The organism is Pseudomonas sp. NPDC089401 (assembly GCF_044749485.1).
Classification (GTDB): domain Bacteria; phylum Pseudomonadota; class Gammaproteobacteria; order Pseudomonadales; family Pseudomonadaceae; genus Aquipseudomonas.
The window spans coordinates 1-56924 of the sequence record NZ_JBIVIA010000018.1 but is presented as its reverse complement, the minus strand read 5'-3'; the positions used below and the strand labels follow the sequence as shown (position 1 = coordinate 56924).

Annotated in this window: 46 protein-coding genes and 2 pseudogenes; 20 read left to right on the top strand and 28 right to left on the bottom strand. The window is 66.2% G+C overall.

Going from position 1 to position 56924, the window contains the following annotated elements; all coding sequences use genetic code 11:
- Positions 1-111 precede the first annotated feature (111 nt).
- From ACIP21_RS27295 to ACIP21_RS27270, 6 genes are all read left to right on the top strand, one after another.
- Entirely contained in the window at positions 112-1746 is a 1635-nt protein-coding gene (locus ACIP21_RS27295; RefSeq protein WP_400694518.1) for an ABC transporter substrate-binding protein, read from the top strand.
- On the top strand, positions 1743-2729 hold the full coding sequence (locus ACIP21_RS27290) for an ABC transporter permease (protein ID WP_400694516.1): 987 nt from the start codon (positions 1743-1745) through the stop codon (positions 2727-2729). The genes ACIP21_RS27295 and ACIP21_RS27290 overlap by 4 nt, the downstream gene beginning before the upstream one ends.
- Entirely contained in the window at positions 2726-3589 is an 864-nt protein-coding gene (locus ACIP21_RS27285) for an ABC transporter permease (protein WP_400694514.1), read from the top strand. The genes ACIP21_RS27290 and ACIP21_RS27285 overlap by 4 nt, the downstream gene beginning before the upstream one ends.
- Positions 3586-5298: a dipeptide ABC transporter ATP-binding protein gene (locus ACIP21_RS27280; RefSeq protein ID WP_400694512.1), complete on the top strand. Its 1713-nt coding sequence runs from the start codon at positions 3586-3588 to the stop codon at positions 5296-5298. The genes ACIP21_RS27285 and ACIP21_RS27280 overlap by 4 nt, the downstream gene beginning before the upstream one ends.
- A gap of 131 nt (positions 5299-5429) precedes the next feature.
- The gene (locus ACIP21_RS27275) at positions 5430-6641 is read left to right on the top strand and encodes an acyl-CoA dehydrogenase family protein (protein WP_400694510.1); all 1212 of its coding nucleotides are present in this window, start codon (positions 5430-5432) and stop codon (positions 6639-6641) included.
- Positions 6638-8020 (top strand): MFS transporter, encoded by a 1383-nt coding sequence (locus tag ACIP21_RS27270; protein WP_400694509.1) that lies wholly within the window; start codon positions 6638-6640, stop codon positions 8018-8020. The genes ACIP21_RS27275 and ACIP21_RS27270 overlap by 4 nt, the downstream gene beginning before the upstream one ends.
- A 100-nt stretch (positions 8021-8120) precedes the next feature.
- Here ACIP21_RS27270 and sfnR read toward each other — a convergent pair whose 3' ends face one another.
- From sfnR to ACIP21_RS27245, 5 genes are all read right to left on the bottom strand, one after another.
- A complete protein-coding gene (gene sfnR, locus ACIP21_RS27265; protein WP_400694507.1) occupies positions 8121-9221 on the bottom strand; it encodes a sigma54-dependent transcriptional activator SfnR in 1101 nt (366 codons plus the stop codon).
- A 9-nt stretch (positions 9222-9230) separates the two neighbouring features.
- On the bottom strand, positions 9231-10415 hold the full coding sequence (locus tag ACIP21_RS27260) for an acyl-CoA dehydrogenase family protein (RefSeq protein WP_400694506.1): 1185 nt from the start codon (positions 10413-10415) through the stop codon (positions 9231-9233).
- Positions 10416-10424: 9 nt separating this feature from the next.
- Entirely contained in the window at positions 10425-10985 is a 561-nt protein-coding gene (gene msuE / locus ACIP21_RS27255; RefSeq protein ID WP_400694505.1) for an FMN reductase, read from the bottom strand.
- 248 nt (positions 10986-11233) lie between these two features.
- The gene (locus tag ACIP21_RS27250) at positions 11234-12082 is read right to left on the bottom strand and encodes an ABC transporter permease (protein ID WP_400694503.1); all 849 of its coding nucleotides are present in this window, start codon (positions 12080-12082) and stop codon (positions 11234-11236) included.
- On the bottom strand, positions 12079-13095 hold the full coding sequence (locus ACIP21_RS27245) for an ABC transporter substrate-binding protein (protein ID WP_400694501.1): 1017 nt from the start codon (positions 13093-13095) through the stop codon (positions 12079-12081). Before ACIP21_RS27245 ends, ACIP21_RS27250 begins: the two co-directional genes overlap by 4 nt.
- Positions 13096-13206: 111 nt before the next feature.
- Here ACIP21_RS27245 and ACIP21_RS27240 point away from each other — a divergent pair, with 111 nt between their 5' ends.
- The gene (locus tag ACIP21_RS27240; protein WP_400694499.1) at positions 13207-15186 is read left to right on the top strand and encodes a S8 family serine peptidase; all 1980 of its coding nucleotides are present in this window, start codon (positions 13207-13209) and stop codon (positions 15184-15186) included.
- A gap of 13 nt (positions 15187-15199) precedes the next feature.
- Here ACIP21_RS27240 and ACIP21_RS27235 read toward each other — a convergent pair whose 3' ends face one another.
- Positions 15200-17344: a methyl-accepting chemotaxis protein gene (locus ACIP21_RS27235; RefSeq protein WP_400694498.1), complete on the bottom strand. Its 2145-nt coding sequence runs from the start codon at positions 17342-17344 to the stop codon at positions 15200-15202.
- Positions 17345-17596: 252 nt separating this feature from the next.
- On the opposite strand from ACIP21_RS27235, the gene ACIP21_RS27230 reads away from it, so the two are divergent.
- Positions 17597-18916 (top strand): Na+/H+ antiporter family protein, encoded by a 1320-nt coding sequence (locus ACIP21_RS27230; protein ID WP_400694496.1) that lies wholly within the window; start codon positions 17597-17599, stop codon positions 18914-18916.
- Between the two features lie 3 nt (positions 18917-18919).
- Here the strand turns inward: ACIP21_RS27230 and ACIP21_RS27225 are convergent, their stop codons facing one another.
- A complete protein-coding gene (locus ACIP21_RS27225) occupies positions 18920-19927 on the bottom strand; it encodes a FecR family protein (RefSeq protein WP_400694494.1) in 1008 nt (335 codons plus the stop codon).
- 249 nt (positions 19928-20176) lie between these two features.
- Between ACIP21_RS27225 and ACIP21_RS27220 the strand changes: the two genes are divergently transcribed.
- The 4 genes from ACIP21_RS27220 (at position 20177) to ACIP21_RS27205 (ending at position 24297) form a co-directional block, all read left to right on the top strand.
- Positions 20177-20650 carry a MarR family winged helix-turn-helix transcriptional regulator gene (locus ACIP21_RS27220; RefSeq protein ID WP_400694492.1) on the top strand — a complete coding sequence of 158 codons (474 nt, stop codon included), beginning with the start codon at positions 20177-20179 and terminating at the stop codon, positions 20648-20650.
- 30 nt (positions 20651-20680) lie between these two features.
- A complete protein-coding gene (locus tag ACIP21_RS27215) occupies positions 20681-21874 on the top strand; it encodes an HlyD family efflux transporter periplasmic adaptor subunit (protein WP_400694490.1) in 1194 nt (397 codons plus the stop codon).
- The gene (locus tag ACIP21_RS27210; protein ID WP_400694488.1) at positions 21871-23406 is read left to right on the top strand and encodes a DHA2 family efflux MFS transporter permease subunit; all 1536 of its coding nucleotides are present in this window, start codon (positions 21871-21873) and stop codon (positions 23404-23406) included. The genes ACIP21_RS27215 and ACIP21_RS27210 overlap by 4 nt, the downstream gene beginning before the upstream one ends.
- Before the next feature lie 144 nt (positions 23407-23550).
- Entirely contained in the window at positions 23551-24297 is a 747-nt protein-coding gene (locus ACIP21_RS27205) for an SDR family oxidoreductase (RefSeq protein WP_400694486.1), read from the top strand.
- A gap of 5 nt (positions 24298-24302) precedes the next feature.
- Here ACIP21_RS27205 and ACIP21_RS27200 read toward each other — a convergent pair whose 3' ends face one another.
- The 5 genes from ACIP21_RS27200 to ACIP21_RS27180 all read right to left on the bottom strand — a co-directional run bounded on the left by ACIP21_RS27200 (position 24303) and on the right by ACIP21_RS27180 (position 31742).
- On the bottom strand, positions 24303-26366 hold the full coding sequence (locus ACIP21_RS27200; protein WP_400694484.1) for a PAS domain-containing protein: 2064 nt from the start codon (positions 26364-26366) through the stop codon (positions 24303-24305).
- A gap of 60 nt (positions 26367-26426) precedes the next feature.
- A complete protein-coding gene (locus ACIP21_RS27195; protein WP_400694483.1) occupies positions 26427-28499 on the bottom strand; it encodes an ATP-binding protein in 2073 nt (690 codons plus the stop codon).
- Positions 28500-28560: 61 nt separating this feature from the next.
- Complete coding sequence (gene mapR, locus ACIP21_RS27190) at positions 28561-29970, bottom strand: GntR family transcriptional regulator MpaR (RefSeq protein ID WP_400694482.1); 1410 nt, start codon at positions 29968-29970, stop codon at positions 28561-28563.
- A 39-nt stretch (positions 29971-30009) separates the two neighbouring features.
- On the bottom strand, positions 30010-31380 hold the full coding sequence (gene ccoG / locus ACIP21_RS27185; RefSeq protein ID WP_400694480.1) for a cytochrome c oxidase accessory protein CcoG: 1371 nt from the start codon (positions 31378-31380) through the stop codon (positions 30010-30012).
- Between the two features lie 122 nt (positions 31381-31502).
- Positions 31503-31742 (bottom strand): DUF3203 family protein, encoded by a 240-nt coding sequence (locus ACIP21_RS27180; protein WP_400694478.1) that lies wholly within the window; start codon positions 31740-31742, stop codon positions 31503-31505.
- Positions 31743-31925: 183 nt separating this feature from the next.
- On the opposite strand from ACIP21_RS27180, the gene ACIP21_RS27175 reads away from it, so the two are divergent.
- Positions 31926-32444 carry an MgtC/SapB family protein gene (locus tag ACIP21_RS27175; protein WP_400694476.1) on the top strand — a complete coding sequence of 173 codons (519 nt, stop codon included), beginning with the start codon at positions 31926-31928 and terminating at the stop codon, positions 32442-32444.
- Between the two features lie 532 nt (positions 32445-32976).
- On the opposite strand, the gene ACIP21_RS27170 is transcribed toward ACIP21_RS27175, so the two are convergent.
- From ACIP21_RS27170 to ACIP21_RS27160, 3 genes are all read right to left on the bottom strand, one after another.
- Entirely contained in the window at positions 32977-33876 is a 900-nt protein-coding gene (locus tag ACIP21_RS27170; RefSeq protein ID WP_400694474.1) for a hydroxymethylglutaryl-CoA lyase, read from the bottom strand.
- A gap of 13 nt (positions 33877-33889) precedes the next feature.
- The gene (locus ACIP21_RS27165; RefSeq protein WP_400694472.1) at positions 33890-34288 is read right to left on the bottom strand and encodes a MerR family DNA-binding transcriptional regulator; all 399 of its coding nucleotides are present in this window, start codon (positions 34286-34288) and stop codon (positions 33890-33892) included.
- 91 nt (positions 34289-34379) lie between these two features.
- Entirely contained in the window at positions 34380-35258 is an 879-nt protein-coding gene (locus tag ACIP21_RS27160; protein WP_400694470.1) for a helix-turn-helix domain-containing protein, read from the bottom strand.
- A gap of 129 nt (positions 35259-35387) precedes the next feature.
- On the opposite strand from ACIP21_RS27160, the gene pobA reads away from it, so the two are divergent.
- The 3 genes from pobA (at position 35388) to ACIP21_RS27145 (ending at position 39551) form a co-directional block, all read left to right on the top strand.
- Positions 35388-36575, top strand: coding sequence for a 4-hydroxybenzoate 3-monooxygenase (pobA, locus tag ACIP21_RS27155; protein ID WP_400694468.1), 1188 nt, complete (start codon positions 35388-35390; stop codon positions 36573-36575).
- A gap of 233 nt (positions 36576-36808) precedes the next feature.
- The gene (gene ggt / locus ACIP21_RS27150) at positions 36809-38602 is read left to right on the top strand and encodes a gamma-glutamyltransferase (protein ID WP_400694467.1); all 1794 of its coding nucleotides are present in this window, start codon (positions 36809-36811) and stop codon (positions 38600-38602) included.
- Between the two features lie 67 nt (positions 38603-38669).
- Positions 38670-39551 carry a LysR substrate-binding domain-containing protein gene (locus ACIP21_RS27145; protein WP_400694466.1) on the top strand — a complete coding sequence of 294 codons (882 nt, stop codon included), beginning with the start codon at positions 38670-38672 and terminating at the stop codon, positions 39549-39551.
- 427 nt (positions 39552-39978) lie between these two features.
- On the opposite strand, the gene ACIP21_RS27140 is transcribed toward ACIP21_RS27145, so the two are convergent.
- Positions 39979-40620 (bottom strand): cupin domain-containing protein, encoded by a 642-nt coding sequence (locus ACIP21_RS27140; RefSeq protein ID WP_400694464.1) that lies wholly within the window; start codon positions 40618-40620, stop codon positions 39979-39981.
- 95 nt (positions 40621-40715) lie between these two features.
- Here ACIP21_RS27140 and ACIP21_RS27135 point away from each other — a divergent pair, with 95 nt between their 5' ends.
- Positions 40716-41594: a DMT family transporter gene (locus ACIP21_RS27135; RefSeq protein WP_400694463.1), complete on the top strand. Its 879-nt coding sequence runs from the start codon at positions 40716-40718 to the stop codon at positions 41592-41594.
- Here the strand turns inward: ACIP21_RS27135 and ACIP21_RS27130 are convergent.
- The 5 genes from ACIP21_RS27130 to ACIP21_RS27110 all read right to left on the bottom strand — a co-directional run bounded on the left by ACIP21_RS27130 (position 41591) and on the right by ACIP21_RS27110 (position 46219).
- Positions 41591-42310 (bottom strand): TorF family putative porin, encoded by a 720-nt coding sequence (locus tag ACIP21_RS27130; RefSeq protein ID WP_400694461.1) that lies wholly within the window; start codon positions 42308-42310, stop codon positions 41591-41593. The two genes, ACIP21_RS27135 and ACIP21_RS27130, sit on opposite strands and share 4 nt — an antisense overlap.
- A gap of 89 nt (positions 42311-42399) precedes the next feature.
- Positions 42400-42654 carry a hypothetical protein gene (locus ACIP21_RS27125; protein ID WP_400694459.1) on the bottom strand — a complete coding sequence of 85 codons (255 nt, stop codon included), beginning with the start codon at positions 42652-42654 and terminating at the stop codon, positions 42400-42402.
- Between the two features lie 167 nt (positions 42655-42821).
- On the bottom strand, positions 42822-43739 hold the full coding sequence (locus tag ACIP21_RS27120; RefSeq protein WP_400694457.1) for an amidohydrolase family protein: 918 nt from the start codon (positions 43737-43739) through the stop codon (positions 42822-42824).
- A gap of 87 nt (positions 43740-43826) precedes the next feature.
- Positions 43827-45155 (bottom strand): MFS transporter, encoded by a 1329-nt coding sequence (locus ACIP21_RS27115; RefSeq protein WP_400694455.1) that lies wholly within the window; start codon positions 45153-45155, stop codon positions 43827-43829.
- Between the two features lie 86 nt (positions 45156-45241).
- On the bottom strand, positions 45242-46219 hold the full coding sequence (locus ACIP21_RS27110) for a hydroxyacid dehydrogenase (RefSeq protein WP_400694454.1): 978 nt from the start codon (positions 46217-46219) through the stop codon (positions 45242-45244).
- A 224-nt stretch (positions 46220-46443) separates the two neighbouring features.
- Between ACIP21_RS27110 and ACIP21_RS27105 the strand changes: the two genes are divergently transcribed.
- Positions 46444-47121 carry an RraA family protein gene (locus tag ACIP21_RS27105; protein WP_400694452.1) on the top strand — a complete coding sequence of 226 codons (678 nt, stop codon included), beginning with the start codon at positions 46444-46446 and terminating at the stop codon, positions 47119-47121.
- Between the two features lie 83 nt (positions 47122-47204).
- On the top strand, positions 47205-48431 hold the full coding sequence (locus tag ACIP21_RS27100) for an MFS transporter (protein ID WP_400694450.1): 1227 nt from the start codon (positions 47205-47207) through the stop codon (positions 48429-48431).
- Positions 48432-48435: 4 nt separating this feature from the next.
- Here the strand turns inward: ACIP21_RS27100 and ACIP21_RS27095 are convergent, their stop codons facing one another.
- The 7 genes and pseudogenes from ACIP21_RS27095 to ACIP21_RS27065 form a co-directional block, all read right to left on the bottom strand.
- Entirely contained in the window at positions 48436-49770 is a 1335-nt protein-coding gene (locus ACIP21_RS27095; RefSeq protein WP_400694448.1) for an MFS transporter, read from the bottom strand.
- 45 nt (positions 49771-49815) lie between these two features.
- Complete coding sequence (locus ACIP21_RS27090) at positions 49816-50736, bottom strand: SMP-30/gluconolactonase/LRE family protein (RefSeq protein ID WP_400694446.1); 921 nt, start codon at positions 50734-50736, stop codon at positions 49816-49818.
- Positions 50737-50956: 220 nt separating this feature from the next.
- The gene (locus ACIP21_RS27085) at positions 50957-52213 is read right to left on the bottom strand and encodes a c-type cytochrome (protein WP_400694583.1); all 1257 of its coding nucleotides are present in this window, start codon (positions 52211-52213) and stop codon (positions 50957-50959) included.
- A 3-nt stretch (positions 52214-52216) separates the two neighbouring features.
- Positions 52217-53995 (bottom strand): GMC family oxidoreductase, encoded by a 1779-nt coding sequence (locus tag ACIP21_RS27080; RefSeq protein ID WP_400694445.1) that lies wholly within the window; start codon positions 53993-53995, stop codon positions 52217-52219.
- 4 nt (positions 53996-53999) lie between these two features.
- Entirely contained in the window at positions 54000-54737 is a 738-nt protein-coding gene (locus ACIP21_RS27075; protein WP_400694443.1) for a gluconate 2-dehydrogenase subunit 3 family protein, read from the bottom strand.
- Between the two features lie 143 nt (positions 54738-54880).
- Positions 54881-55567, bottom strand: a pseudogene (locus ACIP21_RS27070) (methyl-accepting chemotaxis protein); the annotation flags it as partial.
- 168 nt (positions 55568-55735) lie between these two features.
- Positions 55736-56500: pseudogene (locus ACIP21_RS27065) on the bottom strand (MCP four helix bundle domain-containing protein); the annotation flags it as partial.
- Between the two features lie 200 nt (positions 56501-56700).
- On the opposite strand from ACIP21_RS27065, the gene ACIP21_RS27060 reads away from it, so the two are divergent.
- Positions 56701-56924: thiamine pyrophosphate-binding protein (locus ACIP21_RS27060; protein WP_400694442.1), on the top strand; the 224-nt coding region annotated here is incomplete at its 3' end.

The following is a 56924-nucleotide window of genomic DNA, read 5'->3' as shown; positions in this document are numbered from 1 at the left end:
GCCCCGTCAGCCAGCACCCGCCCCCCGCCAAACCCCAACAAAATCAACCCGTTGAACCCGGCACAACTCCTGCAACAGGCCTCCCGAAGCCCAGTCCCCGCAGGAGCGCCCTTGAACACACCCATTCTCCCCCTGATCCCGCTCTGCGCCGCACTGGCCCTGCTCGGCTGCGAAAAAGCCGAGCAGCCCGCCGCGCAAGGCAACACGCCGCAAACAGGCGGCACTCTGGTCTACGCCACCGACCGCGAGCCCACCTGCCTCGACCCGCACGTGGCCGGCGACATGCCTCAGGTGTTCGTCGGCCAGCAATACCTCGACTCGCTGGTGTCGATGGACAGCAAAGGCCAGATTGGCCCCTGGCTGGCGACAAGCTGGGAAGTCTCGCCGGACGGCCTGCGCTACACCTTCCACCTGCGCCGCGACGTGCACTTCACCGATGGCACGCCGTTCAACGCCGAGGCGGTCAAGGCCAACCTCGACCACATCACCCATCCCAAGACCCAGTCCAGCACTGCCGGTGGCTACATCCGCCAGTACCGCGGCACCAGAATCATCGACCCTTACACTGCCGAGGTCACCCTGGCCACGCCTTACGCGGCCTTCCTCGAAGTGCTGGCCCAGGGCTTTCTCGGCATCCAGTCGCCCACCGCGCTGCTGCGCAGCCGTGAGCAGAACTGCGAAAGCCCGGTCGGCAGCGGGCCGTTCAAGGTGGTGCGCTGGGACCGCCAGAGCCAGGTGGAGCTGGTGCGCAACCCGGACTACAACTGGGCGCCCCCCACCGCGCAACACCAGGGGCCGGCGTACCTGGAGCGCATCGTCTGGAGGTTCATCCAGGAGCCGTCGGTACGCTTTGCCTCATTGCAGGCCGGCGAGGTCGACGTGATCGAAGCCGTGCCGCCCGAGTCCCACGAGGCGGCGCGGCGCAACCCGGACGTCGACCTGATCATCGCCCAGCGCCCCGGCAACCCCACCAATGGCACCTTCAACCTGCGCCGGGCGCCGTTCGACGACATCCGCGTGCGTGAGGCCTTCGTGCGCAGCGCCGATGTCGAGGGCGCGCTCAAGAGCGTGTACTTCGGCGAGTTCCCCCGCGCCGGCGGCCCGCTGAGCATTGCCACGCCGTTCTACAGCGGCGACTTCGAGCACAGCCAGGACTACGACCCGGCGCGCGCCACCAAGCTGCTGGATGAAGCCGGTTGGACCGGCCGCGACAGCGAGGGTTACCGCACCAAGCACGGCCAGCGCCTGCGCGCCGTGGTGTTGATCGGCGCGCGCACGCCGCCGTCGGAGCTGACCCTGTGGGAACAGGTGCAGGCCACCACCCGCCAGGTGGGCCTGGAGCTGGTGCTCGACCAGATGAGCGACGCCCAGGTCACCGCACGCCAGGCCGCCTGGGACTACGACATCCGCACTGGCTACTGGAACACCAACACCCCCGACGTGCTGCGCATCATCTTCACCACCGCCTTCGTGCAACCGGCCGGGGTCGGCGGCTATCACCAGAACTCCTCCGGCTACGCCGACCCAGGCTTCGACGCCTTGCTCGACAGCGCCCTGGCGACCCAGGAGCCGGCGCTACGTCGCCAGCTTTATCTCAAGGCGCAACAGCAGGCCGCCGCGCAGTTCCTGCAACTCACCACCTACCCGCAAAGCACGCGCCTGGGCCTCTACAAGACCGCCCACGGCGTGCGCCTGGAGCCTTCGCTGGCGGTGACCTACCTCTATGACGCATGGGTGAACAAATGACCACGACGACACTTGCGACAAGCGACCCGCGCCGCGAACGCCTGGCCGCCCTGGGCCGCCGCGCCGCAATCCGCCTGGGCGGCGGTGTGCTGGTGCTGTGGGCGGTGGCGACCCTGACCTTCTTCGCCCTGCGCCTGATGCCGGGCGACCCGGTACTGGCGATTCTCGGCGGCCCCAGCGCCAACCCGACGCCGGAAGTGATCGAAGCCACCCGCATCGAATACGGCCTCGACCAGCCCCTGGCGGTGCAATACCTGTTCTACCTCGGGCGCCTGCTGCAGGGTGACCTGGGCATGTCCTACTCGCAGCACCTGCCGGTCACCCGCGTGCTGGTCGAGCAGGGCGGGGCGACGCTGGAACTGACCGTTGCAGCGCTGCTGCTGGCCTGGTTGCTGGTGCTGTTGTTGACGGTGGTCACGGCCGGCCGAGGCCGGTTGGTCGGTGGCATCGCCTCGCTGGCGGAAACCCTCAGCGCGGCGTTGCCGCACTTCTGGCTGGGCGTGGTGCTGCTGGCGGTGTTCGCCTTCGGCCTGCGCTGGTTCCCACCGGCCGGCAGCGACAGTTTCGCCAGCCTGGTGCTGCCGGCGTTCTCGTTGGCGATTCCGTTGGCCGGGTTCATTGCCCAGGTCACCCGCGAATCGCTGGAACTGACCCTCGATCAACCCTTCGTGCTCACCGCGCGTACCCGTGGGCTCAGCGACCTGGCCGTGCGCTTCCGCCATGCCCTGCGCCACGCCTTGTTGCCCGGCGTTTCGCTGTCGGGCTGGGCCATCGGCGCGCTGATCAGCGGCGCGGTGGTGTGCGAGGTGATCTTCTCGCGCAAGGGCGTCGGCCGTCAGCTGTACCAGGCGGTGCAGGCCCAGGACATGCCCCTGGTGATCGGCATCAGCCTGGTGGTGGCGGCTGGCTATGTGCTGGCGAACATTCTCGTCGACCTGCTGTACCAGTGGATCGACCCCCGGCAACAGGAGGCTGCCGCATGACTGACCTGACCCTCGATCACACCCTCAGGCCATTGCGCCGGCAGCGGCAGTTGAATCTGCCGCCGTTGGGCGCCGGCCTGGCGCTGCTGTTCCTTTTCGCCCTGGTACTGGCCGCGTTGCTGCCCGGGCTGTTCACCCGCATCGACCCGCTGGCCATCGTCCCGCGCGAGGCCTTCCAGCCGCCCAGCTGGGCGCACTGGCTGGGCACCGACCAGTCGGGCCGGGACATCTTCGCACGGATCATCCACGGCGCACGGCAAAGCCTGCTGATCGGCGTGGCCGCCACTGCCATTTCCATGGCCATCGCCATCACCCTCGGCCTGCTCGGCGGCCTGGGCGGCGCCCGTGCGGACCGTGCGGTGGGCTGGCTGCTGGAAGTGCTGTTCGCCTTCCCCAGCCTGGTGCTGGCATTGCTGTTCGTGGCCGTGTTCGGCAGCGGCGTCGGCCCGTTGATCGTCGCCACCGGCCTGGGCGGCGCGCCGGGCTATGCGCGGATGGTGCGCGGCCAGGTGCTGGCGGTGCGCAACGCCGGCTACATCGAAGCGGCGCGAGCGCTGGGGCACCCGACCTCGCGCATCGTCCTGCGCCAGCTGCTGCCCAATGCCATGCGGCCCTTGGTGGTGACGCTGACCATGGGCGTCGGCCAGGCCATCGTCTGGGCCTCGGCGCTGAGCTTCCTGGGGCTCGGCGCGCGGCCACCGGCGCCGGAGTGGGGGACCATGTTGTCCATGGGCCGTGACTTCATCGCCAATGCGTGGTGGCTGACCTTCTTCCCGGGCCTTTTCATCGTCCTCACCACCCTGGCCACCACGGTGACTGGCCGCTATATCCAACAACGCCTGGAGGGGCGCCTGCCATGAGCGACAAGACCTTGATCGTCGAGGGCCTGAGCGTGGCCTTCGAAGGCCGCAGCGTGGTCCGCGACCTGTCCTTCACCCTGCAGCCAGGCCGTTGCGTGGCGCTGGTGGGCGAGTCTGGCTCGGGCAAGAGCGTCAGTGCCCGCAGCCTGGTCGGGCTCGCCGGTGCCAAGGCCGAGGTGAGCGCACGCCAGCTGCGTTTTGCCGGCCAGGACCTGCTCGGTCTTGGCGAGCGGCAGTGGCGTGAAGTGCGCGGCAAGCACATCGGCTTCGTGTTGCAGGATGCACTGGTGTCGCTCGACCCACTGCGGCCGGTGGGCAAGGAAATTCTCGAAGTGCTGCAGACCCATCGCTACGGCGACCGGCAAAGCCGCGCCGCACGGGTGCATGAGCTGCTGGAGCGCGTCGGTGTACCGGACGTCGAACTGCGCGCCCGGCAACGGCCGGGGCAGTTGTCCGGTGGCCTGCGCCAGCGTGCGCTGATCGCCAGTGCCCTGGCCCTGGACCCTGCGCTGGTGATCGCCGACGAGCCGACCACGGCGCTGGACGCCACGGTCCAGGCGCAGATCCTCGACGTGTTCCGGCAGATCAAGGCCCGCGGCGCCTCGTTGCTGATCATCAGCCACGACCTGGCCGTGGTCGCGCAACTGGCCGACGAGGTGGTGGTGCTGCGCCATGGCGAGGTGGTGGAGCAGGGGCCGATGCAGCAGGTGCTGCGCCAGCCACGTCATCCCTACACCCAGGCCCTGCTGGCGGCGGTGCCGGCCGAGCATCCGCGTGGCAGCCGCCTGTCGCCGGAGCGCGCGGGTGTGCGCCGTGAGCCCCGTGCGCGCTCGCACAGCGATGTGCTGCTCGAAGGCCGTGGCCTGGGCAAGCGTTACCTCGGCCCTGATGGCCTGGTGCGGCAGGTGGTGCAGGGCGTCGACTTCAGCCTGCGCGCCGGGCGCACCCTGGGCATCGTCGGTGAGTCCGGCTCGGGCAAGACCACCGTGGCGCGGATCGTCCTTGGCTTGCTGCAACCTGACCAGGGTGAGGTGCTGTACCGCGGCCAGCCGTGGAACCGCCCGGCCAACGCCGTGAGCGAAGCCGCGCGGCGGCCGTTGCGCCGGGAGATCAGCGTGATCTACCAGGACCCGCTGGGCTCGTTCGACCCGCGCTGGAGCGTGGCGCAGATTCTCGATGACGCCTTGCAGGTGGCGGGTGTCGACGCGGCGGCCCGGCCAGCACGGATCGCCGTGCTGCTCGGCCAGGTGCGCTTGCCCGCAGACCTCGGCCAGCGTCGGCCGTTGCAGCTGTCCGGCGGCCAGCGCCAGCGGGTGGCGATTGCCCGGGCGATCGCCAGTGAACCCAGGGTGATCATCTGCGACGAGCCGGTGTCGGCACTGGACGTGTCGGTGCAGGCCCAGGTGCTCGACCTGCTGGCGGACCTGCAGGACGAGCTGGGCCTGGCCTATCTGTTCATTTCCCACGACCTGGGGGTGATCCGCCATGTCAGTGATGACGTGCTGGTGATGCGCCATGGCCAGGTGGTGGAGCAGGCGCCGGTCGAGCAGCTGTTCGAGCACCCGGCCCATGAATACACCCGGCGGCTGCTGGGTGCCGTGCCGCGGTTGCCCGGCAGCGGCGCGGAACTGGTGGTGCCGCCACTGGACCTGGCCCACGAAGCCTTCGACCTGTTCGACGAAACCCGGCTGTGGAAGATCGCGATCTGATTGTGGGAGCGGGTTTACCCGCGAACACCGGCGTAGCCGGTGCCAGGCACCGCGTTGCCTGCTTCGCGGGTAAACCCGCTCCTACAGGGACGGCGTTTCACATTCGAGAGATGTACTTAAAGGACTGAACCATGACCACATTCCAACGTTTCCCAACCCAGGCACCCGCCACCCACATCGCTGAGCTGAAAGCTCGCATCACGGCCCTGCTGCCAGCCATCGGCGCAGGCGCCGCACAACGTGAACGTGAACGCCAGTTGCCCCACGAAGCCATCGCTCGACTCGCCGCCGCCGGCCTCTACACCGTGCGCATTCCAGAAAAATACGGCGGCCCCGCTGGCAGCGTCAGCGACGTGATCGAACTGCTGCTGCAGATCGCCTCGGTCGACTCCAACGTCGCCCAGGCCCTGCGCCCGGGCTTCGCCTTCGTCGAAGGCCTGCTGGTCGCGCAGGGCGAGGGCGCGGAGCAGGAACGCCAGCGCTGGTTCGCGCGTTATCTCGAAGGTGCGGTCATCGGCAATGCTGGCTGGGAACTGGGCGGCGCCAACGGAGCCATCGCCGCGCGCCTGGTGCACGAAGGTGATCACTTCCGTGCCACCGGTAGCAAGTTCTACAGTACCGGCGCCCTGTTCGCCGACTATGTCAGCGCCGTGGCGCTGGATGAGCACGAACAGCCGGTGTCGTTCATCCTGCCGCGCGACCGCGAGGGCCTGGAGCTGGTCGACGACTTCGACGCCATGGGCCAGCGCCTGACTGCCAGTGGCACCACCCACCTGCGCAATGTGCGGGTCGAGGCCAGCGAGATTCGCACCCGTACCGTGGAAGAGGGCAAGCGCACCCTGGTCACGCCGTTCCTGCAACTGTTCCTCGGCACCGTGCTGGCCGGCATCGCCCGCAACGCGTTGAACGACGCCACGCACTTTGCCCGCGATCACGCCCGGCCAATCAAGCACAGCAGCGCCAGCCGCTCGGTGGATGACCCCTACGTGGAACTGTCGGTCGGCGACATTGCCGCGCGCGCCTATGGTGCCGAGGCGCTGGTCCTCAAAGCTGCGGCCAGCATTGACCGGGCCTGGGCCGCGCAGCTGGATGAAACCGCTGTCGAACAGGCCGCCATCGAAGTGGCGCAAACCCAGTACCTGGTCGCCGAACTGGCGCTCAAGGCCGCCGAAACCCTGTTCGACGTCGGTGGCGCCTCGACTACCGGCCGCCAGCACAACCTCGACCGCCACTGGCGCAATGCCCGCACCGTGGCCAACCACAACCCGCGCCAGTGGAAGGCGGCGGTGGTCGGTGCCTGGCAGCTCAAGGGCACCCGCCCACCTGTTTCGGGGCTGTTTTGACCGCCCAGCCGGCCTTGCTCGCCGGCCATGTGCAAAGCCCGCGGGTGCCGGTGATCATCGGTGCCGCGCTGTTCATGGAACTGCTCGACAGCACGGCGGTGATGACCGCGCTGCCGCAGATGGCCGCCGACTTCGGCGAGCCGGGGCTGCGCATGAACCTGGTGGTGTCGTCGTACATGCTTGCGCTGGCATTGTGCGTGCCGGTCAGCGGCTGGGCCGCCGAGCGCTTTCGCCCCCGCCAGGTGATGCTGTTGGCGATGGGCCTGTTCACCGCCGCGTCAGTGGCTTGCGCAATGGCCGAGACGCTGTGGCAGTTGTGCCTGGGGCGCATGTTGCAGGGTGCGGCCGGGGCGCTGATGACCCCGGTGGGGCAGGTGATCATCCTGCGTTGGTCAAGCCGCGAGCAGCTGCTTCAGGCCATGTCGTGGCTGGCCTTGCCGGCACTGGTCGGGCCATTGATCGGGCCGCTGCTCGGCGGGTTCCTGGTGACGGTGCTGTCATGGCACTGGATCTTCCTGGTCAACTTGCCGATCTGCCTGGCCGGGTGCTGGCTGATCCTGCGCCATGTGCCGGACTACCCGGCTCGACCGGTACCGCCGCTGGATGTGCGTGGGCTGCTGCTCAGTGGCGGGGCGCTGGCGCTGCTGGTATTCGGCCTGGAGTCACTGGGGCTCGGGCAGTTGCCCCGGGCCTGGGCGTCGGCGCTGGTGGTGGGCGGTGCCGCGTGTGCGCTGGGCTACCTGGCGCATGCGCGTCGACACCCGAACCCGCTGCTCGACCTGTCGCTGCTGCGCCTGCGCAGCTTCGGCGTGGCCCAGGCCGGCGGTGGGTTGTTCCGCCTGGGCTCGGCGGCGCAGCCGTTCCTGATCGTGTTGCTGCTGCAGAACTGCCTGGGCATGAGCCCGTTGGCAGCGGGGTGGCTGGTGGTCAGTGGCGGGGTGGGCGCGTTGCTGATGAAACTGCTGGCCGTGCCGCTGGTGCGCCGTTATGGCTACCGGCGGGTGCTCAGTTGCAATGCCGCGCTGAGCGGCCTCGGCATCGCCCTGTGCGCGAGCTTCGATGGCGATACGGCGGTGTGGTTGATGGCAGTGGTGCTGTTTGCCGCCGGGCTGGTGCGCTCGTTACAGTTTTCCACCTTGGGGGCTGCCAGCTATCAGGATGTGCCGGGCGAGCGTTCGGCGGCGGCCAGTTCGCTGTCGGCGATGTCGGTGCAGTTGAGCATGGCCATGGCGGTGAGCCTGGCGGGGGTGATGCTGGGGGTATTGGCCGGGCTGGATGGGCGCAGCGAGACTTCAGTGGGAGATATTGCGACGGTGATGGTGCTGTGTGCGGGGTTGTGCGGGGCTTCAGGGCTGGTGTTTCGGCGGTTGGCGGGCTGACTCGTGTGTTGCCTGTACCGGCCCTTTCGCGGGTGAACCCGCTCCCACAGGGATCGCACAACGCTCAGCCTTGTGATGATCCCTGTGGGAGGTACAGGGCTCAGATGGACAACCGCACCACCCGGTTGTCCAGCACCTGCGGCGCCTGCCCCCTGCGCTTGTTCACCACCAGCTCGCCGATTGCAATCAGCCGTGTGCGCGTGACGTTGCGCGACAACCCCAGCAACTGCGCGGTATGCACCTGGTTGTAGTGGCAGAAGTGGTAGGCCGAGCGCAGCAAGGCATTCTCCACCTTCTCGTACAAGTCTCCTGGCTGCTCCTCGTACAGCCGGCTGAATGCCTGTTGCAGCAGGTCTTCCACGCCACGGCTCACCGGCTCTTCCTCTTGCCGCTCCAGGCGCAGGTTGGACAGCCGCAGGTCCTGCGCCTGCACCAGCCCGTCGCCGCAGGTCAGCAGGCTGTGGTGGATGACGTTCTCCAGCTCGCGGATGTTGCCCGGCCAGCCGTACTCCACCAGCTTGGCCTGGGCCTTGGCGCTCAGTTCCACCGGCCCGTAGCCCAGGCGTTCGCTGTAGCTGCGGATGAAGTGCCGGGCCAGCGGCAGGATGTCCCCGGGCCGGTCGCGCAGCGGGTGCAGCTGCAGGGTCACCACGTTCAGCCGGTAGTACAGGTCTTCGCGGAAGTGCCCGGCGTTGATCGCCTTTTCCAGTTGCACGTTGGTCGCCGCCAGCACCCGCACATTGATCGGGATGCTTTTGCGCGAACCCAGGCGCACCACTTCGCGTTCCTGCAGCACGCGCAGCAGCTTGACCTGGATCGGCAGCGGCAGGTCGCCGATCTCGTCGAGGAACAGCGTGCCGCCGTTGGCCTCCTCGAACCAGCCGGCCTTGGCCGCCAGGGCGCCGGTGAAGGCGCCTTTCTCGTGGCCGAACAGCTCGGCCTCGACCAGCGATTCGGAAAACGCGCCGCAGTTCACCGCGACGAACGGGCCGTTGCGCCGGCCGCTGAGGTTGTGGATGTGGCGCGCGACCAGCTCCTTGCCCGTGCCGGTTTCGCCGATGATCAGGACGCTGGCCTCGCTGGGGGCGACCTGTTGCAGGTGGGCGAGCAGCGCCTGCGATCTGGGGTCTTCGAAGACCTGTGCGGTCGCCCTGATCGAGGTAGCCAGTGTCGGTGACGGGGGGAGGGTCAGCAGTTGCATGGGCGGTACTCAGGAATAGAAGGAGGGGGCAGGGCGCTTGCCGCCGAGGGCCCACTCGCCGAGCTCGTGGATACGGTAATCCACCGGGTCGTGCAGGGTTTGCGTCCTCAGGTTGCGCCAGTGGCGGTCGAAGCGCAGCGAGGCATGGGTGGCGCGGGCGCCGGTGACCTCGAACAGGCGGTTGCAGATGTCCAGGCCGTGGCGGCTGGCCGCGACCTTGGCGGTGCCGATGGCCAGGGCCAGGTCGCCGCGCTCCTCGGCGCCGAGGGCCTGTTCCTTGGCCCAGGCGCTGTCGAGCTGGCGGGCGGCGCGCTCGATCAGCAGGCGCACGCTCTCCAGGCCCACCCAGAACTCGCCGTAGTGGCGCAGCACGTAAGGGTCTTCGGCGCTGCTGGCAGCGCTTGAGCGGAACCACGGCCGGCTTTCCTTGAGGCTGTACTGGCGTGCTTCCTCGAAGGCGCCTTCGGCGATGCCGAGGAACAGGTTGGCGAAGTGCAGCTGGGCTATCAGCGGGCGCAGGGCGGCGAACGGCGTGCTCAGCGGGCCGGGGTCGAGCAGCAGCTCGTTGTGTTCGACCCGCACCCGTTCGAAGGTGGCGCTGCCGCTGTCGGTCTGGCGCTGGCCGATGTTGTTCCAGTCGTGGCGCAGGGTGATGCCGGTGCGCCCGCTGGGGATCGCGGCGATCAGCAGCTTGCCGCCGGCGCGTTCATCCACTGCCGAGGCGATGAGCATTTCCGAATCGCTGGCGCCGGAGCAGAAGCTCTTCTTGCCGGAGAATTCGCACCAGCCGTCGAAATGCTTGACCCGCGTGCGGGTGTCCAGTGGGTTGAGCGCGTTGCCCCAGAACCAGTGCTTGCGCGCGGTCTGCTCGAACCATGGCTGCCACTGGTCGGGGCGGGCGAACAGGCGCACGGTGGCCAGCATCAGGTGGTGGAAGCCGAACACATGGGCGATCGAGCTGTCGACCCGGGCGAATTCGCGCACCACCTCGAAGGTGTCGTGCCAGTTGGCGCCCTGGCCACCGAAGGCCTGGGGAATCACCAGCGACAGCAGGCCGCTGTCGCGCAGGGCATCGCGCTCGGCCTTCGGCGTGCCACCGCGCTCGTCACGCTCGACGGCGCTCTGGGCGAACTGCGCGGCCAGCTCGCGGGCCACGGTCAGGGCCGGGCGGGCGGCGTTCACGGGTGCATTCATGGCCGCTCCTCAGGCGCTTTGACGCAGGGCATGGTGGGCGCCGAACAACGGCACGGCACGCTCGGCGGCCAGGCGGATGCGGGCATTCAGGGCATCGCTGGAGACCCGGTAATCGGCCAGTTCGGTCTGGCTGGCGTACACGCCGATCGGCAGGGTCAGGGCTTGCAGGAAGCTGAACAGCGGGCGCAACTGGTGGTCGAGTACCAGCGCATGGCGCTCGCTGCCGCCGGTGGCAGCCAGCAGCACCGGGGTGTCGACCAGGGCGTCCTGGCCGATCAGGTCGAACAGGTGCTTGAAGTGGCCGGGGAAGCTGCCGCGGTACACCGGCGTGGTCACCACCAGCAGGTCGGCCTTCTCCACCAGGCGCAGCTGTTGTTCGACCGCATCGGGCAGTTCGCTGCGCCACAGGGCAGCCCCCAGCGGCCGGGCGATGTCGCCCAGTTCGATGAGGTGCGGCTTGATGTGCAGGTGCTGGCCCAGCTCGGCGAGGATGGCCTCGGTCAGGGCCAGGGTACGCGAGGGGCGGCTGGTGCCGCCGGACAGGGCGACGACGTTCAGTGGGGTGCTCATGGGCAGGTCTCCGGTTCGGGTTGAGCGGGGGACTTTGCTTGAGCAATCGTCGTGCCGAGTTGTAGATTTCTTATGAATCAACAGGTTGCGTTTCCATTGAAGGCAACCGATGTTGCCTTGTGGGCGTTGGTTGTTGATCAGGTGTTGCGCTGCGGACAGTTGGCCGGGTGTTGGCGGCTGCACAGTTGAAACCGTTATAGCGGATCGGAATGGATTAAAAAAAGAATAAGAACTTATATTCTTATGCTTTATTTGTTTTTTTGACCGTAGGCCTGGCTGATGCGGTCGATGACCATGGCCAGTGCGACAATGGCCAGCCCGGCCTCCACCCCCTGGCCGACGTTCAACGTCTGGATCCCGGCCAGCACATCCTCGCCCAGCCCTCGGGCACCGATCATCGATGCCACCACCACCATCGACAGGGCCATCATCACCGACTGGTTGAGCCCGGCCATGATGCTGGGCAGCGCCAGCGGCAGGGCGATGCGCCGCAGGCGTTGCCAGCGGCCGGCGCCCAGGCCGTGGGCGGCCTGCAGCAGGGACGGGTCGATCTGGCTGAGGCCCAGCTCGGTCAGCCTTACCAGCGGCGGCAGGGCGTAGATCAGGGTGGCGAACACGGCCGGCACCTTGCCCAGGCCGAACAGCATCAGCACCGGGATCAGGTAGACGAAGGCCGGCAGCGTCTGCATCACGTCGAGTACCGGCATCAGCAGGCGCCGGGCCAGCGGGCGGGTGGCCAGAAGAATGCCCAGCGGCACCCCGATCAGCACGCACAGGCCAGTGCTGACCAGCACCAGGGCCAGGGTCTGCAGCAGCTTGTCCCACAGCCCGAGCATACCGATGAAGGCCAGCAGCGCCACCAGCACGGCACTGCGCAGCAGGCTGCGGCTGGCATGCCAGGCCAGCAGGCCGACCAGCGCCAGCAGCAGCCACCAGGGCATCAGGCGCAGCAGGTTCTCCAGGCCCACCAGCAGCTGCAGCAACTGGTCGGAGACGCTGCGCAGGTGGTCGCCGTAATGCAGCACCAGCCAGTCGACCAGGCGGTTGATGGTGTCGGCGAAGGACAGTTGCAGGGCGTCGGGGAAACCTGCGCTCACAGGCTGGCCTCGACCTTGGCCGCCACGTCGGCAGGCAGCCAGGCCTTCCACACCTGTGGGTTGGCGCGCAGGAAAGCCTTGGCGGCATCGGCTGGCGGCTGGCGCTTCTCGCTCATCTCGGCCAGGGCCTTGTTCAGCGTGTCGATGGGCAGGTCGACTTTCTCGAATACCGCGACCAGCTCAGGATGGTTGTCGCGAAATGCCTTGGACACGCCGATCGACAGCTTCGCCGGCAGTGACTGGCTGCCCTTGGGGCTGGGGTTTTTCGCGTCGGTCAAGGTAGCCCAGGCAGCGGCATCGAATGGCGGTTCCTGCAGCCTGACCAGGTCGTAGCGGCCCATCAGCGGGGTCGGGCTCCAGTAGTAGAACAGTACTGGCTGGTGACGGCGGATGGCCGAATTGATTTCGGCGTCCAGTGCCGCACCGGAGCCGCTGCGGAAGTTCGTGTACAGGCCATCGAGGCCGTAGGCCTTGAGTTTCTGGCTGTTGACGGTTTCGGAGGTCCAGCCACTGGGGCTGTTGAGAAAACGGCCTTTTTCCGGCGCTTCGGGGTCTTTGAAGACCTCGGGATAGCGCTTGAGGTCGTCGACACTGTGCAAGTCCGGAGCCAGAGGCTTCAGGCCCCGGGTCGGGTCGCCCTTGATCACGTAGGCCGGTACCCACCAGCCTTCCTCGGCATTCTTCACCGTGTCACCCAGGGCGAATACCTGCCCAGCCTGTTCGGCCTTGACCCAGGCGGGGCTGCGCCCGGCCCATTCTTCGGCGATCACCTGCAGGTCGTTGCGCGCCAGTGCCACCTCCATGCTGACGGTGCTGCCGGGGAGGGTGTCGGTGGGGTAGTCGTAGCCCTTCTCGACGATGAAACGCAGGATCTGCGTGGTCAGCGCGCCGCTTTCCCAGGTGATGTCGCCGAAGTGGATGGGGTTGGCACGTTCCGCCGAGGCGGCGCTGTCGGTGCTGGCCAGGCCTGCCGTGAGCAGCAGGCCGGCCAGCAGCGCAGGGATTTTCTTCATGGGGGCCTCATAGGTGACCGCTCGTTGGGGTTGCGGCAAGTGTAGACGAACGTTCCTGGCCGCTTGCCAGGAAGCCCTTCGTACTGCTGATGGCAGGCGGTGGACAGAACAATGCCCGGTCCCGACAAACGCCTCATCGATCGCGAGAAATTGGCCATGCCCTTGCAACTGGAATTCATCTATTACCGCAGTTTCCGTTTCGACGGGCTGTTTCATGTACGGTGCGTGGGCCCTGACCTGCCCAAGGTCAACCGTATTCGTTACGAGCTCGAACGTGTGGAGCCGGGGCGGGCGGTTGCCTTCAATGGCGTTTCCACTTACTCCAAAGCCGCCAGCGGCAAACTGTGCGATCAGGGTTGCCAGGCCACCCTGACCGCCGAGCGGGTGGCTGGCACCTACCGCATCAGGCCCAGGGTGGTGCTGATGGACAGCGCGGCGATGGCGCTTGGCCGCCCCACTGGCGCGGCGGGCGTGTTCGACCTGGAACCGCTGGTTATCGACATCGATGAGCGTGAGATGAGCCGCGCGATACTCGATACGCTGCCACTCGATGGCAGTGCGCCCCGACGCAAGCGCGCATTGACCGATTCGCCAGGCACCCGCGTGGACGACCCTTGGGGCGCTGGCCAACCGGCATTCCCATTGCTGCCAGAAGGTCGGCGTTACCCGCCCGTCACGCTCAAGTTCCGCCCAGGTGGCCTGGCGTTGTTTCTGCAACATCTGGAAGCGGGCGCGGACGCTTTGCTGGCCCGCAAATGGCCAGGCCTGAAGCCCCTGATCGAGCCCCGGCCTTACCTGGTTGGCGACGAACGTCACAGCGAAGCGCTCGAAGTGCTTCGTGAGTACTGCAGCATCAGGCAGCCGCCGTCGATGTCCAATGCCAGCTTCGTCGAACTGCTGAAAACCCTGGCCGCGCTGGACTATCTCGAAACCCTGCACTTCCAGGCCCCGCCCCCTGAAAACGGCAACCTGCTCGTGGGCGCTGCGGCGCTGCTGGCGACGCTGATCACCGGGGCAGCGGTAAAGGCGGGCAACCACGCCAACGAGCAGGCCCGGCCGACGCCGGACTTCGAGCCGCAGCAGAAATACCTGGATGCACCCATCGGTTTCAGCAAAGGCCTGAACATCCGCAAGGCCTGGGAGAAGCAGGTGACAGGGCGCGGTGCGCGCATTCACTTTTCCGATGGCGGCCTGCATGCCGAACATGAGGCGCTTCGGGGCAAGGTCAATCTGCAGGTCGTCACTGCCCAGCCAAACGACGACCCTGAGCATGGCACGGCTTCGCTGGGTGTCATGCTGGCCACCCGCAATGGTCTGGGCGTCACGGGCATCAGTCACGACTGCGAGCTTTACCTTTACGACAACCGGGCCACACAAGTGGGCCACCCGACCACGCTGAAGCAATTGCTGAGCAATGTCGCGCCGGGCGATATCGTCGGTATCAACCGGCAAACGGCCAATCCCGGGGTCTTGCATACCGTGTTGCCGTCCTTGCATGACCGGGCCTGGTGGGATGTCTGCCAGGCGCTGACGCAGCGCGGCGCCGTCGTGCTCAATGCCGCAGCCAATGGCAGCAGCACGACCGATACGCAAGCGGGCACCACGGCCAACTATGGTGTCGACCTGTCGCAGTGGCGTTTCTTCGACGACCACGGCGACGCCGGCACGATACTGGTCGGGGCCTGCCACTCATGGGACGGCAAGCCACATCATTACTCCAACCATGGTTATCGCTATCGCATGCTCAACGCCTGGGGAGACAGCGTGGTCACCCTCGGTTATGGCGATCTGCAGGACAAGGATGGCACCGACAGGGACTACACCGACCGCTATGCGGGTACTTCCTCGGCGACGCCGATGGTCACCGGCGCGCTGTGCCTGATCCAGTCCTATGCCTTGCAGCAGCACCACATCTACCTCGACAGCGACCAGATGCACCTGTTGGTGATGGCCAGCGGCTACAAGGATGCGACCCTGCCCGATACCGACGTCCTGCCCATGGGCGCCCGGCCTGACGTGCATGGGGCGCTGGTGCTGCTCGACCGGATCCTGGGCGGTGGGCGCTTCCACACCCCCCGGGACGAGTTGTAGCCGTGTAGGCGCATCAGACCCGGAACTGGTCCATCAGCGCCTGCTGCTGGTTGGCCAGGCTGTTCAGCGACTGGCTGACCCGCGCCGATTCGTTGGCCTGGCCCGACAGCGATTCGGTGACGTCACGGATGGTCGCGACATTGCTGTTGATCTCTTCGGCCACCGCGCTCTGCTCCTCGGCCGCCGAGGCGATCTGCAGGTTCATGTCGGTGATCACGCCTACCGCCTGGCCGATACGCTGCAGTGCAGTGACCGCCTGGCCGACCTGCTCGACGCCGCTCTGGGCCTGGCGGTGGCTGTGGTCCATGCTGCCGACCACGTCGCGGGTGCCGGTCTGCAGGGCTTCGATCACCTGACGGGTTTCTTCCACCGATTGCTGGGTGCGCTGGGCCAGGTTGCGCACCTCATCGGCAACCACGGCAAAGCCGCGGCCGGCTTCACCGGCACGGGCGGCCTCGATGGCGGCGTTGAGCGCCAGCAGGTTGGTCTGCTCGGCGATCGAGCGGATCACCTCCAGCACCGAACCGATCTTCTCGCTGTTGCGCGCCAAGCCTTCGACCTCGGCCATGGCTTCGCTCATGTTGGCGGCCAGGGTGTCGATGCTGGCGGTGGTGCGGTCGATCACCGCCAGGCCTTCGCGGGTGGCCTGGTCGGCCTCGCGGGCGGCCTGCGCGGCCTGGGCGGCGCTGCGGGCGACGTCCTGGGCGGTGGCGCTCATCTCGTGGGAGGCGGTGGCCACCTGGTCGACCTGGCGATACTGCTGTTCCATGCCGGCGCTGGTTTCAGTGGCGATGGCCGAGGACTGGTCGGCGGTGCCGCGGGCGGCCTGCACGGAGCGTTTCACTTCGGCAATGGTCGGCTGCAGCTTGTCGAGGAAGCGGTTGAACCAGCCGGCCAGCTCGCCGAGTTCATCGCGCTTGTCGTAGGTCAGGCGGCGGGTCAGGTCGCCTTCGCCGCTGGCGATGTCCTTGAGCATGGCCGCCACGCCGAGGATCGGCCGGGTCACGCCGCGGGCCATCAGCCACACCAGCAGCAGGCCGGCGATGGCGGCGGCCAGGCCCAGGCCCAGCTCCAGCAGGGTGCCGCTGGTGTTGAGGGCGTCCAGTTCCTGCTTCAGGGCCTCGGCCGGGCCGGTCAGGGCGCTTTCCGGCACATCCAGCAACACGCCCCACGGCTGGGCGTCGGGGATCGGCTGGAAGGCCGCGAGCACTTTCAGGCGTGCCTGGTCGTGGAGGATGCTCAGCTTGCCGTCGGCCAGCTTGCGCACCAGCTCGGCGCCTTGCTTGGGGTCGACCTGGTCGAAGCGCTGGGCCAGCTTGCTGGCGTCGGCGCTGTAGCCGGCCAGCAGGCCTGCCGGGCTGAGGATGCCGACACTGGTGCGGCCTTCGTAGAGGCTGCGGCTGGCGTCCTGGCTAAGGGCCTGCAGGCTGTTCAGGTTGATGTCGATGGACAGCGTGGCCTTGACCTTGCCGTCGACCTTGAGCGGGAAGACGATGCTGGTCATCAGCACGCGCTGGCCGTCGATGTCATAGAAGTAGGGCTCCACCACGCAGACTTTGCCGGTACTGCGCGGGCATACCCACCAGGTGTTGGCCGGTTGGCCGCTGGGGCCGATTTCGCTGTTGGACAGGTCGTGCTCGGGCAGGGCCATGGCGGTCAGCTGGCCGGCACGCGGCTGCGACCAGTACAGGGCGAAACGCCCGGTCTCGTTGCTGCCCAGCTCGGTCTTGCCGGCGAACAGGTGGTCCTTGTTGTCCAGGGCGTTGGGCTCGAATACCAGCGACAGGCCCAGCAGGTCGGGGTTGGCCTGCAACGCGGCGCGCACCTGGCGGGTCATGTCCTCGCGCAGGTCGAAGGCATCGAGGAAGCGTTTTTCCGCCTGTTCGCGCAGGAACAGCACCTGGCGGGAGAAGCCTGCGCCGTACTGGTAGGCATCCATGAACTGGCGGCGGATGTTCAGCGCCTGCACTTCACCTTGCGACTCGATGCGCGCCTGCGCGGCCTGGCCGAGCATCTGCATGCTGCTTGCCTTGACCAGGTCCGAGCTGTGGTCCATGCGGTACAGCGAAAGGCCGACGAGCAGGGTGACGATGCCGGCGAGGCAGAGACCGGCGAGCAGGGTGATCTTCCACTGGATGGAAAGTTGTCGCAAAGGCATGGGGGGGAATCCCTTTTTTTGGCAGTAAGGGTTTGGATGGGTTTGGGGCCGGGCGCCGCCTGCGCGGCGCATCGCGAGCAAGGCTCGCTCCTACGGAGGTTCATATCGGCTGCTGACATTCTTTCTTTATTCAAACGTTCAATTTAAATCTTGAAGCCCGTGAAACAGCCAGCAACATGGCGTTTTTGACATCTCTCTCCCAGTCCTTCAGAGTGCGCACCTTTTTGCCTGCCACCAGAGGAACCCCAAACCATGAACGCAGTGATCGCCGCCGTCGGCATCATGCTCATCCTCAGCCTGTCCCGCGTGCATGTGGTCATCGCCCTGATCATCGGCGCGCTGGTCGGCGGCCTGGTCGGGGGGCTGGGTATCGAGGGCACGCTCAAGGCATTCAATGGCGGGCTGGGAGGCGGGGCCACGGTGGCACTGTCCTACGCACTGCTCGGTGCCTTCGCCGTGGCCATCGCCAAGTCGGGCCTGGCCCATGCCCTGGCCGACCGCGCCCTGGCCATGATCGAGCAGCAAGGCCACGGCAACGGCGGCAAGCTCAAATGGCTGCTGATCGGCCTGATGCTGGTGGTGGCGGTGTCATCGCAGAACCTGCTGCCGATCCACATCGCCTTCATCCCGCTGCTGGTACCGCCGCTACTGTACGTGCTGACCCGCCTGCGCATCGACCGGCGGCTGATCGCCTGCGTGATCACCTTTGGCCTGATCACGCCGTACATCTTCCTGCCGGTGGGCTTCGGCAACATCTTCCTCAACCAGATCCTGCTGGCCAACGTGGCCCGTGCCGGGGTCGATGTGAGCGGGGTCAACGTCACCCACGCCATGGCCATCCCTGCGGCCGGCATGTTCGCCGGCCTGTTGCTGGCGGTGTTCGTCAGCTACCGCAAGAAGCGCGACTACGACCTGGCGCGCATCGCCCAGGTGGAGCAGGTGAGCGTGCAGTACAACCCGCTGACCCTGCTGGTGGCGGGGCTGGCGATCGCCGCGGCGTTCATCATCCAGCTGTGGCTGGATTCGATGATCATCGGCGCCATGGTCGGCTTCCTGGTCTTTTCGCTGTCGGGCATCGTGCGCTGGAAGGACACCGACGACCTGTTCACCGAAGGCATGAAGATGATGGCCATGATCGGCTTCATCATGATCGCCGCCTCGGGCTTCGCCGATGTGATGAAGGCTACCGGCGAGGTCAAGAGCCTGGTCGAGACGGCAGCGCAGTGGATCGACCACAGCAAGGGCATCGGTGCCTTGCTGATGCTGCTGGTGGGGTTGCTGGTGACCATGGGCATCGGCTCGTCGTTCTCGACCGTGCCGATCCTGGCTGCGATCTTCGTGCCGCTGTGCGTGCAACTGGGCTTCGACCCGCTGGCCACCGTGTGCATCGTCGGCACCGCCGGCGCCCTGGGTGACGCCGGCTCGCCGGCATCGGACTCGACCCTGGGGCCGACCTCGGGGCTGAACGTCGATGGCCAGCACCACCACATCTGGGACACCGTGGTGCCGACCTTCATCCACTACAACCTGCCGCTGCTGGCGTTCGGCTGGCTGGCGGCGATGAGCCTGTAAGGGTCAGCCCTTGGCGGGCGGTGGCGAGATGCTGTTGAGCACGGTGCTGCCGTCCTTGCTGCGGGTCAGGTAGACCGGCAGCACCTTGGGCAGGTTGTCCACCAGGCGCCTGACCTCGCGGGTGTTGTAGATGCCGCTGATGCGGATGCGCCCGGTGCTGGCATCGGCCAGCAGCAACGGCGCGTCGAGGTAGCGGTTGATCACCGGCAGGGCCTGTTCGAGGCTGAGGTTGTCGAGGATCAGCTTGCCATTGCGCCAGGCCAGGCTGTTGTCGTAGTCGTCGCTCTGCGCCAGTTGCGGCTCGAAGTCGCCGGTCCGGTAGCTGGCCTGCATGCCCGGGCCGAGGCGGTAGCCGCCCTCGTTGCCGTTGCTGCTGACCAGCACCGAGCCTTCCACCAGGGTCACCTTGACCTGGTCCTGGTACTTCCAGACGTTGAACTGGGTGCCGGTGACGCGGGTCTGGCCGTGGCCGGCATGCACGATGAACGGGTGGCTGCTGTCGTGGCTGACCTTGAAGAATGCCTCGCCCTGTTCGAGGGTGACCTTGCGCTGGTCCTTGAAGTTGAAGTAGCTGAGCTCGGTGTTGAGGTTGAGCTCGACCGAGCTGCCATCGCTCAGGTGCACGGTACGGGTGTGGTCGCCCGCCGCGTAGTGCTCGTAGTGGTTGGGCAGCCAGCCTTGTTCCCAGCCCACCCAGCCGGCCAGCGGCAGGGCCAGCAAGGCCAGCGCCGCGGCGCCAGCCAGCGGCCGCCAGTTGCGCTTGCGCGGTACATGGCGTGCGGGCGGGTTGAACTCGACCACCGTCGCCGTGCGTGGCAGCAGGTCGGCGGTCTGCCAGATTTCCAGCATCGCCTGGTATTCCTCGGCATGCCGCGGGTCGGCCGCCAGCCAGCGGGCGAACGCTTCACGCTCCAGGGTAGTGCAATCGTCGGCGTGCAGGCGCATGCACCAGTGCGCGGCGGCGTCGGTGATGGCATCGTCTGGGCTGGGCTTGAGGCGGTCGTGGTTCATTGCGGCTCCGGGTTTTGCGCATTCTACCCCTGTGCGGGGCTGCCGAGAACCGAGGTAATGGCGAATGACTATCAGTTATGTGCGCTTTTCGTCGCTTTGGCCATGGTTTTCCAGCGTTTGAGAACGCTTCGCGGGTATTCCCGTCACGCCCGGCATCCTGCATGAAATTTACTTAGCTTGCTAATCAAGGCTTTGACATTCACTGCCTAGGCAGTAATATTTTCATACAATTGCCTGAGCAGACCGTTGATGTCCCATTTCACCCCGGAAAACTTCCAGACCTGTGCCATCGGCATGCTGCTGGGCCGCGCGGCGATCCTCAAGGACCGCATCCTCGACTGGCACCTGGAGTCGGAGGGCGTCACCGCCGCGCAGTTCAAGGTGCTGATCATCGTCACCCAGTACCAGGTGGACACCCCGGCCGAGTTGTGCCGCTACCTGGGCCTGGACAGCGGTTCGATGACCCGCATGCTCGACCGCCTCGAGCAGAAGGGCCTGATCCTGCGCAACCGCTGCGCCGACGATCGCCGCCTGGTACGCCTGGCGTTGACTGGCGATGGCCAGCGCCTGGCCGACCGCCTGCCGGAGATCGGCGCGGCGGCGATGAACGAGCTGGTCGGCGTGCTCCAGCCAGATGAGCTCAAGGCCCTCGAAGGCCTGCTGGCCAAGGTCCTGCTCAGTGCCGGCGATCCCCTGACGGCGCTGCGCTTCGGCGACCGTTGAACCCTGTTACGCATTTTCCAAGGTATTCCCATGGCCACTCCCACTGACACCTCAACTCCTTCCGCCGACGCCCCGCCGTCGGGCAAGCGCAAGGCCTGGCTGCTGGGCCTGTTGCTGCTGGTGCTGCTCGGCGGCGCCGCTACCTGGGCCTGGTACAGCCTGGTCGGGCGCTGGCACGAGAGCACCGACGATGCCTACGTCAATGGCAACGTGGTGGAAATCACCCCGCTGGTGACCGGCACCGTCACCAGCATCGGTGCCGATGACGGCGACCTGGTGCACGCCGGCCAGGTGCTGCTGCAGTTCGACCCGTCCGACAGCGAGGTGGCCCAGCAGGCCGCCGAAGCCAAGCTGGCGCGCACCGTGCGCCAGGTGCGCGGGCTGTACAGCAATGTCGACTCGCTCAAGGCCCAGTTGCAGACCCGCCAGGCCGAGCTGCAGAAGGCCCAGCAGAACTACAACCGGCGCAAGGTGCTGGCCGACAGCGGGGCGATCGCCGCCGAGGAAATCTCCCACGCCCGCGACGACCTGAGCGTGGCCCAGGCCGCCGTCAACGCCGCGCGCCAGCAGCTCAACACCAGCACCGCGCTGGTCGACGACACCGTGGTGTCCTCGCACCCTGAAGTGATGGCCGCCGCCGCCGACCTGCGCCAGGCCTACCTCGACCACGCCCGCACCACCCTGGTGGCGCCGGTCACCGGCTACGTGGCCAAGCGCACCGTGCAGCTCGGCCAGCGCCTGCAGCCGGGCACCGCGACCATGGCGGTGATCCCGCTGGACGAGGTGTGGATCGACGCCAACTTCAAGGAAACCCAGCTGCGCGACATGCGCATCGGCCAGCCGGTGGAAGTCAGCGCCGACCTGTACGGCAGCGAAGTGAAGTACAGCGGCACGGTCGACAGCCTCGGCGCCGGTACCGGCAGTGCCTTCGCCCTGCTGCCGGCGCAGAATGCCACCGGCAACTGGATCAAGATCGTCCAGCGCGTGCCGGTGCGTATCCACCTCAGCCCCGACCAGCTCAAGGACCACCCGCTGCGCATCGGCCTGTCCACCGTGGTCGAGGTCGACCTGCACGACCAGAGCGGCCCGGCCCTGGCCCAGCAGCCGCCACAGCAGGCCAGCTACACCACCCAGGTGTATGACCGCCAGCTGGGCGAGGCGGACAACCTGATCGCCCGGCTGATCCACGAAAACAGCGCCACCGGCAAGACGGCCCAGCGATGAGCAATGACGCCCCGGCCCAGTTCACCCCGCCGAGCCTGCTGCTGACCACCATCGGCCTGTCCCTGGCGACGTTCATGCAGGTGCTCGACACCACCATCGCCAACGTGGCGCTGCCGACCATTTCCGGCAACCTGGGGGTGAGCTACGAGCAGGGCACCTGGGTGATCACCTCGTTCGCGGTGAGCAACGCCATCGCCTTGCCGCTGACCGGCTGGCTGAGCCGGCGCTTCGGCGAAGTGAAGCTGTTCATCTGGGCCACGCTGCTGTTCGTGCTGGCCTCGTTCCTCTGCGGCGTCGCCCAGTCGATGCCGGAGCTGGTCGGCTTCCGGGTATTGCAGGGGGTGGTGGCCGGGCCGTTGTACCCGATGACCCAGACCTTGCTGATTGCCGTCTATCCCCCCGCGAAGCGGGGCATGGCCCTGGCCTTGCTGGCGATGGTCACGGTGGTGGCGCCGATTGCCGGGCCGATACTCGGTGGCTGGATCACCGACAGCTACAGCTGGCCGTGGATCTTCTTCATCAACGTGCCGATCGGCCTGTTCGCGGCTGCCGTGGTGCGCCAGCAGATGCGCACGCGGCCGGTGGTGACCAGCCGCCAGCCGATGGACTACATCGGCCTGCTGACCTTGATCGTCGGCGTCGGTGCGTTGCAGGTGGTGCTCGACAAGGGTAACGACCTGGACTGGTTCGAATCGTCGTTCATCATCGTCGGCACGCTGATCTCGGTGGTGTTCCTGGCGATCTTCATCATCTGGGAGCTGACCGATCGCCATCCGGTGGTCAACCTGCGCTTGTTCGTGCACCGCAATTTCCGGGTCGGCACCATCGTGCTGGTCGGGGGCTATGCGGGGTTCTTCGGCATCAACCTGATCCTGCCGCAGTGGTTGCAGACGCAGATGGGCTACACCGCGACCTGGGCGGGGCTGGCGGTGGCGCCGATCGGCCTGCTGCCGGTGATCATGTCGCCGTTCGTGGGCAAGTACGCGCACCGTTTCGACCTGCGGGTGCTGGCAGGGCTGGCGTTCCTGGCGATCGGTACCAGCTGCTTCATGCGGGCGGGGTTCACCAGTGAAGTGGACTTCCAGCACATTGCCCTGGTGCAGTTGTTCATGGGCATCGGTGTGGCGCTGTTCTTCATGCCGACGTTGAGCATTTTGCTGTCGGACCTGCCGCCGCACCAGATCGCCGATGGTTCGGGGCTGGCGACTTTCCTGCGGACCCTGGGCGGCAGCTTCGCCGCGTCGCTGACGACCTGGATCTGGATTCGCCGGGCGGACCAGCACCATGCCTACCTGAGCGAGCACATCAGTCAGTTCGACCCGGCGACGCGGCATACCCTGGAGCAACTGGGCGGGGCGAGTTCGCAGAATTACGCGCAGCTGGAGCAGATCGTCAATGCGCAGGCGTACATGATGTCGACGGTGGACTACTTCACCTTGATGACCTGGGTGTTTGGCGGGTTGATTCTGCTGGTGTGGTTGGCCAAGCCGCCGTTCACGGCGAAAGCGGGGCCGGCTTCGGCGGGGCACTGAGGCGTGCGGCGCCTGTGAGATCGAGCGCCGCGCTAGCGGTGCTCGATCCGCCCAGGCGCAAGAATACCTGGGCGCACACCTCTTGCCCCCACCCAATCCAATCGCCTATCGTCGATCCTCCCATCCCAACCGATCGACAGTTCCATGCAGAAAGTCATCCTCATCACCGGCGCCAGCCGTGGCATCGGCGCCGCCACCGCACTGCAGGCCGCCCGCGAGGGCTATCGCATCTGCATCAACTACCACGCCGACGACCAGGCCGCCGAGCAGATCCTCGCCCAGGTCCGCGCCCTGGGCGCCGAGGCCATCAGCGTGCGCGCCGATGCCAGCGTCGAGGACGAGGTGATCCGCCTGTTCCAGCACGTCGACGAAGCACTCGGCCCGGTCACCGTGCTGGTCAACAATGCCGGCACCATCGGCCAGCAGAGCCGTGTCGAGGACATGTCGGAATTCCGCCTGCTCAAGGTGATGAAGAGCAATGTCGTCGGCCCGATGCTCTGCGCCAAGCACGCCCTGCTGCGCATGGCCCGCCGCCATGGCGGCCAGGGCGGGGCCATCGTCAACGTGTCGTCGGTTGCCGCTCGCCTGGGTTCACCCAACGAATACGTCGACTACGCCGCCTCCAAAGGCGCCCTCGACACCTTCACCCTCGGCCTTGCCAAGGAAGTGGCGGGCGACGGCGTGCGCGTCAACGGCGTGCGCCCCGGGTACATCCACACCGGTTTCCATGCCCTGAGCGGCGACCCGCAGCGCGTCGCCAAGCTCGAATCCGGGTTGCCGATGGGGCGTGGCGGGCGCCCTGAAGAAGTGGCCGAAGCCATCCTCTGGCTGGCCTCGGACAAAGCCTCGTATTCCACGGGCAGCTTCATCGATCTGGGCGGTGGGCGCTAGGTGCATCACGGCTGTTGATCATCCAGGAGCCGACGCACGTTCTCGGCCAGCGCCTCCAGCTCGAACGGTTTGGTCAGCACCCGCGTACCCTGCAGCAACTGCCCATCGCTGAGCGCCGCGCTTTCGTCGTAACCGGTGATGAACAGCACTTTCAGCCCAGGATGCTGCTGGCGGCACAGCTCGGCCAGTTGGCGGCCGTTGAGGCCTCCGGGCAGGCCGATGTCGCTCAGCAGCAGGGCAGGGCGCGGATTGTGCGCAAGGTACGCCAGGGCGTCGGGGCCGTTTGCGAACGCGTCGACCTGGTAACCCAACTCTTCCAGCACTTCGCCGACCACCAGGCGCAACGCCGCCTGGTCCTCGACCAGCAGGATGCGCTCACCGGTCGGAACGCCACGCTCCAGCGCCGGGAGCCTGGACGGCTGAACCGGGGCGGCCGGTTGCTGGTCATGGCGGGGCAGGTAAAGCGTGACCTGGGTGCCCCGGCCCAGGCCGGACAGCAGCCGAATGTTGCCGCCCGACTGGCGCACGAAACCGTACGCCATCGATAGCCCAAGGCCGGTGCCCTGGCCCATGGGCTTGGTGGAGAAGAACGGGTCGAAGGCGCGGGCTGCCACCTCATCGCTCATGCCAGCGCCGTTGTCCTTGACCTCCAGGCAGACATAATCGCCGACGGGCAGCTCCAGTAGCGCCGCCTGTTCGCCATCGAGCGAGACGTTGCAGCCGTGGATATCGATCGTGCCGCCCTCGGGCAGGGCATCACGGGCGTTGATGCACAGGTTGAGCAGCGCGCTTTCCAGTTGGGGAGGATCGATGAACGTCGGCCACAGCAGGTTGGCAAACTGGCAGCGAAGGCTGATGGCAGGGCCGATGGTGCGGTGCAGCAAGTCTTCCATGCCTCGCACCAGTGCGGCCACCTGGGTCGAACAGGGTTGCAGGGTCTGCTGGCGCGAGAACGCCAACAACCGGTGCACCAGCGAAGAGGCGCGCAATGCCGAACTGTTGGACAGTTCAAGCAAGGGTTCGAGCTTGTCATAGCGCTGCTGCAGCAGGCGCTGGTGCATCAGTTCCTGGGCGTTGAGGATGCTGCCCAGCATGTTGTTGAAGTCATGGGCAATGCCACCGCTGAGCAGGCCCACGGCCTCCATCTTCTGCGCCTGGCGCAGTGCCTGCTCGGCATCGGCCAGGCGTTGCTGCTCGCGCACTCGCTCGCTGATGTCATAGGCAAACAGATAGGCGCCCAGTAACTGGCCGTCGTGATCGCGCAGGGTGTTGAAGTGCAGTTCGTAGTGGCGTGTGCCAAAGGCACCGATCTCGGTGAAGCATTCGCCTGCCAGCGCACGTCGCCACATGGGCAGGACCAATTGGCAGTCCTGGGGGAAATCGCGGATAAGGGATGGCAGGCAGTCGCCGATCTCGGGCGTCTTGCCATAGAGGTCGTGAAAGTCGTCCTTGGCTTGACGGTTGATCGCCAGCCAGCGCATTTGTGGGTCGATCGCGTGCACATTGACCATGCTGTGCTCGACCATCTCGGCAAACAGCCGCCGTTCGGCGAGGGCCGTGCTGACCCGCTGCTCGAGCTCGCTGTTCAGGCGTTGCAATGCAACCTCGGCCTTGCGCCGTTCGGTCACGTCCTTGAACAGCACCGCGACCTGGCGACGCTGCGCCGGCTCCACGCGAAACGTGGTGATCGACAGCACATGGCCGGTGGCGACCAGTTCCTGCTCGAACTGCAACGGCACCCCGGTACGCAGCACACTGCCATAACGCGCCACCCAGTCGTCCGCCTCGTCGGGCACCATCTCGCGCAGCTTCTGGCCAACCACGTCGGGAATGCCGGCGTGCTTGGCATAGGCGGCGTTGGCCATGACGTGCACGTAGTCGCTCAGTGGGCCGTGGGGGCCATCGAAGAACTCGATGATGCAGAACCCTTCGTCCATGGTATCGAAGAGGAAACGGTACACGTCATTGCCCAGCGCCTGCTGGTGGGCCAATGTCGTCTCCAGTTCGGCCACGCGCTGTTGCAGTGCAGAGAGTTGCTGGTGCAGATGAGGGGGGGCGCGATGAGGCATCGAGGTATCCGACGAGAGTCAGTTCGCAACTGTATCCTGAGCGCCGTCGTCGCGGCTAGCTCAAGGGCGCACCGGCAACATTTCAGCGACGCGATCGGCCAGTTCGGACAGCTTGAAGGGTTTGGTCAATAGCGAGGTGTTAGGCAGGGGCTGGCCGTTGTGCAAGGCTGCGCTTTCGTCATAGCCGGTCACGAACAGCACATGCAGATCAGGAAACAACGCTTGCCCACGTTCGGCCACTTGCAGGCCGGTCAGACCGTCCGGCAAGCCAATGTCGCTGATCAACAGGTCTGGCGGCGCGCTGCTGGCGAGGTAGGCGAGTGTCGCCGGGCCTGAGGCAAATGCGACGACCCGGTGGCCCTGATCCTCGAGTACTTCGCGGATGACCATGCGCAAGGAGGCCTGGTCTTCCACCAGCACGATGGTCCTTGCGCTGGCGTCGGCGGGGGCGGTACTGACAGGGATATCAGGCCGGGCCTGGGCGCAGGCTGCCCCCTGATGACGGGGCAGGAGCATCTCGACGTGGGTGCCGTCGCCGGGGGTGGAGGTGATGTGCAACTGGCCGCCCGACTGGCAGACGAACCCATACACCATCGACAAGCCCAGGCCGGTGCCTTGGCCGATGGGCTTGGTGGTGAAGAAAGGGTCTACCGCCCGCGCCAGAACCTCGTCCGACATGCCTCGGCCATCATCCTTGACGCCCAGGCGAATGTAATCGCCGGGCGGCACGCACAGCGCCTGGGCCTGTTGCGCGTCGAGCGTGACATTGCTGCCGTGCACCGTGATCGTGCCGCCGCTGGGCAGGGCGTCGCGCGCGTTCAGGCACAGGTTGAGCACCGCACTCTCCAGCTGCGGCGGGTCGATGAAGGTCAGCCACAACGGCTCGCTGAAATGGGCGAGCAAGGTAATCGCCGGGCCGATACTGCCGCGCACCAGGGTCTCCATGTTGCGCAGCAAGGTGCAGACGTCGGTCGGGTGGGGCTGCAAGGTTTGCTGGCGGGAGAATGCCAGCAAGCGCTCGACCACCGAGGAGGCCCGCAGTGCCGAGCTGTTCGCGACCTCCAGCAACCTGTCCAGCTGCTCATAGCGACCTTGTTGCAGACGCTGTTGCATGAGCTCCTGGGCACCGAGAATGCCGCCGAGCAGATTGTTGAAATCATGGGCCACGCCACCGCTGAGCTGGCCGACCGCCTCCATCTTCTGGGCCTGGCGCAGCGCCTGTTCCGCCGCCTGCAGGCGCTCCTGGGCGGCCACCCGGTCGCTGATGTCGTAGGCGAACAGATAGGCCCCTGCCATGCTCCCGTCGCTGGCGCGAAAACCATTGAAACGCAATTCGTAATGGCGCTTTCCCAGGCCTTGGCCGAACACATCGCTGATGATGAATTGTTCGCCGGCGAGCGCGCGGCTCCACAGCGGCATGATCAGGTCACGGTCCCGGGGGTTGCAGGCCATCAAGTCGGGCATGTAGTCGCCTACTGCGGGGGTGATGCCATACAGGTGACAGAAGTCCAGCTTGGCCTGGCGGTTGATCGCCAGCCAATGGAAGCTGCTGTCGATCATGTGCACATTGGCCGCGCTGTGGTCGACCAGTTCCGCGAACCAGCGGCGCTCGGTCATGGCCTGGCCGATCCGTTGCTCGAGGGCCACGTTGGCCCGTTGCAGTTCCCGCTCGTTGTTGCTGCGGGCCGTGACATCCTTGAACAACACCGCGACCTGGCGTCGCTGCTCAGGTTCGATGCGAAAGCTGGCGACCGAGAGCACCTGGCCGGTGGCCCGCAGCTCCTGCTCGAACTGCAGTGGTTGGCCGCTGCGCAAGACATCGGCATAACGGGCGATCCAGCTGTCCGCTTCATCGGGCACCAGTTCGCGCACCTTGCGCCCTTTCAGGCTGCCGACGCCGGCGTGCCTGCTGCAGGCGGCATTGACGAGCACATGCACGTAGTCGCTGAGCGGGCCTTGGGGGCCGTCGAGGAACTCGATCACGCAGAAGCCTTCGTCCATGGTGTCGAACAGGAACTGGTAGAGGTTCGGGTCTTGGTCCTCGTAGCGCGCCAGGCGCAACTGCAATTGCGCATTGGCGCGTTGCAGGTCGACGATTTGCTGTTGCAGGGCTGGCACATCGCGAGAGGGCATGGAGACGTCCGAAGGTTGGGCGCAAGACTCCAGACTGTAATGCCTCCGGGGGCGTGATGCATCAGAAGGAACGGACAATTTTACCAAGCACTTCCATGGCTTTTTCAGCGCCTGCATGCCAGGGCGTGCCGTAGTTCAGGCGCAAGCAGTTGGCAAAGCGCCGGGTCGGGGAAAAGATCGGCCCGGGGGCGATGCTGATGCCTTGGGCCAGGGCCATGTGGAACAGCTTCAGGGCGTCCATCTGTTCGGGCAGTTCCAGCCACAGGAAATAGCCCCCGGACGGTTGGCTGACCCGGGTCTGCGCCGGGAAGTGGCGGCCGATGGCCGCGAGCATGTTGGCCTGCTGGCCTTCCAGGGCGTAGCGCAGCTTGCGCAGGTGGCGGTCGTAGCCGCCGTGCTGCAGGTAGTCGGCGATGGCCGCCTGGGCTGGCATCGAGGCGCACAGCGAGGTCATCAGCTTGAGCCGTTCGATCTTCTGTGCGAAGCGCCCGGCGGCCACCCAGCCGATGCGGTAGCCGGGGGCCAGGCTCTTGGCGAAGGAGCCGCAGTGCATCACCAGGCCCTGGGTGTCGAAGGCCTTGGCGGGTTTGGGCGCCTGCTGCGAGTAGTACAGCTCGGCGTAGACATCGTCCTCGATCAGCGGCACCTGGTGGCGGCGCAGCAGCTCGACCAGGGCCTGCTTCTTGGCCTCGGGCATGCTCGCACCCACCGGGTTCTGGAAGTTGGTCATGCACCACACGGCCTTGACCGGGTGTTTGTCCAAGGTCTGCGACAGCACCGCCAGGTCCATGCCTTCGCGCGGGTGCACGGGGATTTCCACGGCCTTGAGCTTGAGCCGCTCCAGCACCTGCAGGCAGGCATAGAACGCCGGTGCCTCGATGGCCACCAGGTCGCCCGGTTCGGTGACGGCCTGCAGGCACAGGTTCAGGGCTTCCAGCGCACCGTTGGTGATCAGCAGTTCCTCCATCGGCAGCATCAACCCGCCGACCATGTAGCGCAGGGCGATCTGCCGGCGCAACAGGGGGTTGCCCGGCGACAGGTCGGTGACCACCATGCGCGGGTCCATCGCCCGGCTGGCGCTGGCCAGCGAGCGCGACAGGCGCTGCAGCGGGAACAGCTCGGGGCTGGGGAAGGCCGAGCCGAAGGGCACGGTGTTGGGGTCCTTCATCGAGTCGAGGATGGAGAACACCAGGCCGCTGACGTCCACTTCGGTCGACTCGCTGATCGGCTCCAGTGCCTGGGGTTCGTTGAACGGGCGCGGCGTGTGGGCGTTGACGAAGTAGCCGGAACGCGGCCGGGCGCGGATCAGGCCGCGGCGTTCCAGCAGGTAGTAGGCCTGGAACACGGTCGATGGGCTGACCCCGTGGGCCTGGCTGGCATAGCGCACCGAAGGCACGCGCTGGCCAGGGCCGAGCACCCCGGAGCGGATCAGTTCGGCGATGTCGTCGGCAAAGCGTTCGTAGCGTTTCATGGCGGCTCGGCGGGTAAGGTATGAGGGCAGTGTAAGGGATCAGCGGTTCAGCGGCGCGACGAAGCGGCTGTGCGCGACGCTGCGGATGGCCGGCTGGTCGCTGTCCTGGACCTCGAAGGCCAGCGCCTGCGAGGCGCTCGTCGGGCGTTCGGCCAGCATCGCCACCGACACCGGCAACTCGCTCATTGCGCCGGCCGGGATGACCAGCTCGGTGTTGCCGTGGAGGACGAAGCCCTCGGCATCGAGCAAACGCAGGTGATAGCGCCGGGGGGTAGCGGTCTTGTTGATGACCTTGAGCAAGTAGATGTTCTCGATCTGGCCCTGGGCATTCTCGCGGAACAGGCCGCGGTCCTTGAGCACATCCAGCGACACCATGGGGCGTAGCTGCAGGGCCAGCACCAGCGCGGCGATCATCACCAGCAGCGCGATGGCATAGCCCAGCAGGCGCGGGCGCAGCCAGTGGGCAGTGCCGCCTTGCAGGCTGTGTTCGGACTTGTAGCCGACCAGGCCGCGGTCATAGCCCATCTTGTCCATGACGCTGTCGCAGGCATCGATGCAGGCGGCGCAGCCGATGCAGGCCATCTGCAGGCCATCGCGGATGTCGATGCCGGTGGGGCACACCTGCACGCACAGGCTGCAGTCGATGCAGTCGCCCAGGCCCTGGGCGCGGGCGTCGCTGCCTTTCTTGCGTGCGCCGCGCGATTCGCCGCGGCGCGGGTCGTAGGCCGGAGCCAGGGTGTGCTGGTCGAACATCACGCTCTGGAAGCGTGCATAGGGGCACATGTGCAGGCACACCGCTTCGCGCAGCAGGCCGGCATTGATGTAGGTGGCGGCGGTGAAGAACAGTACCCAGAACAGCGCCACGTCGCCCAGTTGCAGGGAGAGCAGGTCCGCGAGCAGCGGGCGGATCGGTGTGAAGTAGCCGACGAAGGTCAGCCCGGTGGCCAGGCCGATCAGCAGCCACAGCCCGTGCTTGGCCATGCGCCGGGCCAGTTTGTTCAGGCCCCAGGGCGCGGCGGCGAGCTTGATGCGCTGGTTGCGGTCACCCTCGGTGAGCTGTTCGCACCACATGAACAGCCAGGTCCAGGTGCTCTGCGGGCAGCTGTAGCCGCACCAGACCCGGCCGGCGTAGACGGTGATGGCGAACAGGCCGAAGGCGCAGATGATCAGCAGCGCCGAAAGCAGGATGAAGTCCTGTGGCCAGAAGGTTGCAGCGAAGATGTGGAACTTGCTGTCGGCCAGGTCCCATAGCACGGCCTGGCGACCTTGCCAGTCCAGCCACGCGGTACCGAAGAACAGCACCAGCAGCGCACCGGCGAAGGCGATGCGCAGGGTGCGGTACAGGCCGCTGAAGCGGCGGGTATGGATAGCGTTGGCGGCAATCTGCAAGGCAGGGATTGTGTCGGTCATGGCGTCGGTGCTCGGCGGGCCTCGATCAGGCACGCGCACTATGGCCTTGGGGTCGCTTTCAGCACAGACTCAGTTCTGCCGATAAAAACCGTATCAGATGATCGCCAAGGGTTGCCGAGGCCCTATATGACCGAGCCCGGTGCGCTGGCCTTCAGGTGCCTGCGGCTATCCACCGCACCGATCACGGTCAGCGCGTCGGCTTCGGCTTCGGTGATCGGGAAGCGCTCGCCGGCGAGGATGGCCACGGACATGTGCAGCTGTTCGTCGGTGACGATCTCGACTTCCGGGCCGTTGCCTTCGATGCGCAGGGTGTCACCGATGAGGGTGCAGCGGCCGGTGCTTTCTTCGACTTCGATGGGCATGGTGGAATCCTCCGGGGGTGGTTACAGGTTGTGACCACAGGGTGCGGAAGGTTGCTGCATCGGGGGCACTCTGCGGGCTGTGCAGGGGTCAACTCTTTGAGGCACCTGTACTGGCCTCTTCGCGGTTTTACCCGCGAAGAGGCCAGTACAGGCGACACATCACTAAAGCCCGGTACCTGACCCATGGACTTCATCTGGCAAGCCATCCAGGCCGAATTCGCCGACATCACCGACCTTCGCGAGGTCATCCGCATACTCGTGCGCCTGCTGATGGCTGCCGTGCTCGGCGCCGTCCTGGGCTTCGAGCGCGAACACAAGGGCAAGTCCGCCGGGGTGCGCACGCATATGCTGGTGTCGCTGGGCGCCGCGTTGTTCGTGCTGGCGCCAGGCATGGCCGGCGCCGACCAGCAGGCCCTGAGCCGGGTCATCCAGGGCATCGTCGCGGGTATCGGTTTTCTTGGCGCGGGCACCATTCTCAAAGGTAACGGCCAGGACACCAGCCACGTCAAAGGCCTGACCACGGCGGCGGGCCTGTGGATGACTGCCGCGATCGGCACGGCGGCGGGCATGGGGCGCGAAGCCACGGCGCTGATCAGCACGCTGCTGGCGCTGCTGGTGCTGGGCACGATGCCGCTGGTGGTGGACAAGCTCGAGGGGCAGGACGAGGAGAAGCACAATGAGGAGGGGGGCAGGAAGCACTGAGGGGAGCCGAAGCTCCCCTCAAAGCGTTGTTGCCTGCTCTTTTTTTATTATTGAGGCTGGCCTTTTGTTGTTTTTGTAGGCTTGCCTTGGTGTCGCGTGCGACCCCCATGCGGGGTCAAGAGCAAACGTATTTTTTTGAGCGCTGACCTGCTTTCATCCTGTGGATCCGAACCTGACTGCCGCTACCTTGAGGTAGTTTTATTGTTCTGTGCCAGACCGCGGGGCGAACCCCTGAAAAGCTTGTCGACTCCAAAAAAATCTGCTTGCTGCGCCTCTGCCGTGTTGTTCTTGTTATGTCAGAGCCGTTACATGTTGTTTTTATTGGGTATCGCGTTTTTCTTGTTGTTGTACCAAAGCTATAGCAGGTGCCGTGCCAACTTTTTAAAACCCTTTAAAATCAATGCCTTGGTTGAAATCGACAAAATCGGTCGGCCTGGATTTTTGTCGATTTGTTTCCCTGTTACCCGATTTTTTGCTGGAAACCGTGGGGGCGGTAACACTCACCCACACTCATGTGACACTGGCATGAAACTCATTGTGCGCTGCGCGCACGCGCTACCCGCGAGCCATTGGCCCGGCCCAGCACCTGGCTGATGCGCTGCCCGGCGGCGATCAGCCGGTCGAGGTCGATACCGGTCTCGATGCCCAGGCCTTGCAGCAGGTACAGCACGTCTTCGCTGGCGATGTTGCCAGTAGCCCCCTTGGCGTAGGGGCAGCCGCCCAGGCCGGCGACCGAGCTGTCGAACACGCTGATGCCTTCGAGCAGGCTGGCATAGACATTGGCCAGGGCCTGGCCATAGGTGTCGTGGAAGTGCCCGGCCAGCTGCTCGCGCGGGACCACGGCCGAGACCACCTCGAACAGCCGGCGGGTGTCACCGGCAGTGCCGCTGCCGATGGTGTCGCCCAGCGAAACCTCGTAGCAGCCCATGTCATGCAGGGCCTTGGCCACCGGCGCCACCTGCTCGGCGCGGACCTGGCCTTCATATGGGCAGCCAAGCACGCACGACACGTAGCCGCGCACCCGCACACCGTGGCTGCGCGCCGCTTCCATGATCGGCTCGAAGCGCTGCAGGCTGTCGCTGATCGAGCAGTTGATGTTGCGTTGGGAGAATGCCTCGGAGGCGGCGGCGAACACCGCGACTTCCTTCACCCCGGCCGCCAGTGCGTCCTCGAAACCACGCAGGTTGGGGGCCAGGGCGGCATAGGTGACGCCTTCGCGCTGGCGGATGGCGGCGAACACCTCGGCCGAGCCGGCCATCTGCGGTACCCACTTGGGCGAAACGAAACTGCCGACTTCGATGTAGCCGAGCCCGGCCTCGGTGAGGTCGTCGACCAGGCGCACCTTGTCGGCGACGCTGATGGGCTGGGCTTCGTTCTGCAGGCCGTCGCGAGGGCCGACTTCGACCAGGCGGACGTGGGCGGGCATGGGCATGGTGGAGTTCCTGTCAGCGGTTGTGTTTGTTGTTCAGGGTGGCGGCCAGGGCCTGTTCGCAGCGCTCCTGGGCGGTGTCCAGCTCCAGTTGCATCTGGTGGATGTCGAGCATCTGCTGCTCCAGCTGGGCGCGACGCTCGGCGATCTTCGCCAGCATGCTGTTGAGCTGCTTGAGGTTGCCGCTGGTGGGGTCGTACAGCTCGATCAGCTCGCGGCACTCGGCCAGCGAGAAACCGATGCGCTTGCCGCGCAGGATGAGCTTCAGGCTGACCTTGTCGCGGGCCGAATAGATGCGCTCCAGGCCGCGGCGCTCAGGGCTCAGCAGGCCCTGTTCCTCATAGAAGCGGATGGCGCGGGTGGTGATGTCCAGCTCGCGGGAGAGGTCGGAAATGCTGTAGGTCTGGCTGCTCATGCTTGGGCTCGGCGGGGTGGATGAGCGTATCCTGAAGCCAGGTTGACGTAAACGTCAAGCGGCCGCGAAAGGGCCGGTGCAGGCGAAGCGATCATTCAGGCTGCACCGACCGCCGATAGCCATTGGGCGTCTGCCCGCTCAACCGCTTGAAGAACCGCGCGAAGTACGTCGGGTCAGTGAACCCCAGGCTGTCGGACAACTGGCCAATGCTCATGCGCGTGTAGACCAGGTTGCGCCGCGCCTCCAGCAGCAACCGCTGGTGAATCACCTGCAACGCCGTCTGCCCGCTCAGGGCCCGGCACAGCTGGTTGAGCTGCAAGCTGGGGATGTTCAGCCGCGCGGCAAAGTCTTCCACCGACAGGTGCTCGCGGTAGTGGGCCTCGACCAGCCTCAGGTACTGCCCCAGCAGTTGCCGGTCGCGTTCATCACGGGTACGCGGCGCCTGCCCCAGCTGCTGGCGGCGGCTGATCCACACCATCAACGCCGTCACCAGTGCCTCCAGCAGGGGCGCGCGCCCGGGCGCGTTGCCCTGGTATTCCTGTTGCAAGGTTTCGATCAGCCCGCGAAGGCGCACGCGGTCCTTGCCCAGCGGGTAGCACGCCGCCTTCGCCAGCACGCCCAGGGGCGTCCCCAGGCGCTGTTCCAGGTCGGCCACCAGCGCGGTGCCGAAGGTCAGCACATGGCCCTGGATGTCGGCGCTGAAGCGAAAGCCGTGCACGGTCAGGGGGGGCACCACCTGGATCGCCGCTACGCCGAGGGTGCTGCGCACGCCTTCGATCTCCACCTGGGCCTGGCCACGTTGCACGTACAGCAACTGGAACAGGTCGGCGTGCTGGTGCGGTTTGATTTCCCAGTGATGCAGGCGGCTGCGCGCCGGGATCGACTCGCAGTGCAGCAGGTCGGTGCCGGGCCAGTGCTGGTTTTCGCCATACAGCTGGAACAACGGGACGCCGGGGAGGGTGGATTTCATGCGGCGAATACCTGTCCGTTAATCGAACGTTTTTTGTAAAAGTGCAGTTTTTGCATCGGATAGCACAGTTAATTGGCAGTTATTGCCAGTAAAAATGCAAGGGCTAACCCCAATAACGAGACAAAAACAATGAACACTCAGGTTGCAATCATCGGTGCAGGTCCGTCTGGCCTGCTGCTTGGCCAACTGCTGCACAATGCCGGCATCGATACGGTCATCCTCGAACGCCAGAGCGCCGAGTACGTGCTCGGCCGGATCCGTGCCGGGGTGCTCGAACAGGGGACCGTCGACCTGCTGCGCGAAGCCGGCGTGAGCGAGCGCATGGACCGTGAAGGGCTGGTGCACGAGGGCGTCGAACTGCTGGTCGGCGGGCGCCGCCAGCGCCTGGACCTCAAGGGGCTGACCGGCGGCAAGACGGTGATGGTCTACGGCCAGACCGAAGTCACCCGCGACCTGATGCAGGCCCGCGAGGCCAGCGGCGCGCCGATCATCTACTGCGCCAGCCAGGTACAGCCGCACGAACTCAAGAGTGAACGGCCCTACGTGACCTTTGAGAAAGATGGCCAGGTCCACCGTCTGGACTGCGACTACATCGCCGGTTGCGATGGCTTCCACGGCGTATCGCGCAAGAGCATCCCCGCAGGCGTGCTCAAGGAGTACGAGCGGGTCTACCCGTTCGGCTGGCTGGGCCTGCTGTCCGATACCCCGCCGGTCAACCACGAGCTGATCTACGCCCACCACGCGCGCGGCTTCTCGCTGTGCAGCCAGCGCTCCGAGACCCGCAGCCGTTACTACCTGCAGGTGCCACTGGGCGAGCAGGTGGAAGACTGGCCGGACGATCGCTTCTGGGGCGAACTCAAGGCGCGCCTGCCCGAGGACGTGGCGCAGCGCCTGGTCACCGGGCCTGCGCTGGAAAAGAGCATCGCGCCGCTGCGCAGCCTGGTGGTGGAGCCGATGCAGTACGGTCACCTGTTCCTGGTCGGCGACGCCGCGCATATCGTCCCGCCCACCGGGGCCAAGGGGCTGAACCTGGCGGCGTCGGACGTCAACTACCTGTACCGGATCCTGGTCAAGGTGTACCGCGAAGGGCGTACCGACCTGCTGCAGCAGTACTCGCCGCTGGCCCTGCGCCGGGTATGGAAAGGCGAGCGCTTCAGCTGGTTCATGACCCAGCTGCTGCATGACTTCGGCGAGGAAAAGGACGCCTGGGACCAGAAGATGCAGGAGGCCGACCGGGAGTACTTCCTGTCGTCGCCGGCAGGGTTGGCGAACATTGCCGAGAACTATGTCGGGCTGCCGTACGAAGAGGTGGTCTGAGCCAGGTGCTTGTCCTGGGTAGGAGCGAGCGTTGCTCGCGATGGGGCGCGAAGCGGCCCCAGGTTCTCGGCTTCGCAGCGGATATTGCGGGGGCTGCCTGGCAGCCCATCGCGAGCAACGCTCGCTCCTACGGGGGCTGCCTGCAGACTAGGGGAATCACGCCAGGGCTTGAAGTCAAGAATCTGCATGACTCACAGTGGGCCGCTTAATAGGTAACCGCAGGGAGCAACCCCATGACCTTTCCTATCCGGCTGTTCGGCGTGCTGTGCCTGGCCTGCGCCGGCAATCTGGCCTGGGCCGACCAGGTGCTGCTGCCCACGCCACCGGAGCTCGAATCCGGCTACCGCAGCGGCCTGCAACCGGTACATGCCAGTCGGCACATGGTCGCTGCCGCCAACCCGTTGGCCAGCGAGGCGGGCCGGGCGATGCTGCGCGCCGGCGGCAGCGCCATCGACGCGGCGATCGCCATGCAGATGGTGCTGACCCTGGTCGAGCCGCAGTCCAGTGGCATTGGCGGGGGAGGCTTCATCCTCTACTGGGATGGCCAGCGCGTGCAGGCCTACGATGGTCGTGAAACCGCGCCGGCCGGGGTGACGGAGAAACTGTTCGTGCAACCCGACGGCACGCCGATGCCGTTCCGGGCGGCGCAGGTCGGTGGGCGTTCGGTGGGCGTGCCGGGCGTGTTGCGGGCCTTGAAGCTGGCCCACGACCAGCATGGCAAGCTGCCGTGGAAGGACCTGTTCACGCCAGCCATTACCCTGGCCCGTGAGGGTTTTCTGGTGTCCGAGCGCCTGCACACCTTGGTGGCGGGCGACCCCTACATTGCCCAATCACCGGCCATGGCAGGTTATTTCCTGGATGCGCAAGGCAAGCCGCTGGCCATCGGCACGCGCCTGCGCAACCCCGCGCTGGCGCAGACCTTCGAGCGCATTGCCGGGCAGGGCGTCGATGCGTTCTATGCCGGCGAGATCGCCGAAGCCATGGTGGCCGCCGTGCACAACCATGCCAACGCGGGCTACCTGTCACGCGAGGACCTGCTCCGCTACCAGGCCAGGGAGCGCACGGCCGTCTGCGGTCCGTACAAGGCCTGGAACATCTGCGGCATGCCGCCGCCGTCTTCGGGCGGGGTGACGGTGCTGCAGACCCTGGGCATCCTCGACGCGCTGCAGCGCCGCTCGGCGCAATATGACCTGGCGCGCTTGCCTGTGCGCCAGGTCGAGACCGTGGCGGGCCTGGAACCCGCGCCGCTGGCCGTGCACCTGATGGCCGAAGCCGAGCGCCTGGCCTACGCCGACCGTGCGCTGTACCTGGCCGATAGTGACTACGTGCCGGTGCCGGTCAAGGCGCTGATCGACCCCGGCTACCTTGCCGAGCGCGCCGGGCGCATCGGCGAGCACAGCATGAAGCAGGCACGCCCCGGCAAGCCCCAGGGCGCCGACCTGGCACTGGCGCCGGACCGTTCGCCGCTGCGCATCTCCACCTCGCACCTGTCGGCCGTGGATGATCGTGGCCAGGCCCTGGCCATGACCACCTCGGTGGAGTCTGCGTTCGGCTCTCACCTGATGGTCCACGGCTTTCTCCTCAACAACCAGCTGACCGACTTCTCGTTCCTGCCCGCGGAGAATGGCCAGCCGGTGGCCAACCGGGTACAACCGGGCAAGCGCCCGCTGTCGGCCATGGCACCGACCCTGGTGTTCGCCCGCGACAGCGGCGAACTGGTGGCCAGCCTCGGCTCGCCGGGCGGTTCGCAGATCATCGAGTACGTCAACAAGGCCCTGGTCGGCCTGCTGGACTGGCAGCTGAACCCGCAGCAAGCCGCCAACCTGCCCAACTTCGGCAGCCGCAACGCCGGCACCGAGGTGGAAGCGGGGCTGGCCAGCCCGGCGCTGATCCGCCAACTGGCCGCCTGGGGCCATGAAGTTTCGCCGATCCCCATGACTAGCGGCATGCAGATCATCCAGCGCACAACCGAAGGCTGGTCGGGTGGCGCCGACCCGCGCCGGGAGGGTGTCGCGTTGGGCGACTAGCGCGCGTTGCGGTGGAGCAGAGGGCGTGATAGAACCCAGGCTCGTCATTCAGAAGTTGAATAGCCAGATGTCCATCAGCGTTAAATCGAATAGAGCCCTGTTCGACCTCGACCTGCTGCGCGCCATCGTCGTGGTGGCCGATTGCGGCAGCTTCACCACGGCCGCCGCGCGCCTGCACTCCACCCAGTCGACCATCAGCCAGAAGGTCCGGCGCCTCGAGGACATGGTGGGGCATCGCTTGCTGGTGCGTGGTAATCGCGATGTCTTGCCGACCGATGCCGGGCAGACGTTGCTTGGCTATGCCCGGCATATGCTGGCGCTGAACGACCAGATGCTCGAGGCCCTGGCCGGGGCCATGGTCGGCGTCACGGTGCGCCTGGGCGTGCCCGAGGACTTCGTCGGTGGGCGCACCACCAATGCGCTGTCGGCATTCAGTCGGCGGCACCCGCAGGTCAAGCTGGAGGTCACCAGTGGGCTGTGCCGTGACCTCAGCCAGGGCTACGACAACGGCGAACTCGACCTGGTGCTGCTCAAGCAGCGGCGCAACAGCCGCGAGGGCGTGGCCTGCTGGCCCGAGCGGCTGCAGTGGATCGACAGTGCGCGACTGCCGGCGTTCGAGCTCGATCCGATCCCGCTGGTGACCTTTCCGCCGCGCGGGCTGTACCGGGAGGACATGATCAGTGCGATCGAGGGGATGGGGCGGCGCTGGCGCATCAGCTTTACCAGTTCGAGCCTCAGTGGGATCCAGGCGGCGGTGGCTGACGGTATGGGCATCAGCTTGCTGCCGCCTCGGGCGGCGACCGGCGAGCACCGGGTGCTGGGGCAGGCCCAGGGGTTGCCTGAGGTGGACAGTTACGAGATCGTCATCGTGCACAAGCCGACGGCGGATGTGATGGTCAAGGACCTGGCCGAGGTGATGAGCCAGTTGTTGGCCGGTGGGGGGATCTGAGCCGGCTTGCTTGTATGTTGATCTGCTTTGCCTAAAGCAAAAGCCAAAAGCTGGGCTGCGCTGGTTTTGATTGGGGCGGGTCATTCATTGGCGATGTCGACGCATAGTCACCTTTTCGCCCTTACGGCGAGTCACTTTTTGTCAAACGCGACAAAAAGTAACCAAAAAACGCTGGCTCCTGTCATCCGGCCCCTGCGCTGCGCTCCGGGGTTCCCTCACTCCGGCCTTGCTCCCGGGAGGACCGCGCTGAACGGCCCATCCTGGGCCGCAGCGCTTGACGGGCATCCATGCCCGTCACCTCCCTCCGCAAGACCTCCGTTCGGCCTCCTGAAGTCGCATTCGGCGTTTGCTGAGCTACCGTGCGCTTAGAAGCAAAAGCAGAAGCAAAAGCAAAAGCGGCTGGATTTGGGGATCCTTTTCCGTTTGCTCAGAGGCCTAGAGTCGGTGAGGCTTCCTTCAGCCACAGGCGGGCTCCCAGCGGGCCGGCAGTGGCCTGCAAGGGCGCTCCTGGGGGGAGGCGGAGCCAGCTCAGGGGGTGGAGGTTGAAATTTTTGCTGGCCAGGCTGCCTTGCAAGACCAGGCATTCCAGGCCGCGTGGATTGACATGGAGGAGTGGGGCGCCGGGTTGCAGGTGTTTGCAGTGCACCTGCTCGTGGGCGTTGGCGAACAGCAACTGATCACCTGCTTGCGGCAATCGAGCGATGACCTGCTCGCTGTCCTCGGGGTGGAACTGTTGCAGGCGGACGAAGATCATGCAGCCTTCACTGGCGCCTGGGGTGTGTGAACTGCCGGGCGGATTGCGCACGTAGCTGCCGGCGGGGTAGCGCCCGCGTTCATCCTCGAAGACGCCTTGCAGCACCAGGAATTCTTCACCGCCCGGGTGCAGATGGGCACTGAAATGGCTGCCGGGGGCATAGCGCACCAGGCTGGTGGCGCGGGCCTTCTCGCCGCCGATGCGAAACAGCGGGCGGCGCTCTACGCCGGGCAGTGGCGAGGCCAGCCAGGGGAGGTCGGCAGCGTGCATGAGCGCAGTCAGGGCCAGATCGGCGTTGAGAAGGTCCGGCAGCATGGTGGGTTTCCTGGTTCTCGGTTGTTGGCTGTTCCGGCCTATGATCGGCTAACTTTGCCATCGATACGAACTTCTCTCTCAGAGGTGTCAACACCATGAGCATCCGCACCACCAGCAGCGCCCGCCATGGCAACAGCGCCTGGCTCTGGCCCGCGCTGTTCAGCCTGGTGGCCTTCGCCGCCAACTCGATCTTCTGCCGCCTGGCCCTGCGTGACGGGGCGATCGATGCCGAGTCGTTCACCGTGCTGCGCCTGGCCAGCGGGGCGGCGTTCCTGCTCCTGCTGATGCGTCTGCGCAGGCCAGGCCAGGCCTTGGGAGGCAGCTGGAAGGGCGGGCTGGCGTTGTACCTCTATGCCTACCTGTTTTCCGTGGCGTACCTGCAGCTGGGGGCCGGCGTCGGCGCGCTGGTGCTGTTCGGCGCGGTGCAGATCACCATGTTCGCCTTCGCCTGGCTCAAGCGCGAACGCCTCAGCCCACGAACACTGCTCGGCATGGCGATTGCCTTTGCCGGCCTGGTGATGCTACTGCTGCCGGGCGCTGAAGCGCCGCCGCTGCTGAGTGCGCTGGTGATGGCGGCATCTGGCGTAGCCTGGGGCGCTTATTCGCTGCTGGGCAAGGGCTCGCCTGACCCGCTGGCCGACACCGCCGGAAATTTCCTGCGCAGCTTGCCGCTGCTGCTGGTGTTGGGCGGTGTCATGGCGCTGCTGGCGTGCACCCACGTCACCCCGGTCGGCCTGCTGTTCGCCATGGCCTCGGGCGTGCTGGCCTCCGGGGCGGGGTATGCGGTGTGGTACGGCGTGGTCAAGCAGGTCAGCGCCCAGCAGGCGGCGACGATGCAGCTCAGTGTGCCGGTCATCGCCACGCTGGGCGGGGTGGTGCTGATCGGCGAGCCGATGTCGCTGCGCCTGCTGGCCGCCTCGTTGGTGGTCCTGGGCGGCGTGGCGCTGGCGCTGCTGCCGGGCAAGGGGCGTTAGAAGAAGCTGCGCTGGGCCTTGAGGGTGACCACGCTCTCGCAGTAGGTGTTGATGCCTGCGTAGGCATCGCAGCCGCCGCCGCTGAGGTCGGAGTTGCTGTAGATCAGGTTGAGGTCCAGGCCCAGCCACGGTCGCGACAGCTCCAGCGACCAGTCGGAGAAGGCGCTGACCTGGCTGCCGTCGCCGATGGTGAAGGGTGTGCCCAGGCGGTGGTGGGCGACCTTGACGGTGAGGTCGACGTCGAACAGCGGCAGGTGGCCGAAGTCGGCGAACAGGGTGCCGGTGCGGTTGTCGGGGTTGTCGCGCCAGGCACCGCCGATGCGGCTGCCGAGGATCGAGAGGCCGCCATACAGCGCATAGCTGTCGGGCCCGGCGAGGTTCGGCTGGCTGTAGTGGATCAGCCCTACCTCGTAGCCCAGGGTGCTGTCGAAATGGTGCTTGTAGCCCAGGTAGCTGTCCAGGCGCAGGGTCGAGTCGGGCGTCACGCCCATGCTCGGGGCGTACTGGCCGAGGTACCAGCCGCTGGGGTGGCTGAGGTCGAGGCCGCCGTGGAAGGCGCCGACCGCGCTCGGTGAAATCAGCCCCTGGGCCATGCTGCGCGAGGGCGTGGTGCCGAGCTTGAAGTCGAAATCGCCCAGTTGCCGCTGGATCTGCTGGGCCTGTAGCAACGGGCTGAAGAAGAGGACCGCGCTCAACAAGAGAAAGGGCCTGGTCATGGTCACCGTCCTGGAAGGCTTGCGCTTGAGCGGCAGAGGATACCCCGGTTTGCCAGTGCTTCGGAAGTTTCGATGAAGTGGCTTTCCACTCAGCCTTTGATTGCCGGCCGAGGTTCGGCGACTTCAGTCACCACCTGGGGTTCGGCGGCACGCAGGATCACCCGTTTGCGCAGTTCGTACTCGTCCAGCGACAGGCCCTGACGCTGGATCGCTTCGAGCTGCAGGTGGCGGGTTTCCTCGGCGGTGTAGCCGCGCAGTTCGGGATGGTTGGCGGCGCAGCCGGTCAGCACGCTGATGGCGGTGGCGGTGAGGGCAGCGAGCAGCAGGCGGGCCGGGGTGTTCATCGGGTAGCTCCAGGATTCGGTTAATGGCAATCGATGGAGTCAGGTTATGGGCTGGCAGCGGTGGGTAGAAATTGGTGTTGTCGATAGTGACTATCGAAGCCTGTGCAAGGCATCGATTTCGCCGCTGAAGGCTGTTTTGCCCGCCACTACCGACACCACCTGAACAGTCAGAAATCGTAAAGCCGGACCGGGTTGTCGCGCAGGATCGAGGTCTGGGTGCCGGCTTCCGGCGCCCAGGCCATCAGCCGGTCGAGAATCAGCCCGTCATCGGGCTTGTGCTCGCTGGCAAGCGTCGGGTGCGGCCAGTCACTGCCCCACAGCATGCGATCGGGCCGGTGGCTGATCAGCGCGGTGGCCACGCGCCCCACATCCTCGAACAGCGGTGCCCCGCTTTTCGAGCGCAGGTAGGGTGCCGAGAGCTTGACCCAACCCCGGTCGCTGTCCAGCAGCCGTACCAGTGCCGCGTACGCTGCGGATTTCACCCCTTCCGGTTGCGGCACGTGCCCCATGTGGTCGATGACCACCTTGGCCGGCAGGGCCAGCAACCGCGGAGCCACCTCGGGCAGCAAGGGGCCGGGTGCGACCTGCACGTTCCAGCCCAGCTCATCGACCCGTGCCGCCAGCTTTTCGATACCGTCGAGCGCCTGGCTGCCGACGCTGAGGTTGAAGCGGATGCCGCGCACGCCAGCCTGATGCAGTTCGCCCAGCTCGGTGTCGGTGATCGAGCTTGCCACCACCGCAACACCCCTGGCATCGCCACGGCTGCGCAGCAGGCCGTCGAGCATCACCCGATTGTCGGTGCCGTAGGTCGACGGCGTGACGATGACCATGCGGCGGATGCCCAGGCGTTGCTGCAACTGGCGGTAGTCTTCCAGCGAGGCATCCGCCGGCAGCAGGGTGGCACCGGGGGCGGCGGGAACGCGGCTGTCGTAGAGGTGCATGTGGCAGTCGACACTGCCGACCGGTGGGAGCAGGCGCGGCGGGGTGTCGCCTTGGCTGAACGGTACATTGGCCATGGCGCCCATGGAGGCGGCGGCGCCCAGCACGCCTCCGGCCTGCAGGAACCGGCGTCGGGACAAGGTCATTGGTCTTCCTCGTTATTGTTGTGATGAAAAGAACGATGCCCACGTTCCCTGGGGGGGGCGTGGGCATCGTCATGCAGCGTGCAGGATTTACCGCGGCGTGACTGCCGTTGCCGCGTCAGCCTGCTCGCGCTGGCGCTTGCGGCCGATCACCAGCACCGCGATGCCGGCCAGGGTGCACAGCGCCGCCAGCGGCATCAGCGCCAGGGCGTAGCTGCCGGTGGCGTCGTGGATGGCGCCGTAGGCGTTGACCATCAGGCCGCCACCGATCAGGTTGGCCATGGCACCCACGGCGGCCAGCCCGGCCGCGGCGGTGGACGACGACAGCCAGCCCGAGACCAGCGCCCAGAACGGGCCCTTCATCGAGTAGGCACCCACCAGCACCATGGTCAGCATCACCACCGTGGCCGGCAGCGAGGAGGTGAACAGGGTCATCAGCAGGCCGGCGGCGATCAGCAGCATGGTCATCGCCGTGTGCCAGCGGCGCTCGCCGGTGCGGTCGGAACTGCGTCCCCAGATGATCATCAGCACCGAGGCGATGCCGTAGGGGATGGCGTTTACCAGGCCGATCTCCAGGGCGCTGAGGCCGAAGGTCTTGAGCAACTGCGGCGCCCACACGCTCATGGTGCTGCCGGCGGCGGAGGCGCCGGAGTAGATCAGCGCCAGCACCCAGATGTCCTTGTGGCGCAGCAGTTTCCACAGCGAGATATGGCCGATGGCGGTTTTCTTCGCGGCTTCGCTGGCCAGGCGCTGGGTCAGCCAGCCGCGCTGCTCGTCGCTCAGCCACTTGGCCTGCTCGGGGCGGTCGGTGAGCACGAACAGGCAGGCGATGCCCAGCAGCACGGCAGGGATGCCTTCGAGGATGAACAGCCAGTGCCAGCCGCGCATGCCCATCCAGCCGTCCAGGCTCAGCAGCAGGCCGGACAACGGCGAGCCGATGAAGTTGGCCGCCGGGATGGCCACCATGAACAGCGCCACCATGCGTGCCCGGTAGGCCGATGGCAGCCAGTAGGTGAGGTACAGCAGCACGCCCGGGAAGAACCCGGCCTCGGCGGCGCCGAGCAGGAAGCGCATCACGTACAGCGAGTTGGCGCCCTGGACGAACGCGGTGCCAGCGGAAATCAGGCCCCAGGTGACCATGATGCGGGCGATCCACAGGCGTGCGCCGTACCGCTGCATGGCCAGGTTGCTGGGTACTTCGACCAGGAAGTAGGAGAAGAAGAACAGGCTGCTGGCGAAGCCGAAGACCTTGGCCGAAAGCTGCAGGTCGTGGTTCATCTGCAGCGAGGCCATGCCGATGTTGCCGCGGTCGATGATCGCGATCAGGTAGCAGATGATCAGGAAGGGCAGCAGGCGCCAGGCGACGCGACGCATGGTGCTGCGTTCGAGCTCGTCCGGCGCGGAGGTTGCTGAAGTCATGTTGCTCTCCAATTGTTGTTTTTCTGGAGTGAAGCGTGGTGAACGCGCCGCTGTGCCCAGAGCCGGCGCGCGAACAGTGGGTGCGGTCAGCTGGCGAACAGGTGGCGGTTGACCACGCAACGCGGATCCAGGTCCTGGCCCGCCCAGACGTCGAGAATCTGCCGCAGGGCCACCAGGCCGACACGGTCGCGGGCCTCGCTGGTGTTGGCGCCGACATGCGGCGTGGCGACCAGGGTCGGCAGGCCCCACAGCGGGCTGTCGGCAGGCGGTGGCTCAGGGTTGAAGGTGTCCAGGCCGGCGCCGGCGATGCGCCGTTCGCTGAGCGCCTGCACCAGGGCGGCGGTGTCGATCAGCTCGCCACGGGCGGTGTTGATCAGGATCGCGCCCGGGCGCATGCGCGCGAGCTGGGCGGCACCGATCAGGTTGTGGTTGGTCTCGGTCAGCGGGCAATGCAGGCTGATGATATCGCTTTCGGCCAGCAGGCGATCGAAATCCTCTTCGCGCTCGACGTGCGGGCGCTCCGGCAGTTGCTTGAGGTAAGGGTCGAACACCTTGACCTTCATGCGCAGCGGCGCCACCAGGTCCATCAGGATGCTGCCGATCGAGCCCAGGCCGACCAGGCCGAGGGTCTTGCCGGACAGCTCGATGCCGTTGGCCGAGGCCTTGTCCCAGTGGCCGTCACGCATGCGCGCATCGAGCAGGGCGGTCTGCCGGGCGACGCTGAACATCAGCGCAAAGGCGTGTTCGGCCACCGACTGGGCGTTGGCGCCCACTGCGATCGACACCGGGATGGCGCGGTCGGCGGCGGCCTGGATGTCGATGGTGTTGTAGCCCACGCCATGCTTGGCGATCACTTGCAGCTTGGGCGAAGCCTCGATCATCGCGCGGGTCAGGTTGCCCTGGCGGACCACGATGGCATCGGGCTGTTCCGCGCGGATGATGGCTTCCAGCTCTTCGGCCGGCAGGTAAGGCGTGGTGGGCACGACCCTGACGCCCTGTTCGGCGGCAAGTTGCATGGCCTCGGCGGCCAGTTCAGGGCCGGTAAGCAGAAGGGTACGGGACATCGTGGATACCTTGTTCTTGTCAGGGGCAGTCGCGACCGCACAGCAGCGGCGATGAAATAACCCTACCAGAATGAAATGGCGTTGCAAGAAAATAAAAATGCATCTCGTCGCCTGTGGCAATGCGACCTTAAAAAGCCATTGATAAAGCTGAATTGAAATGACATTCTAAAAACAGATTCGGCAGCCGCCGACGACATCGAATAACACCAATAGAGGTATGTCACATGAGCATTGGCTTCCAAGTGCTTGAACGCGCACGCAAAGTCGGCGATGAATGGGTAGCGCGCTTCCGCGAGGTTCCGGTCGCCAACGTCAGCGACTCGATGAACCGCATGACCGCCGGCGGTGCCCGCCTGCGGCCCATGCACCGCGAGGGTGTGCTGTGCGGCCCGGCCCTCACCGTGAAAGCGCGCCCAGGTGACAACCTCATGCTGCACTACGCCATCGACATCGCTCAGCCGGGCGATGTGATCGTGGTGGATGCCGGCGGCGACCTGAGCAACGCCCTGATCGGCGAAATGATGGTGGCTTACGCGGTCAAGCGTGGCGTGGCCGGTATCGTCATCAATGGCGCGATCCGTGATGCGGCCAATATCGGCGCTGGTGACTTCCCGCTGTTCGCCGCCGGCGTCTCGCACCGTGGTCCGTACAAGGACGGCCCGGGCGAGATCAACGTGCCGATCGCCATTGATGGTATGGTGATCGAGCCCGGCGACCTGGTGATCGGTGATGACGACGGCTTGCTGTGCATTCCGTACGATCACGTCGCCGACGTCTATGCCGGCGCCACGGCCAAGCACGCTGCCGAAACCGCTCAGATGGAACATATCGCCCAAGGCACCAACGACCGCTCCTGGGTCCTGGAGTCCTTGAAGAAGAAAGGCTGCCTGCTGCCAGGCTGATCCTGCACGGCGGCGCACCTTGCGATGGGGTGCGCCGTGGCGATGGGTCGGTGCCGGGTGTGGGTCTCTTGAGGTTCGCAGACTTGTCCGATTCATCGTCGCCACATCGTTCCAACTGGCCCACGGCCGTCAGGGCGCTCGCCCACCGCAATTTCCAGATCTATTTCACCGGCCAGGGCGTTTCCACGCTGGGCAAGTGGGTGCAGCAGGTGGCCCTGGCCTGGCTGGCCTATCACCTGACAGGCTCGGCGGTTCTGCTGGGGCTGATCACCTTTCTTTCGCTGGCGCCGCAGTTGCTCATCGGCCCGTTGGCCGGTGCCTGGATCGACCGCCACGACAAACGCCGCCTGCTGATCGTCGTGCAGATGTTGCTGATCGTGCAGTCGCTGGTGCTGGCGCTCGCCACCTGGCGGGGCTGGGTCGACGGGCCGTTCATCGCGGGCATGGCGCTGCTGCTGGGCCTGCTCAATGCCCTGGAAACACCGCTGCGCCAGGCGCTGATCGGCAGCTTCGTCGACGACCCGGCCGACCTGCCGAACGCACTGGTGCTCAATGCCATGCTGATCAATGCGGCGCGCTTCGTCGGCCCGCCGCTGGCCGGGGCGCTGATTGCCCTGGCCGGCGAGGCGGCTTGCTTCGCCCTGACTGCCGTGGCGTTCCTGGCGCTGCTGGGTGGCCTGATGAAGGTCCGTGGCAGCACCAGCCCAAAGGCCAGTGGCTCGACCGCGCAGGTGTTCCGCGAGGGCCTGGCCTATATGTGGCAGACCCGCAACGTTCGCCAGCTGCTGGTCAACGTGATCATGGTCAACCTGCTGGCCTCCTGCTATGCGGCGCTGTTGCCGATCCTGGCCAAGGGCGTGTTTGCCGGTGATGCACGCGTGCTCGGCTGGTTATGGGGTGCGGCGGGGGCCGGTGCGTTCGTGGCGACCCTGGTGCTGGCGGTGGGCGGTGCCATGCCCCGCCTGCGCCGGTTCACCGATGCCGGGGCGCTGTCGTGCGCGGTCGCCCTGGTCGGCCTGTGGCTGGCGGATGAGCTGCTGCTGGCGCTGTTGGCGCTGGCGGTGCTGGGCTTTGGCATCACCCTGAGCAATGTCAGCACCAACATGCAGTTGCAAAGCGGCGCACCGAGCCAGTTGCGCGGCCGGGTGATCGCGTTCTACATCGCCATGCGGTTCGGCTTCGAGGCCTTGGGTGGCATGGCTGCAGGCCTGATCGCCGCCCGTTGGGGCGCGCCGGCGACCCTGGGGATCGCCGGCGCGGTGCTGGTGCTGGGGCTACTGGGGCAGTACGGGCTGCGCCGCCGCCCCTGAGCGCTCAGGCCGACTGGCACTGGCCCTGTGGCGTTTGCTGCTTGGCCGGGTCACCCAGCCAGAGCATCAGGCAGGTGCCGATCAGCAGGATCGAGGCCACGGCGAAGAACGGCAGGGTGAAGCTGTGGGTCGCGTCCTTGATCAGGCCGATCAGGAACGGCCCGGTAAAGCCACCCAGGTTGCCGATCGAGACGATCATCGCCAGGCCCCCGGCAGCGGCGCGGCCGGTGAGGAAGGTCGAAGGGATCGCCCAGAACGTGGCCTGGAACGACAGGATGCTGGCCACGGCCACGCACAGGCTGCCGATCTTCAAGACCGGCGGCTCGAGCAGTGCGGCGGCAACCAGGGCGACGGCGGCCAAGGCCAGCGCGCTGACCACGTAGGGCAGGCGATGGCGGCTGCGGTTGGCCAGGCGCGCCCACAGCGTCATGGCCACGGCGCCGAGCAGGTAGGGCAGCGCGACCACGAAGCCGACCACGCCGCTGGCGATGCCCAGGCCCTTGATGATCTGTGGCAGCCAGAGGCCGATGCCGATCGAGCCGACGATGCAGCAGAAGTTGATGGCCGCCAGGGTGAACACCTTGGGGTTGGTCAGGGCGGCGCGCAGGGTGTTGCCGTGGGTGGCACCGATGGTCTGCTGTTCCTGGGCCAGGCGCTGGGTCAGCCAGGCCTTTTCCCGCGGCTTGAGCCATTTCGCCTTGTTCGGCGTGTCGACCAGCACGAACAGGCAGGCGATGCCCAGCAACACTGCCGGCATCGACTCGGTGACCAGCAGCAGCTGCCAGTTCTTCAAGCCCCAGACGCCGTGCTGTTCCATCAGCCAGCCAGACAGCGGCGAACCGACGATGTTGGCCACCGGGATCCCCAGCAGGAAAGCGGCGGTGGCCTTGGCGCGCCACTTGCCTGGGAACCAGTAGGTGAAATACAGGTACACCCCGGGCGTGAAGCCGGCTTCGGCCAGGCCCAGCAGGAAGCGCGCGATGCTGAAGCTGATCGGCCCGGTGGCGAACGCCGTGGCCATGGAAATCAGGCCCCAGGTGATCATGATCCGCGCAATCCACACCCGCGCGCCGAAGCGCTGCATCAGCAGGTTGCTGGGGATCTCGAACATGAAGTAGCCGAAGAAGAACAGGCCGGCCGCCCAGCCGAACATCGTTGCGGTCAGGCCCAGGTCCTGGTTCATGCTGATGGCGGCGAAGCCGACGTTGGTGCGGTCGAGGTAGCTGATCACGTAGCAGATGAAGATGAACGGTACCAGGCGCCACAGCACGCGGCGCATCAGGCGTTCGCCCTCGGCGTCGCTGAGCGGCGCCTGGGCAGCGGGGGTTTCGTGGGTCATGTCGTCACTCTTTTGTAGTTGTTGTGTGCGCCGACAGGCGCTGGTTCAGCTGTGGGAGAACATCGCCAGCCCTGGAGTGCTGGTGCGCACCTGGAGAATGCTGCCGGTCTCGGATTCGGTGATGTACAGGGTCTGCCCGTCCGCGCCGCCGAAGGCCAGGTTGGTGTTGCTGATGCCGGCGCAGGAAACGATGCGCTGCAGCGGTTCGGCGATTTTCGACAGCTTCCACACCGAGCCGAAGCCGGTATGGGCGATGTACAGGTTGCTCTGCGCGTCCAGCGCCAGGCCGTCGGGCCCGCCCAGGCCGCCATGTAGCTGGGCGAACACGCCCACCTTGCCGACGATCGAGCCGTTGCCCAGCGGGATGCGCCAGATCTGCTGGGCACGGGTCACGGCCACCAGCAGGTGATTGAGCTGCGGGTCGTAGACGATGCCGTTGGGGCTGGGGATGGTGCTCAGCAGGCAGCTCAGGTTGCCGCTGGCGTCGAGTTTGTACACCCGGCCGCTGGCGTCCTGCAGGCCGGTCTGGCCCTGGTCGGTGAAGTACAGGTCGCCATTGGGTGCGAATACCAGGTCGTTGACGCCCTTGAAGCCTTCGGAGCCGGCCGAGTCGAGCAGGGGTTCGATGGCGCCGGTCTGCGGGTCGAGCAGCATGATCCCGCGCTTGTAGTCGGTGATGAAGATACGCCCGTCCTGGTGGATCTTCAGGCCATTGGGCCAGCCGTCATACTGGCACACCAGCTCCCATTCGCCCTGGGGCGAGATGCGGAAGATCCGCCCGTTGGGGATGTCGGTCACGTACAGCCGGCCCTGGCGGTCGAACGATGGCCCTTCGAGGAACGAGTCGATGGCACGCCCCTGGCGATTGGCGTTGGCCCAGGCCGTCGGGCGCGGGTCGCGGAAGCAATCGGGCAGGCGGGTGAAGACGGTGGTTTCGACGGTCGGCGGGGCAGCGAAAAAGCTCATGGGGACTCCAGGCGGCAAGGGGACACGTGGGTGTCAGATCTTGTATGCTTTATGCAATGCCGTTTCAAAATAAATCATGTCTTGATGAAAGGCGACTGCTTTCATCGCTTTTTTGAGGGCTGTTGACGAGCGGGAAGGGCGTGTGGCCATGCATTGATAGAAATGTTGTTGCAAAAATGCGCCTGGCCCCACGCTCAGGTGAAGGGCCAGGCAGGCTGCATCAAGGGTTGGCGCGCAGCTTCGCCACCTCGTTCGCGGTCACGGGGTTGCCAGCGTTGCCCCAGCCAGTGCGAATGAACGTCACCACATCCGCCACTTCCTGATCGGAAAGCCGCCAGGCGAAGCCGGGCATGCCGTAGCCGGTCGGTGCATGCTGGTTGCCTGGCAGGTAGCCACCGGCGAGCACGATATGGATCAGCGAGGTCGGATCCTGGCCATTGAGCACGGGGTTGCCGGCCAGGGCCGGGAACACCTGGGCGTAGCCGCGGCCGTCGCTGCGGTGGCAGGCCATGCAGTTGTCGACGTAGGTGCGCGCGCCTGGGGTGCTCACGTCCATGTTGCTCAGTTGCCGGGTCGTGCTGCTGGCGGCGTTGATGGCAGGCGCCGGGCCCACTGGCGGCAGGCTCTTGAGGTAGCTGGCGATGGCCAGGCGGTCGGCGTCGGTGAGGTGCTGCATGCTGTGCTGGATGACATCGGTCATGCTGGCGAACACTGCCGTGCGCTCGGTCCTGCCAGTCTTGAGGAACTGTGCGAGCTCATCGGTGCTCCAGCTGCCCAAACCATCGTGCGTGTCGCCGCGCAGGTTTTTCGCCACCCAGCCCTCCAGTGGCGCGCCGCCGGCCAGGAAGTGATCGCCGTCGCGGTCGCTCAGGGATTTCTCCTGCATGCCCATGCCGCGCGGGGTATGACAGCTGCCGCAGTGGCCGAGGCCGTTGACCAGGTAGCGGCCGCGCTCCAGCTGTGGGTCTGGCGTGCTGCCGGCGTCGGTGGCGACCGCCGGGGCGAATGTCCAGCGCCACACGGCCAAGGGCCAGCGCATGCTCATCGGCCAGGGGATGTCGCTGTCGCGGTTGGCCTCGGCCACCGGCTGCACGCCTTTCATGAAGTAGGCATACAGGTCGGCGACGTCCTGGTCGGTGACCTTGGCGTAGGACGGGTAGGGCATGGCCGGGTACAGCGTGCTGCCATCCTTGCGGATGCCGTGGCGTACCGCCTGGTCGAATTCCTCCAGGCTGTAGCCACCGATACCGTGTTCGCGGTCGGGGGTGATATTGGTGGCGTAGACCGCGCCGATCGGGGTTTCCAGGCCCAGGCCGCCGGCGTAGGGCTTGCCACCCTTGGCGGTGTGGCAGGCCATGCAGTCACCGGCGCGCGCCAGGTACTCGCCGCGCTGGATGGCTGCATCATCGTTGCCCGAGGCCAGGGCGGCGGTGCTGATGCTTAGGCTCAGCGAGGCCAGCAGGGTGATTGTCTTCATCATTTACACCTCCACCAGTGGTCGACCCGGGTTCTTCAGGTAGCGCTCGCGGATGGCATTGGCCGACCAGTAGGCCAGCGCGCCGACCAGGCCGGTGGGGTTGTAGCCGATGTTCTGCGGGAAGGCCGAGGCACCGATGACGAATACGTTCGGCACGTCCCAGCATTGCAGGTAGCGGTTGACCACGCTGGTTTTCGGGTCGCTGCCCATGATCGCGCCGCCCGTGGTGTGGGTGCTCTGGTAGAAGCGCGTGTCGTAGGGGGTGCCGACCTTCTTGGCGTTGACGGTGTAGCTCGAAGGATTCATCGCGGCGGCGATCTCGGCGGCCTTGTCGGTCACGTATTGCGACATGCGGATGTCGTTGTCGTGCCAGTTGAAGGTCACCCGCAGCAGCGGCTGGCCGAAGGCGTCCTTGTAGGTCGGGTCCAGGTCCAGGTAGGTGTCGCGGTAGGCCATCACCGAACCCTGGGTGTACAGGCTCATGCTGCGCTGGTAGTTGTCGCTGACCGCGCTTTTCCAGCCCTTGCCCCAGTTCGGTTCGCCCTTGGCCACGCCGGTCTGGCCGATCGGGCGGCCGCCGGTGCGGTGGTGGCCGATGTTGGCGCCGCCGAGGAAGCCCAGGCCGCTGTGGTCGAAGTTGTCGCCGTTGTAGTTGTCGATGGCGGTGCCACCGGCGCCGGTGCCGATGAACGGGTTGAGGTAGGTGCCTTTGGGTAACTGCACGGTGACCGAGCCGAGCATCTGGTAAGCGTAGTTGCGCCCGACCACGCCTTCGCCGGTGTGCGGGTCGTAGGGTTTGCCGATTTTCGACAGCAGCAACAGGCGCACGTTGTGCAGCTGGAAAGCGCTGAGGATGACCAGGCGTGCCGGTTGCTCGACCTCGTTGCCTTGCGCGTCGATGTAGGTCACGCCGCTGGCCTGCTTGCCCGTGCTGTCGAGGTTGACCCGGGTGACGTGTGCCAGGGTGCGCATCTCGAAATTGCGCCGCTGGCGCAGGACGGGAAGGATGGTGGTCTGCGGCGAGGCCTTGGAATACATGTAGCAGCCATAGTTCTCGCAGAAACCACAGAAGTTGCACGGGCCCAGGCGCACGCCGTAGGGGTTGGTGTAGGGCGCGGAGGCATTGCCGGCCGGGATCGAGAAGGTCGAGTAGCCCAGGCTGCGCGCGGCCTTGTCGAACAGTTGCTCGCCATACACCTTCTTCAGCGGCGGCAGCGGGTATTCCTTGCTGCGCGCGCCCTCGAACTTGTTGCCGCCCTCGAGCAGGCGGCCCTTGATGTTGCCGGCCCTGCCGGACACCCCGGCGACTTCCTCGAAGCGGGTGAAGAACGGTTCGAGCTCCTCGAAGCTCACGCCGTGGTCCTGGATGGTCATGCCTTCCGGGATGAACTTGCTGCCGTAGCGTTCGGTGTAGTGGCTGCGCAGCTTCAGGTCGCTGGGCAGCGGCCGCCAGCTCAGGCCGTTCCAGTGGAAGCCCGCGCCGCCCACGCCGTTGCCGAGCAGGAAGGTGCCTTGCTGGCGGTAGGGCAGGGCCACGCCGGCCGGGTTGTGGCGGATGGTGACGGTTTCCTTCGACAGGTCCTGGTAGAGCTTGCCGCGGATGGTGTAGGCCAGTTCGTCGATCACCTTCGGGTAGTTGGCGTCGGTCGGGGTGTCCTGGTCAGGGCCGCGCTCCAGCGCCACCACGTTCAGGCCGGCTTCGGTGAGTTCGGCGGCCATGATCGAGCCGACCCAGCCGAGGCCGACGATGACCACGTCGGTTTCAGGTTTTTTCTGTGCCATTGCTTTAACCCCGCTGGCCGTTGATGGAAACAGGACCCAGCGGATAGCGCTGGTTCGGGCGGTCGATCCAGTCCATGAAATCGGCGCGGGCGCCGGGGAAGCCGAGCATGGTCCAGGCGGCCATGCCTTTGTTGCCGCCGTACATAGGGTCGGCGAAATAGCCTTCCTTGACGTTCTTCAGCAGCAGGGCGAAGAAGCTGCCGGCCGGGACCCGGGCCAGCGCGAACTTGCCGCTTTCCAGCTGCTTCATCACCTCGATCTGCACGCTGTCGGCCAGTTGCGCGAAGGGTTTGCCGAACTGCTTGAGGCAGGCGGCGTCCAGGTCGGCGATGCCCAGGCGGTAAAGCTCGCGCGGTACCAGTTTCAGCTGGTAGCCCAGCTCGGCCGGCTGGTCGGTGATGAAGGGCGCCTGCATGTACCACAGGCGTCCATGGGCGTAGGGCGTTTCCATCTGCCGGTCGAGGAATTCGGGCACACCAGCAGTCAGTGCGCCCGGGCCTTCCTCGTCCTCGGGAATCAGCACCGCGCAGGCGGCCTGGACGAATGCCCATTCGCTGTCGGTGAAGAAGGTGGGGTGATAACGCTCGGATGTTGTCGGCTCGGCGGGTGCGCTGCCAGGTGCGGCAGGCGCGGCTTTCGCTTCGATGGCTTCGTGGGCGCCATAGCCCACCAGGCTGACGGCGGGAATCAGAATGGCGCTGCGGCGCAGGAACTCGCGCCGTGAGTTGGGGGTGTCGGACATCGGGTGCTCGCTCAGGTCAGGATCAGGTCTTGCTGGTCGGCTCTGGTGTGGCCGGGTCTGGAGGCGCGGCATTATGCCTCGCAACGGCATTAAATAGAATGACGTTGCAAAAATGAAGATTTTTCTGCCGCCCCTGCTCAGGATCAGGTGCGAAAACGCGTGACCAGTGCGTTGAGCTGGCTGCCCAGTTGCTCCAGGGCCCGGCTGGCCGAAGCGGTCTGGTCCGCCTGGGTGGTCGAGACGGCCGACAGGTCGCGGATATTGATCAGGTTGCGATCCACTTCACGGGCGACCTGGGCCTGTTCTTCCGCGGCGCTGGCGATCACCAGGTTCTGTTCGTTGATGCGGGAAATGTGCGCGATGATCTGCGCCAGGGCCTGGCCGGCTTCGCGAGCGGCCTGCAAGGTGTGGCTGGCGCGGGCGCGGTTGTCGTTCATCGCGGTCACGGCCTGGCCCGATTCGCTGCTGATCGTGGCGACCATGCTCTCGATCTCCAGGGTCGACTGCTGGGTGCGGTGGGCCAGGGCGCGTACTTCATCGGCCACCACGGCAAACCCGCGCCCGGCTTCGCCGGCACGTGCAGCTTCGATGGCCGCGTTGAGCGCCAGCAGGTTGGTCTGTTCGGCAATGCTGCGGATCACGTCCAGCACCTTGGCGATGTCGGCCACGCTGCTGGCCAGGTTGTCGACTTGTTGCGTGCTGTGCTGGATCTCCCGACTCATCAGCTCGATGGCCTCGACGGTCTGGATAACCCGGGCATTGCCGGCCTGGCTGGCGGCCTGGGACTCTGCCGAGGCTTGGGAGGTGCTGACCGCGGTACGTGCCACTTCGTCCACGGCGGCGGAGAGTTCGGTGACCGCCGATGCGGCCTGTTCGATCTCGTTGGCCTGTTGCTGCAGGTTATGGTTCGACTCGACCGTGACTGCGCTCAGTTGCGTGGAAGAGGCCGCGATGACCGAGGCCGACTGCACGATCTGATCGATCGCCGCACGCAGGTTCGCCTGCATCTGCTTCAGCGCGCCAAACAGGCGGCTGACTTCGTCGCGGCCTTCGCTTTCGATCGGCTGGGTGAGGTCGCCCGAGGCGATCACCTCGGCACTCTTCGCCGCGCGGTTGATCGGCAGGATGATGCTGCGGCTGACCAGCCAGGCCACACCGATGGTGATCAGCGCGGCGACCGCCATCAACAGGGCCACGCTGGTGCGCGAGGTCGAGTAGGTGCTGCTGGCGCTGGCGAAGGCCTGGTTGATGTTGCGTTGGTTCACGTCGCTCAGGGCATACAGGCGGGGGAAGGACTGCTCGGAGTTTTCCCGCAGTGGCCCGTTGAGCAACGCCACCATGTCATGTTCGCGGCCTTCCCTGGCCAGTGCGATCAACTCGCGGATGCCGGGTGCGGTGGCCTGCAGGTAGGGCTCGACCTCTTGGTACAGCGCGCGTTCCTGCGGGTCTGTCAGCTTGGCCAGGTAGGCGGCTTGGGCCTGGGCGAGCTTGCCGAGCTGGATTTCCAGGCGCCGGCTGCTGTCGGCGCGCATGGCGTCGCTGGGGTAGAACGCCAGCTTGAGCGCGTTCACGCGGATGCCCAGCACGGCTTCGCGCATGCTGCCGAGCGCCGTGGCAGTCGGCGTGCTGACTTGTTCGATGCTGCGGTTGATGGCGTCGACCCGGGACATCTGCAGCAGCGCGAACAAACCGACGATGACGATGATCGAGGCGATCAGGCCGAAGGCCAGGGTTGAGCGCGTCGCAATGGAAACCTTTCGCATGTCTTTCCTCTGGGGTGGGTATCAGGAGGTTGAAGTGATGGCGAAATGGTTTCGGCCGTTCGGCGGCAGAACTTGAATGAAAATAGAATGGCGTTGCAATAATTTGGGTTGCAGTGCACTGTGTGCCCCGCTTCGCCCGTGCGCGAACGCAAGCGCCGGAGCGTGTGTGCATCCCGATGACCGTAGGTGAGACAAGAAAGATGGCCAAAGCCGCTGACGTTGTTGTGCAATGCCTGGAAAACGAAGGTGTCGAGTATGTGTTCGGCATTCCTGGTGAGGAAAACCTCGACCTGCTGGAATCCCTGCGCAAGTCGAAGATCAAGCTGGTACTGACCCGCCACGAGCAATCCGCGGGCTTCATGGCCGCCACCTATGGCCGCCTGACCGGCAAGACCGGCGTCAGCCTGTCGACCCTGGGCCCTGG

What these genes read in the sequence shown, in the direction of transcription:
- ACIP21_RS27290 (WP_400694516.1), top strand. Translation starts at nt 1,743, where the DNA reads ATGACCACGACGACACTTGCGACAAGCGACCCGCGCCGCGAACGCCTG.
- ACIP21_RS27285 (WP_400694514.1), top strand. Translation starts at nt 2,726, where the DNA reads ATGACTGACCTGACCCTCGATCACACCCTCAGGCCATTGCGCCGGCAG.
- ACIP21_RS27280 (WP_400694512.1), top strand. Translation starts at nt 3,586, where the DNA reads ATGAGCGACAAGACCTTGATCGTCGAGGGCCTGAGCGTGGCCTTCGAA.
- ACIP21_RS27275 (WP_400694510.1), top strand. Translation starts at nt 5,430, where the DNA reads ATGACCACATTCCAACGTTTCCCAACCCAGGCACCCGCCACCCACATC.
- sfnR (WP_400694507.1), bottom strand. Translation starts at nt 9,221, where the DNA reads ATGCAACTGCTGACCCTCCCCCCGTCACCGACACTGGCTACCTCGATC.
- ACIP21_RS27260 (WP_400694506.1), bottom strand. Translation starts at nt 10,415, where the DNA reads ATGAATGCACCCGTGAACGCCGCCCGCCCGGCCCTGACCGTGGCCCGC.
- msuE (WP_400694505.1), bottom strand. Translation starts at nt 10,985, where the DNA reads ATGAGCACCCCACTGAACGTCGTCGCCCTGTCCGGCGGCACCAGCCGC.
- ACIP21_RS27245 (WP_400694501.1), bottom strand. Translation starts at nt 13,095, where the DNA reads ATGAAGAAAATCCCTGCGCTGCTGGCCGGCCTGCTGCTCACGGCAGGC.
- ACIP21_RS27240 (WP_400694499.1), top strand. Translation starts at nt 13,207, where the DNA reads ATGCCCGGTCCCGACAAACGCCTCATCGATCGCGAGAAATTGGCCATG.
- ACIP21_RS27235 (WP_400694498.1), bottom strand. Translation starts at nt 17,344, where the DNA reads ATGCCTTTGCGACAACTTTCCATCCAGTGGAAGATCACCCTGCTCGCC.
- ACIP21_RS27230 (WP_400694496.1), top strand. Translation starts at nt 17,597, where the DNA reads ATGAACGCAGTGATCGCCGCCGTCGGCATCATGCTCATCCTCAGCCTG.
- ACIP21_RS27225 (WP_400694494.1), bottom strand. Translation starts at nt 19,927, where the DNA reads ATGAACCACGACCGCCTCAAGCCCAGCCCAGACGATGCCATCACCGAC.
- ACIP21_RS27220 (WP_400694492.1), top strand. Translation starts at nt 20,177, where the DNA reads ATGTCCCATTTCACCCCGGAAAACTTCCAGACCTGTGCCATCGGCATG.
- ACIP21_RS27215 (WP_400694490.1), top strand. Translation starts at nt 20,681, where the DNA reads ATGGCCACTCCCACTGACACCTCAACTCCTTCCGCCGACGCCCCGCCG.
- ACIP21_RS27210 (WP_400694488.1), top strand. Translation starts at nt 21,871, where the DNA reads ATGAGCAATGACGCCCCGGCCCAGTTCACCCCGCCGAGCCTGCTGCTG.
- ACIP21_RS27205 (WP_400694486.1), top strand. Translation starts at nt 23,551, where the DNA reads ATGCAGAAAGTCATCCTCATCACCGGCGCCAGCCGTGGCATCGGCGCC.
- ACIP21_RS27200 (WP_400694484.1), bottom strand. Translation starts at nt 26,366, where the DNA reads ATGCCTCATCGCGCCCCCCCTCATCTGCACCAGCAACTCTCTGCACTG.
- ACIP21_RS27195 (WP_400694483.1), bottom strand. Translation starts at nt 28,499, where the DNA reads ATGCCCTCTCGCGATGTGCCAGCCCTGCAACAGCAAATCGTCGACCTG.
- mapR (WP_400694482.1), bottom strand. Translation starts at nt 29,970, where the DNA reads ATGAAACGCTACGAACGCTTTGCCGACGACATCGCCGAACTGATCCGC.
- ccoG (WP_400694480.1), bottom strand. Translation starts at nt 31,380, where the DNA reads ATGACCGACACAATCCCTGCCTTGCAGATTGCCGCCAACGCTATCCAT.
- ACIP21_RS27180 (WP_400694478.1), bottom strand. Translation starts at nt 31,742, where the DNA reads ATGCCCATCGAAGTCGAAGAAAGCACCGGCCGCTGCACCCTCATCGGT.
- ACIP21_RS27175 (WP_400694476.1), top strand. Translation starts at nt 31,926, where the DNA reads ATGGACTTCATCTGGCAAGCCATCCAGGCCGAATTCGCCGACATCACC.
- ACIP21_RS27170 (WP_400694474.1), bottom strand. Translation starts at nt 33,876, where the DNA reads ATGCCCATGCCCGCCCACGTCCGCCTGGTCGAAGTCGGCCCTCGCGAC.
- ACIP21_RS27165 (WP_400694472.1), bottom strand. Translation starts at nt 34,288, where the DNA reads ATGAGCAGCCAGACCTACAGCATTTCCGACCTCTCCCGCGAGCTGGAC.
- ACIP21_RS27160 (WP_400694470.1), bottom strand. Translation starts at nt 35,258, where the DNA reads ATGAAATCCACCCTCCCCGGCGTCCCGTTGTTCCAGCTGTATGGCGAA.
- pobA (WP_400694468.1), top strand. Translation starts at nt 35,388, where the DNA reads ATGAACACTCAGGTTGCAATCATCGGTGCAGGTCCGTCTGGCCTGCTG.
- ggt (WP_400694467.1), top strand. Translation starts at nt 36,809, where the DNA reads ATGACCTTTCCTATCCGGCTGTTCGGCGTGCTGTGCCTGGCCTGCGCC.
- ACIP21_RS27145 (WP_400694466.1), top strand. Translation starts at nt 38,670, where the DNA reads ATGTCCATCAGCGTTAAATCGAATAGAGCCCTGTTCGACCTCGACCTG.
- ACIP21_RS27140 (WP_400694464.1), bottom strand. Translation starts at nt 40,620, where the DNA reads ATGCTGCCGGACCTTCTCAACGCCGATCTGGCCCTGACTGCGCTCATG.
- ACIP21_RS27135 (WP_400694463.1), top strand. Translation starts at nt 40,716, where the DNA reads ATGAGCATCCGCACCACCAGCAGCGCCCGCCATGGCAACAGCGCCTGG.
- ACIP21_RS27130 (WP_400694461.1), bottom strand. Translation starts at nt 42,310, where the DNA reads ATGACCAGGCCCTTTCTCTTGTTGAGCGCGGTCCTCTTCTTCAGCCCG.
- ACIP21_RS27125 (WP_400694459.1), bottom strand. Translation starts at nt 42,654, where the DNA reads ATGAACACCCCGGCCCGCCTGCTGCTCGCTGCCCTCACCGCCACCGCC.
- ACIP21_RS27120 (WP_400694457.1), bottom strand. Translation starts at nt 43,739, where the DNA reads ATGACCTTGTCCCGACGCCGGTTCCTGCAGGCCGGAGGCGTGCTGGGC.
- ACIP21_RS27115 (WP_400694455.1), bottom strand. Translation starts at nt 45,155, where the DNA reads ATGACTTCAGCAACCTCCGCGCCGGACGAGCTCGAACGCAGCACCATG.
- ACIP21_RS27110 (WP_400694454.1), bottom strand. Translation starts at nt 46,219, where the DNA reads ATGTCCCGTACCCTTCTGCTTACCGGCCCTGAACTGGCCGCCGAGGCC.
- ACIP21_RS27105 (WP_400694452.1), top strand. Translation starts at nt 46,444, where the DNA reads ATGAGCATTGGCTTCCAAGTGCTTGAACGCGCACGCAAAGTCGGCGAT.
- ACIP21_RS27095 (WP_400694448.1), bottom strand. Translation starts at nt 49,770, where the DNA reads ATGACCCACGAAACCCCCGCTGCCCAGGCGCCGCTCAGCGACGCCGAG.
- ACIP21_RS27090 (WP_400694446.1), bottom strand. Translation starts at nt 50,736, where the DNA reads ATGAGCTTTTTCGCTGCCCCGCCGACCGTCGAAACCACCGTCTTCACC.
- ACIP21_RS27085 (WP_400694583.1), bottom strand. Translation starts at nt 52,213, where the DNA reads ATGAAGACAATCACCCTGCTGGCCTCGCTGAGCCTAAGCATCAGCACC.
- ACIP21_RS27080 (WP_400694445.1), bottom strand. Translation starts at nt 53,995, where the DNA reads ATGGCACAGAAAAAACCTGAAACCGACGTGGTCATCGTCGGCCTCGGC.
- ACIP21_RS27075 (WP_400694443.1), bottom strand. Translation starts at nt 54,737, where the DNA reads ATGTCCGACACCCCCAACTCACGGCGCGAGTTCCTGCGCCGCAGCGCC.